The 48,637-nt window shown below is 72.5% G+C and carries 50 protein-coding genes and 1 rRNA gene (2 of these 51 only partly in view); 28 read left to right on the top strand and 23 right to left on the bottom strand.

Features of this window, described 5'->3' with window-relative positions; translation table 11 throughout:
- Positions 1–6 precede the first annotated feature (6 nt).
- The 3 genes from rrf to ABD297_RS14065 all read left to right on the top strand — a co-directional run bounded on the left by rrf (position 7) and on the right by ABD297_RS14065 (position 1,832).
- Positions 7–123, top strand: a 5S ribosomal RNA gene (gene rrf, locus ABD297_RS14075).
- A gap of 117 nt (positions 124–240) precedes the next feature.
- A complete protein-coding gene (locus ABD297_RS14070; RefSeq protein WP_344255580.1) occupies positions 241–642 on the top strand; it encodes a cupin domain-containing protein in 402 nt (133 codons plus the stop codon).
- Entirely contained in the window at positions 639–1,832 is a 1,194-nt protein-coding gene (locus ABD297_RS14065; RefSeq protein WP_344255579.1) for an adenosine deaminase, read from the top strand. Before ABD297_RS14070 ends, ABD297_RS14065 begins: the two co-directional genes overlap by 4 nt.
- 56 nt (positions 1,833–1,888) lie before the next feature.
- On the opposite strand, the gene ABD297_RS14060 is transcribed toward ABD297_RS14065, so the two are convergent.
- From ABD297_RS14060 to deoC, 5 genes are read right to left on the bottom strand one after another with little or no spacing between them, the layout of a single operon-like run.
- On the bottom strand, positions 1,889–2,584 hold the full coding sequence (locus tag ABD297_RS14060) for an aspartate/glutamate racemase family protein (protein WP_344255578.1): 696 nt from the start codon (positions 2,582–2,584) through the stop codon (positions 1,889–1,891).
- Positions 2,581–3,237, bottom strand: coding sequence for a uridine kinase family protein (locus ABD297_RS14055; RefSeq protein WP_344255577.1), 657 nt, complete (start codon positions 3,235–3,237; stop codon positions 2,581–2,583). Before ABD297_RS14055 ends, ABD297_RS14060 begins: the two co-directional genes overlap by 4 nt.
- A 4-nt stretch (positions 3,238–3,241) precedes the next feature.
- The gene (locus ABD297_RS14050) at positions 3,242–4,129 is read right to left on the bottom strand and encodes an aldehyde dehydrogenase family protein (protein ID WP_344255576.1); all 888 of its coding nucleotides are present in this window, start codon (positions 4,127–4,129) and stop codon (positions 3,242–3,244) included.
- Entirely contained in the window at positions 4,126–5,598 is a 1,473-nt protein-coding gene (locus tag ABD297_RS14045; protein ID WP_344255575.1) for an aldehyde dehydrogenase family protein, read from the bottom strand. Before ABD297_RS14045 ends, ABD297_RS14050 begins: the two co-directional genes overlap by 4 nt.
- Before the next feature lie 53 nt (positions 5,599–5,651).
- Entirely contained in the window at positions 5,652–6,638 is a 987-nt protein-coding gene (gene deoC, locus ABD297_RS14040) for a deoxyribose-phosphate aldolase (protein ID WP_425581172.1), read from the bottom strand.
- A gap of 55 nt (positions 6,639–6,693) precedes the next feature.
- Here deoC and ABD297_RS14035 point away from each other — a divergent pair, with 55 nt between their 5' ends.
- A complete protein-coding gene (locus tag ABD297_RS14035; protein ID WP_344255574.1) occupies positions 6,694–7,347 on the top strand; it encodes a PH domain-containing protein in 654 nt (217 codons plus the stop codon).
- Between the two features lie 45 nt (positions 7,348–7,392).
- On the opposite strand, the gene ABD297_RS14030 is transcribed toward ABD297_RS14035, so the two are convergent.
- Both ABD297_RS14030 and ABD297_RS14025 read right to left on the bottom strand, forming a co-directional pair.
- Complete coding sequence (locus ABD297_RS14030; protein WP_344255573.1) at positions 7,393–9,078, bottom strand: phospho-sugar mutase; 1,686 nt, start codon at positions 9,076–9,078, stop codon at positions 7,393–7,395.
- Entirely contained in the window at positions 9,078–9,911 is an 834-nt protein-coding gene (locus tag ABD297_RS14025) for a purine-nucleoside phosphorylase (protein WP_344255572.1), read from the bottom strand. The genes ABD297_RS14030 and ABD297_RS14025 overlap by 1 nt, the downstream gene beginning before the upstream one ends.
- A 100-nt stretch (positions 9,912–10,011) precedes the next feature.
- On the opposite strand from ABD297_RS14025, the gene ABD297_RS14020 reads away from it, so the two are divergent.
- Positions 10,012–11,424, top strand: coding sequence for an NAD(P)H-quinone dehydrogenase (locus ABD297_RS14020; protein WP_344255571.1), 1,413 nt, complete (start codon positions 10,012–10,014; stop codon positions 11,422–11,424).
- Between the two features lie 129 nt (positions 11,425–11,553).
- On the opposite strand, the gene ABD297_RS14015 is transcribed toward ABD297_RS14020, so the two are convergent.
- Complete coding sequence (locus ABD297_RS14015) at positions 11,554–11,772, bottom strand: hypothetical protein (protein WP_344255570.1); 219 nt, start codon at positions 11,770–11,772, stop codon at positions 11,554–11,556.
- Between the two features lie 116 nt (positions 11,773–11,888).
- Here ABD297_RS14015 and ABD297_RS14010 point away from each other — a divergent pair, with 116 nt between their 5' ends.
- Entirely contained in the window at positions 11,889–12,467 is a 579-nt protein-coding gene (locus ABD297_RS14010) for an antitoxin (RefSeq protein WP_344255569.1), read from the top strand.
- Positions 12,468–12,546: 79 nt separating this feature from the next.
- Here ABD297_RS14010 and ABD297_RS14005 read toward each other — a convergent pair whose 3' ends face one another.
- Entirely contained in the window at positions 12,547–14,331 is a 1,785-nt protein-coding gene (locus ABD297_RS14005) for an acetyl/propionyl/methylcrotonyl-CoA carboxylase subunit alpha (RefSeq protein ID WP_344255568.1), read from the bottom strand.
- A gap of 118 nt (positions 14,332–14,449) precedes the next feature.
- Between ABD297_RS14005 and ABD297_RS14000 the strand changes: the two genes are divergently transcribed.
- From ABD297_RS14000 to ABD297_RS13985, 4 genes are all read left to right on the top strand, one after another.
- Positions 14,450–15,292 (top strand): aldo/keto reductase, encoded by an 843-nt coding sequence (locus tag ABD297_RS14000; protein ID WP_344255567.1) that lies wholly within the window; start codon positions 14,450–14,452, stop codon positions 15,290–15,292.
- An 83-nt stretch (positions 15,293–15,375) separates the two neighbouring features.
- Positions 15,376–15,897: a DUF3806 domain-containing protein gene (locus ABD297_RS13995; RefSeq protein ID WP_344255566.1), complete on the top strand. Its 522-nt coding sequence runs from the start codon at positions 15,376–15,378 to the stop codon at positions 15,895–15,897.
- Positions 15,898–15,919: 22 nt separating this feature from the next.
- Positions 15,920–16,795, top strand: coding sequence for a tryptophan 2,3-dioxygenase (locus ABD297_RS13990; protein WP_344255565.1), 876 nt, complete (start codon positions 15,920–15,922; stop codon positions 16,793–16,795).
- A gap of 79 nt (positions 16,796–16,874) precedes the next feature.
- Entirely contained in the window at positions 16,875–17,510 is a 636-nt protein-coding gene (locus tag ABD297_RS13985; RefSeq protein ID WP_344255564.1) for a cysteine hydrolase family protein, read from the top strand.
- A gap of 6 nt (positions 17,511–17,516) precedes the next feature.
- On the opposite strand, the gene ABD297_RS13980 is transcribed toward ABD297_RS13985, so the two are convergent.
- From ABD297_RS13980 to ABD297_RS13970, 3 genes are read right to left on the bottom strand one after another with little or no spacing between them, the layout of a single operon-like run.
- Positions 17,517–17,972, bottom strand: coding sequence for a SufE family protein (locus tag ABD297_RS13980; RefSeq protein ID WP_344255563.1), 456 nt, complete (start codon positions 17,970–17,972; stop codon positions 17,517–17,519).
- Positions 17,973–17,977: 5 nt separating this feature from the next.
- Entirely contained in the window at positions 17,978–18,856 is an 879-nt protein-coding gene (locus tag ABD297_RS13975; protein WP_344255562.1) for a sulfurtransferase, read from the bottom strand.
- Positions 18,857–18,868: 12 nt separating this feature from the next.
- Positions 18,869–19,252 (bottom strand): MerR family transcriptional regulator, encoded by a 384-nt coding sequence (locus ABD297_RS13970; RefSeq protein WP_344255561.1) that lies wholly within the window; start codon positions 19,250–19,252, stop codon positions 18,869–18,871.
- An 86-nt stretch (positions 19,253–19,338) separates the two neighbouring features.
- Between ABD297_RS13970 and ABD297_RS13965 the strand changes: the two genes are divergently transcribed.
- Genes ABD297_RS13965 through ABD297_RS13955 form a run of 3 tightly spaced genes read left to right on the top strand, consistent with a single transcriptional unit; the run spans position 19,339 to position 23,343 of the window.
- Positions 19,339–20,517: an acyl-CoA dehydrogenase family protein gene (locus ABD297_RS13965; protein WP_344255560.1), complete on the top strand. Its 1,179-nt coding sequence runs from the start codon at positions 19,339–19,341 to the stop codon at positions 20,515–20,517.
- Entirely contained in the window at positions 20,514–22,082 is a 1,569-nt protein-coding gene (locus ABD297_RS13960; protein WP_344255559.1) for an acyl-CoA carboxylase subunit beta, read from the top strand. The genes ABD297_RS13965 and ABD297_RS13960 overlap by 4 nt, the downstream gene beginning before the upstream one ends.
- Complete coding sequence (locus tag ABD297_RS13955; RefSeq protein WP_344255558.1) at positions 22,036–23,343, top strand: hypothetical protein; 1,308 nt, start codon at positions 22,036–22,038, stop codon at positions 23,341–23,343. The genes ABD297_RS13960 and ABD297_RS13955 overlap by 47 nt, the downstream gene beginning before the upstream one ends.
- A 46-nt stretch (positions 23,344–23,389) precedes the next feature.
- On the opposite strand, the gene ABD297_RS13950 is transcribed toward ABD297_RS13955, so the two are convergent.
- The 6 genes from ABD297_RS13950 to ABD297_RS13925 all read right to left on the bottom strand — a co-directional run bounded on the left by ABD297_RS13950 (position 23,390) and on the right by ABD297_RS13925 (position 30,306).
- Positions 23,390–24,067: a Maf family protein gene (locus tag ABD297_RS13950; protein ID WP_344255557.1), complete on the bottom strand. Its 678-nt coding sequence runs from the start codon at positions 24,065–24,067 to the stop codon at positions 23,390–23,392.
- A gap of 88 nt (positions 24,068–24,155) precedes the next feature.
- Positions 24,156–25,850: a DUF885 domain-containing protein gene (locus ABD297_RS13945; protein WP_344255556.1), complete on the bottom strand. Its 1,695-nt coding sequence runs from the start codon at positions 25,848–25,850 to the stop codon at positions 24,156–24,158.
- 89 nt (positions 25,851–25,939) lie between these two features.
- Positions 25,940–27,670, bottom strand: coding sequence for a Stk1 family PASTA domain-containing Ser/Thr kinase (pknB, locus tag ABD297_RS13940; RefSeq protein WP_344255555.1), 1,731 nt, complete (start codon positions 27,668–27,670; stop codon positions 25,940–25,942).
- A gap of 99 nt (positions 27,671–27,769) precedes the next feature.
- Positions 27,770–28,294 (bottom strand): hypothetical protein, encoded by a 525-nt coding sequence (locus ABD297_RS13935; RefSeq protein ID WP_344255554.1) that lies wholly within the window; start codon positions 28,292–28,294, stop codon positions 27,770–27,772.
- Positions 28,295–28,396: 102 nt separating this feature from the next.
- Positions 28,397–28,609, bottom strand: coding sequence for an acyl-CoA carboxylase subunit epsilon (locus ABD297_RS13930; protein WP_344255552.1), 213 nt, complete (start codon positions 28,607–28,609; stop codon positions 28,397–28,399).
- Complete coding sequence (locus ABD297_RS13925; RefSeq protein ID WP_344255551.1) at positions 28,606–30,306, bottom strand: acyl-CoA carboxylase subunit beta; 1,701 nt, start codon at positions 30,304–30,306, stop codon at positions 28,606–28,608. Before ABD297_RS13925 ends, ABD297_RS13930 begins: the two co-directional genes overlap by 4 nt.
- 24 nt (positions 30,307–30,330) lie before the next feature.
- Between ABD297_RS13925 and ABD297_RS13920 the strand changes: the two genes are divergently transcribed.
- From ABD297_RS13920 to purE, 8 genes are all read left to right on the top strand, one after another.
- A complete protein-coding gene (locus ABD297_RS13920; RefSeq protein ID WP_344255550.1) occupies positions 30,331–31,248 on the top strand; it encodes a biotin--[acetyl-CoA-carboxylase] ligase in 918 nt (305 codons plus the stop codon).
- A gap of 7 nt (positions 31,249–31,255) precedes the next feature.
- A complete protein-coding gene (locus tag ABD297_RS13915) occupies positions 31,256–32,407 on the top strand; it encodes an adenylate/guanylate cyclase domain-containing protein (protein ID WP_344255549.1) in 1,152 nt (383 codons plus the stop codon).
- A 20-nt stretch (positions 32,408–32,427) separates the two neighbouring features.
- Complete coding sequence (locus ABD297_RS13910; protein WP_344255548.1) at positions 32,428–33,276, top strand: enoyl-CoA hydratase-related protein; 849 nt, start codon at positions 32,428–32,430, stop codon at positions 33,274–33,276.
- A 143-nt stretch (positions 33,277–33,419) separates the two neighbouring features.
- Positions 33,420–34,097 carry a response regulator transcription factor gene (locus tag ABD297_RS13905; RefSeq protein ID WP_147067402.1) on the top strand — a complete coding sequence of 226 codons (678 nt, stop codon included), beginning with the start codon at positions 33,420–33,422 and terminating at the stop codon, positions 34,095–34,097.
- 11 nt (positions 34,098–34,108) lie between these two features.
- Entirely contained in the window at positions 34,109–35,128 is a 1,020-nt protein-coding gene (locus ABD297_RS13900; protein WP_425581171.1) for a sensor histidine kinase, read from the top strand.
- 99 nt (positions 35,129–35,227) lie between these two features.
- Positions 35,228–35,878, top strand: coding sequence for a GtrA family protein (locus ABD297_RS13895; RefSeq protein ID WP_344255547.1), 651 nt, complete (start codon positions 35,228–35,230; stop codon positions 35,876–35,878).
- 21 nt (positions 35,879–35,899) lie between these two features.
- Entirely contained in the window at positions 35,900–37,096 is a 1,197-nt protein-coding gene (locus ABD297_RS13890) for a 5-(carboxyamino)imidazole ribonucleotide synthase (protein WP_344255546.1), read from the top strand.
- Positions 37,093–37,662, top strand: coding sequence for a 5-(carboxyamino)imidazole ribonucleotide mutase (gene purE / locus ABD297_RS13885; RefSeq protein ID WP_344255545.1), 570 nt, complete (start codon positions 37,093–37,095; stop codon positions 37,660–37,662). Before ABD297_RS13890 ends, purE begins: the two co-directional genes overlap by 4 nt.
- A 54-nt stretch (positions 37,663–37,716) precedes the next feature.
- Here the strand turns inward: purE and ABD297_RS13880 are convergent, their stop codons facing one another.
- Positions 37,717–38,391, bottom strand: coding sequence for an alpha/beta fold hydrolase (locus ABD297_RS13880; protein WP_344255544.1), 675 nt, complete (start codon positions 38,389–38,391; stop codon positions 37,717–37,719).
- 10 nt (positions 38,392–38,401) lie between these two features.
- Entirely contained in the window at positions 38,402–38,866 is a 465-nt protein-coding gene (locus tag ABD297_RS13875; RefSeq protein WP_344255543.1) for a CoA-binding protein, read from the bottom strand.
- Between the two features lie 75 nt (positions 38,867–38,941).
- On the opposite strand from ABD297_RS13875, the gene ABD297_RS13870 reads away from it, so the two are divergent.
- Positions 38,942–39,961 carry an LLM class F420-dependent oxidoreductase gene (locus ABD297_RS13870; protein WP_344255542.1) on the top strand — a complete coding sequence of 340 codons (1,020 nt, stop codon included), beginning with the start codon at positions 38,942–38,944 and terminating at the stop codon, positions 39,959–39,961.
- A 106-nt stretch (positions 39,962–40,067) separates the two neighbouring features.
- On the opposite strand, the gene ABD297_RS13865 is transcribed toward ABD297_RS13870, so the two are convergent.
- Genes ABD297_RS13865 through ABD297_RS13855 form a run of 3 tightly spaced genes read right to left on the bottom strand, consistent with a single transcriptional unit; the run spans position 40,068 to position 42,690 of the window.
- Positions 40,068–40,868 (bottom strand): SDR family oxidoreductase, encoded by an 801-nt coding sequence (locus ABD297_RS13865; protein WP_344255541.1) that lies wholly within the window; start codon positions 40,866–40,868, stop codon positions 40,068–40,070.
- Positions 40,865–41,650 carry an acylneuraminate cytidylyltransferase family protein gene (locus ABD297_RS13860; RefSeq protein WP_344255539.1) on the bottom strand — a complete coding sequence of 262 codons (786 nt, stop codon included), beginning with the start codon at positions 41,648–41,650 and terminating at the stop codon, positions 40,865–40,867. The genes ABD297_RS13865 and ABD297_RS13860 overlap by 4 nt, the downstream gene beginning before the upstream one ends.
- On the bottom strand, positions 41,647–42,690 hold the full coding sequence (locus tag ABD297_RS13855; protein ID WP_344255538.1) for a Gfo/Idh/MocA family protein: 1,044 nt from the start codon (positions 42,688–42,690) through the stop codon (positions 41,647–41,649). Before ABD297_RS13855 ends, ABD297_RS13860 begins: the two co-directional genes overlap by 4 nt.
- A gap of 78 nt (positions 42,691–42,768) precedes the next feature.
- Between ABD297_RS13855 and ABD297_RS13850 the strand changes: the two genes are divergently transcribed.
- Positions 42,769–44,205, top strand: coding sequence for a lipopolysaccharide biosynthesis protein (locus tag ABD297_RS13850; RefSeq protein WP_344255537.1), 1,437 nt, complete (start codon positions 42,769–42,771; stop codon positions 44,203–44,205).
- Positions 44,206–44,271: 66 nt separating this feature from the next.
- Positions 44,272–45,690 (top strand): hypothetical protein, encoded by a 1,419-nt coding sequence (locus ABD297_RS13845; RefSeq protein WP_344255536.1) that lies wholly within the window; start codon positions 44,272–44,274, stop codon positions 45,688–45,690.
- Complete coding sequence (locus tag ABD297_RS13840) at positions 45,687–46,352, top strand: acetyltransferase (RefSeq protein WP_344255535.1); 666 nt, start codon at positions 45,687–45,689, stop codon at positions 46,350–46,352. Before ABD297_RS13845 ends, ABD297_RS13840 begins: the two co-directional genes overlap by 4 nt.
- Positions 46,349–47,407: an N-acetylneuraminate synthase family protein gene (locus tag ABD297_RS13835; protein WP_344255534.1), complete on the top strand. Its 1,059-nt coding sequence runs from the start codon at positions 46,349–46,351 to the stop codon at positions 47,405–47,407. Before ABD297_RS13840 ends, ABD297_RS13835 begins: the two co-directional genes overlap by 4 nt.
- A gap of 8 nt (positions 47,408–47,415) precedes the next feature.
- Positions 47,416–48,637: the 5' portion of a UDP-N-acetylglucosamine 2-epimerase gene (gene neuC / locus ABD297_RS13830; protein WP_344255533.1), read on the top strand. The gene runs 2 nt beyond the window's last position; only the first 1,222 of its 1,224 coding nucleotides appear in the window; it begins with the start codon at positions 47,416–47,418; the stop codon is cut by the window's right edge — 1 of its three bases falls inside, at position 48,637.
- Positions 48,636–48,637, top strand: a 2-nt sliver of a protein-coding gene (locus ABD297_RS13825; RefSeq protein WP_344255532.1) for a nucleotidyltransferase family protein. It continues 1,054 nt past the right edge of the window; just 2 of its 1,056 coding nucleotides fall inside the window; its start codon straddles the right edge of the window (only 2 of its three bases are visible, at positions 48,636–48,637); its stop codon lies beyond the right edge, outside the window. Before neuC ends, ABD297_RS13825 begins: the two co-directional genes overlap by 4 nt.

Below are 48,637 nucleotides of genomic sequence, written 5' to 3'. Positions count from 1 at the left end.
TAGAGTTTCGGCTGTCATAGCGAAGGGGAAACGCCCGGCTCCATTCCGAACCCGGAAGCTAAGCCCTTCAGCGCCGATGGTACTGCACTGGTGACGGTGTGGGAGAGTAGGACGCAGCCGGACACACATTCACGACAACCCCGCCGGACAACCGGCGGGGTTGTCGCATTTCCACACCGCTTTTACCGGGTCATTCTTGGCGTCTGTGACGGCCTGTTGGGCGTCCACTAGTGTGGGCTCGTGCCTGAACTCATCTCCTCCCCGACCCGTATCCCGGTCCCCGGCGGCAAGGTCATCGACGAGCACGTCGGTGCCGTCAACACCCCCCGGGCGGACCTGCAGTCGTCCGTCTCGGTGGCCCGCATGGTGGCCCCCGCAGGATGGTCCGAGCCGTTCCAGACGCCGGAGTTCGACGAGATCACGCTCGTCCTGGCCGGGACGGTCATCGTCGACCACGACGGCGGCGCCCTGGAGGTGGCCGCCGGTCAGTCAGTCATCACCCGCGGGGGAGAGCGCATCCGCTACTCCTGTGGTCCCGACGGTGCGGAGTACGTCGCGGTCTGCCTGCCGGCCTTCAGCCCGGACACCGTGAACCGCGAGGACGACGCCCCCGCCGCCAACACCCACGGCGGCTCCGCATGAGCGAGAGCCCACAGGGTGCCGGAGCATCCGGCACGAGCGATGCCGAGCTGCGCCGGGCGCCGAAGGTTCTGCTTCACGACCACCTCGACGGCGGCCTGCGTCCGCAGACCATCATCGAGCTTGCCGACGACTCGGGCTACTACGCTCTGCCTGCGACCGATGCGTCGGCCCTTGGCACCTGGTTCCGCGACAGTGCCGACTCGGGATCACTGCCGCGCTACCTCGAGACCTTCGACCACACCCTGGCGGTCATGCAGACCCGGGAGGGGCTCTTCCGCGTGGCGAGCGAGTGCGCCCAGGACCTCGCGGCCGACGGCGTCGTCTATGCCGAGAGTCGTTACGCGCCCGAGCAGCACCTGGGCCACGGCCTGACGCTCGAGGGCGTCGTCGAGGCGGTCAACGCCGGTCTGCGCGACGGTGAGGCCAAGGCCAAGGCTGTCGGCCACCGCATCCAGGTGACCTCGCTCCTGACGGCCATGCGCCACGCCGCCAAGTCCACCGAGATCGCGGAGCTCGCGATCCGCTACCGCGACGAGGGCGTCTCGGGCTTCGACATCGCCGGCGCGGAGGCGGGCTACCCGCCCACCCGTCACCTCGACGCCTTCGAGTACCTCCGGCGCGAGAACTTCCACTTCACCATCCACGCAGGGGAGGCCTTCGGGCTGCCCTCGATCTGGGAGGCGATCCAGTGGTGCGGCGCCGACCGGTTGGGCCACGGCGTGCGCATCGTCGATGACATCACGATCGACGGTTCGCCGTTCGCCGAGTGGGTCGAGGGCCATCGCGACGACGCGGGCGCCCTGACCTCCCTGGAGCTGGACCGCGTGCGTCTCGGACGTCTGGCCGCCTACGTGCGCGACAAGCGGATCCCGCTCGAGATGTGCCCGAGCAGCAACCTGCAGACGTCAGCGGCCCTGTCCATCGCCCTGCACCCGATCACCCTGCTGCGCCGGCTGCGGTTCCGGGTCACGCTCAACACCGACAACCGACTGATGAGCGACACGTCCATGACGAAGGAGGCGGCGCTGCTACGTGACCACGCGGGCTGGAGCCTCGAGGACCTGCGTTGGGTGACGATCAACGCGATGAAGTCGGCCTTCATCCCCTTCGACGAGCGCCTCGCGGTCATCGACGGTGTCATCAAGCCGGGCTACGCCGACCTCGGCTACGCCGCGCCGCCCATCGCCTGAGCGGTCCCGAGCCCCCCTCTCGGGCCCGTGCCACAGGCTGCCGCGGGCCGGCGGCGTCACGCCCCTTCGAGGGCGGCGGCGACCGCGGCCTCGACGTGCAGGCGGGTGGTGGGAAGGACCGGCACTGCCGAGTCGGTCTGGTCCACGAGCAGCTCGATCTCGGTGCAGCCGAGGACCACGCCCTCGGCGCCGGCGGCGACGAGACGGGCGATGATCTCGCGGAAGGCCTGCCGGGACTGCTCGGTGACGACACCGCGACACAGCTCGTCGTAGATGACCCGGTGCACCACCGCGCGGTCTGCCGGGTCGGGCACGAGGACGGTCAGCCCGTGACCGGCCAGCCGGTCGCGGAGGAAGTCCTGCTCCATCGTGTATGCCGTGGCGAGCAGTCCCACGCGCGCCAGACCGGCCGCACGCGCTGCCTCGGCCGTCACGTCGCCGATGTGCAGCAACGGGATCGTCACGGCGGCCTCGATCGCTGGCGCCACCTTGTGCATCGTGTTGGTGCAGAGGACGAGCAGCTCGGCGCCGCCGGCCTCCAGCCCGGCCGCGGCAGTGGCGAGGAGCTCGCCGGCCTCGTTCCACCGACCACCGGCCTGGAGCCGCTCGACCTCGGCGAAGTCGACCGAGTGCAGCAGCAGGCGTGCCGAGGCGAGACCGCCGACCTGCTCGCGCACCAGCTCGTTGGCGAGGCGGTAGTACTCGGCGCTCGACTCCCAGCTCATGCCGCCCAGCAGGCCGATGAGCTTCACCGGCCCCGGGCTCCCGCGTGGAGCAGGGCGCCGAGCTCGGCCTCGGCCTGGCGGGGGTGCAGGCACCGCGCCCCGTGCGCCTCGGCCTGGGCGACCACGTGGGGCTCGTCGCGCCACAGGGCGAACCCACGGCGCACGAGGATGTGGGGCGGCTTGCGGCGCTCGGACAGGTCGCGGACGAACCGGCGCACGGCGGTCAGGGACCGGTTCTGGCGCACGCACAGCGCCTCGGCGAGCAGCTCCTCGCTGTGGAGCGCGGCCACGAGCCGACCTGCGAAGAGCCCCTCGGCGATGACGTAGTCGGTGGCGCGCGCCCGGACCACGTGCCGTCCCGTCACCGCGGACGCGCCGATGTCGTAGACGGGGACCTCGACGGTGCCCTCGTCGACGAGCCGGCGCAGGGCCTCGACGGCCGACTCGGCGTCCCACGAGTCGGCGTGGTCCCAGTCGGGGATGCCGAGGGGGGAGCGGGGCAGCCGCGGGTCGCTGGCCTCGCGGTAGAAGTCGTCGAGCCGCACGACGGGCCACCCGTGGGCGGACTCCAGCCGCGCCGAGAGCCGGCTCTTTCCCGATCCGCTCGGGCCGGTCAGCAGGATGACGCGGCGGCGGCCGGAACCGCTCTCGCCGACGGCCGACGCGTCGCCTCCGACCACGGGGTCAGAGGCCCTTGGGGTGCCAGACGGTCTTCGTCTCGACGAAGGCGCGGATGCGGGTCAGGCCCGGGTCGGCGGTCCAGTCGGGCTCGACGGGCACGCCGCCCGCCAGGGCCGGGCGGAGGACGCGCTTGAGGTTGCCGGCCGCCTCTGCCTCGAGGGCGGCCCAGTCGACACCGTCGGCGCCGGCCACACCGGTGAGGTCGACGGCGTTGACGTCGCGGTGCGCGGCGAGCCAGGTCGCGACCTCGGCGGTCTGGGCCGTGATGATGTTGACGACCCCGCCGGGCACGTCCGAGGTGGCGAGCACCTCACTGAAGGTCACGGCAGGCAGCGGCCGCGAGGCCGACGTCACGACGACAGCCGTGTTGCCCGAGGCGATGACCGGGGCCACGACCGAGACGAGCCCGAGCAGTGAGGACCCTTGCGGCGCAAGGACACCCACGACACCGGTCGGCTCGGGCGCCGAGACGTTGAAGAACGGGCCGGCCACCGGGTTGAGGTTGCCGAGCACCTGGGCGATCTTGTCGGTCCACCCGGCGTACCAGACGACGCGGTCGATGGCGGCGTCGACGGTGGCGCCGGCAGCCCGCGGCGAGAGACCCTCGCCGGCAGCCACCTCCTCGATGAACTGCGCGCGGCGGCCCTCGAGCACCTCGGCGACGCGGTAGAGCACCTGGCCGCGGTTGTAGGCGGTCGCACCCGACCACTTCGCGAGCGCGCCACGAGCGGCGACGACGGCGTCACGGACGTCCTTGCGCGAGCCCATCGCCGCGTTGGCGAGGAACTCGCCCTTGGCCGAGACGACCTCGTAGGTGCGGCCGGACTCGCTGCGCGGGAAGGCGCCGCCGATGTAGAGCTTGTAGGTCTTGCGCACGTCGAGGCGGGTCATCGGACGGCTCCCGTCAGGGTTGCAGGGGCGGTGGTGACGTAGGCCTCGAGACCGTGGCGGCCGCCCTCGCGGCCGTAGCCCGACTCCTTGTAGCCGCCGAACGGCGACGTGGGGTCGAAGCGGTTGAAGGTGTTGGCCCAGACGACGCCGGCACGCAGCTGGTCGGCCATCCAGAGGATCCGGGAGCCCTTCTCGGTCCACACTCCCGCCGAGAGGCCGTATGCCGTGTTGTTGGCCTTGGCGACCGCCTCCTGCGGCGTGCGGAACGTCAGGACCGACAGCACCGGCCCGAAGATCTCCTCGGTCGCGACGCGGTGCGTCTGCGAGACACCGGTGAGCACGGTGGGCGGAAACCAGTAGCCCTTGGACGGCAGCGTGCACTCCGGGCTCCAGCGCTCGGCGCCCTCGGCGACACCGGCCTCGACGAGCGAGGTGATGCGGTCGAGCTGCGCCTTGCTGTTGATCGCGCCGAGGTCGCTGTTCTTGTCCATCGGGTCACCGACGCGCAGGGTCTCCAGGCGACGCTTCAGCCTGGCGACGACCTGGTCGTGCACGTTCTCCTGGACGAGCAGGCGCGAGCCGGCGCAGCACACCTGGCCCTGGTTGAAGAAGATGCCGCCGATGATCCCCTCGACGGCCTGGTCGATGGGGGCGTCGTCGAAGACGATGTTGGCGGCCTTGCCGCCGAGCTCGAGCGTCGCCTTCTTGGACGTGCCGGCGATGGAGCGGGCGATCGACCTGCCCACCTCGGTCGAGCCGGTGAAGGCGATCTTGTCGACGTCCGGGTGCTCGACGAGGGCCTGACCGGTGCGGCCGTCGCCGGTGACGATGTTGACGACGCCGGCGGGCAGATTGGCCTGCTGGCACACCTCGGCGAAGAGCAGGGCCGTGAGCGGGGTCGTCTCGGCGGGCTTGAGGACCACGGTGTTGCCCGTGGCGAGGGCGGGCGCGATCTTCCACGCCAGCATGAGCAGCGGGAAGTTCCAGGGGATGACCTGCCCGACCACGCCGTGCGGGCGCGGCACGTCGGCGCCCGAGGCGGACAGGCCGGCATACTCCAGCTTGTCGGCCCAGCCCGCGTGGTAGAAGAAGTGCGCCGCGGCGATCGGCACGTCGACGTCGCGGGTCTCCTTGATCGGCTTGCCGTTGTCGAGCGTCTCGAGGACAGCGAACTCGCGCGCCCGCTCCTGCAGGATGCGGGCGATGCGGAAGAGGTACTTGCCGCGCTCGGCGCCGCTCATCCGGCCCCAGACGCCCTCGTAGGCGCGGCGGGCCGCGGCGACGGCCTTGTCGACGTCCTTGGGGCCGGCCTGGCTCACCTCGGCGAGGACCGTCTCGTCGGCGGGGTTGATCGTCGGGAAGGTCGCCTTGGGGCGCGTGAAGGCGCCGTCGATGAAGAGCCCGTAGGACTTCTCGATCGTGACGATGGCGCGCGACTCGGGCGCGGGGGCGTACTCGAACTTCGGCATGGGATGTCTTTCGTGGGCGCTGTCGTGTCAGGCGCGGTGCGGGGCGCGGTCGGTCAGTCGATGGTCACGTAGTCGGCGCCGGAGTAGGCACCCGTCGTGAGCTTCTGGCGCTGGAGGATGAGGTCGTTGAGCAGGCTGGACGCGCCGAAGCGGAACCACTCGGGGGAGAGCCAGTCGTCGCCGGCGACCTCGCTGACCATGACGAGGTACTTGATGGCGTCCTTGGTGGTCTTGATGCCACCGGCGGGCTTGACCCCGACCTGGACGCCCGTGAGCTCGCGCCAGTCGCGCACGGCCTCGAGCATGATGAGGGTGACGGGGAGCGTGGCGGCCGGCTGGACCTTGCCGGTCGAGGTCTTGATGAAGTCGCCGCCGGCGAGCATCGAGAGGTAGGAGGCGCGGCGCACGTTGTCGTAGGTGACGAGCTCACCCGTCTCCATGATGACCTTGAGGTGCGCGTCGCCGCAGGCCTGCTTGACCTCGGCGATCTGGTCGAAGACCGTGAGGTAGTCGCCCGAGAGGAACGCGCCGCGGTCGATGACCATGTCGATCTCGTCGGCGCCGGCCTCGACGGCGTCACGGGTGTCGGCGAGCTTGACCGCCATGCTCGCGCGTCCCGACGGGAAGGCCGTTGCCACGGCGGCGACGTGGATGCCGCTGTCGCCGAGCGCGGCCTTGGCCGTCGCCACCATGTCGCCGTAGACGCAGATCGCGGCGGGCCTCGGCGTCGTCGGGTCGAGGGCGTCGGGCACGAGCGCCTTGGCGCACAGCGACCGGACCTTGCCGACGGTGTCGGAGCCCTCGAGGGTCGTCAGGTCGATCATGCCGATGGCGGTGTCGATGGCCCAGGCCTTGCTCGTCGTCTTGACCGAGCGGGTGCCGAGCGCGGCGGCCCGTGCCTCGCAGCCGACCTGGTCGACCCCGGGGAGGCCATGGAGCCAGGAGGTCAGGGCGCGGTTCGTCAGGCGCGACACCCCGAGGACGTCCCGCGCCTGCGCGGTGAGGTCCTGCGCGGTGCGCGTCGTGGTGCTAACAGTCACTACGGGAGTCTATCCACCTGCTGAGATGGTCCGTGACGCGTGAGAGAGTCTGTCCGTGAGTCCCGATGTGCCGCAGCCGTCCGTGCCGGAACCCCAAGGCGATACCGGGGGAGAGCCGGGTCTGCGCGACGCCCGGACGTTGCGCCCGGGCTCTGCGATCGGCGTCGGGGTCGTCGGCGCCCTGTCGGGGCTGGCGCTGCTCGTCCCCGGGCTGCTGACCTCCCCGCGCAGCTGGGCGCTCATCTCGACGGTCGTGCTCGGGCTCGTGCTGCTGTGGCTCTTCGTCGTGCGGCCCTGCGTCGTCATCCACGCGGAGGGGATCCGCCTGGTCAACCCGCTCCGGGTCGTCGACGTCTCGTGGCCGGTCATCTCCGAGGTGCGCTCGCGCTGGGCGCTCGAGCTGTTCGTCGAGGGCCGGCGCTACACCGCGTGGGGCGTCCCGGCGGACCCGGGCCGGCCGAGGTACGGCCGCGGCCTGATGAGCGTCGGGGCCAACAAGGTCCGCGGCAAGGGCACCATCGAGATGCCGTCGAAGCCCAAGGTCGAGGCCCAGGTCGTCGCCGCCGAGGTCGAGGAGCGCCGGACCGCGGACCGTCGCCGCAAGGACGGTCGCACCCCACGTATCGCGCACCAGACCTGGGACCCGGTGTCGGTCGGGCTCCTGCTCGCCGCGACGGCCTTCTTCGTCATCGGCACCTTCGTCGCCTGAGCGTCGCGGGTGCAGGCACCGGCCGGTGCCTGCACCCGCGACACCTCACAGCGCGGTCAGGGCCTCGAACGCCGCGCGGACCCGCGCGAGCCGCGTCTCGGCCACCGCCCGAGACTCCCCGAGGGAGGACCTGCCGGCCACCGGCTCGATGACCTCGAGGTAGACCTTGACCTTGGGCTCGGTGCCGCTCGGGCGCACGATGACCCGCGACCGGTCCTTGAGGTGGTAGCGCAGCCCCTCGGTCGGCGGCAGGCCCCCGTCACCCCTGCTGAGGTCGTCGGTGCGGGAGACGTCGACACCCGCCACCGTCGTCGGCGGCTCGGCACGCAGGCGCGCCATGAGGGTGTCGATCTGGGCGAGGTCGGAGACGCGCACCGAGAACGAGTCGGTCGCGTGGACGCCGTGCTCGACGGCGAGGTCGTCGAGCAGGTCGGGGAGCGTGCGCCCCTCGGCCTTGAGGGTCGCCGCCAGCTCGGCGAGCAGCAGCGCGGCGCTGACGCCGTCCTTGTCGCGCACGATCCGGGGAGCCACGCAGTAGCCGAGTGCCTCCTCGTAGCCGTAGCGCAGGCGGCCCACCCGGGAGATCCACTTGAAGCCGGTCAAGGTCTCCTCGTGGCGCACGCCCGCCGCCTTGGCGATCGAGGCCAGCAGGCGGGAGGACACGATCGAGTTGGCGAAGACGTCTCGACGCGAGACGCCTCGCCGCACGATGTGCGCACCGAGGAGCGCGCCGACCTCGTCGCCGCGCAGCATCCGCCAGTCGCCGAGAGCCGGGTCGAGCACGGCCGCCGCGCACCGGTCGGCGTCGGGGTCGTTGGCGATGACGAGGTCGCACCCGACGGACCGGGCCCGGGCGAGCGCCAGGTCGATGGCGCCCTTCTCCTCCGGGTTGGGGAAGGCGACCGTCGGGAAGTCGGGGTCGGGCACGGCCTGCTCGTCGACGACGACCGGAGCCGGGAAGCCCGCCTGGACGAACGCGGTGTGCACCGTCGCGTGCCCGACGCCGTGCAGGCTCGTGTGGACGGTGCGCAGGTCACGGGGCGAGGTCGGGTCGACGACGGTGACGACGGCGTCGACGTAGTGCTCGAGGAGTTTGTCGCCGAGCGTCTCCCACCCCTCGGTCGCACGGGGCACGTCGGCGACCCGCTGCACCCGGGCGATGTGTGCCGCGATCTGGGCGTCCGACGGGGGCACGATCTGGCTGCCGTCCCCGAGGTAGACCTTGTAGCCGTTGTCCTGGGGCGGGTTGTGGCTCGCGGTGACCATGACGCCGGCGTCGGCCCCGAGGTGACGGATCGCGAAGGCCAGGACGGGCGTCGGCAGGGGCTGGGGCAGCAGCAGGGCGCGTCCACCGGCGGCGACGACCACCGCCGCGGTGTCGCGCGCGAAGACGTCGGAGTTGTAGCGCGCGTCGTAGCCGATGACGACCGTCGGCGCCTCGCCGGCTCGTCCCTCGTCCTTGAGGTATGCCGTGAGGCCGGCCGCCGCTCGGATGACGACGCTGCGGTTCATCCGGTTGGGACCGGCGCCGAGGGCGCCGCGCAGTCCCGCCGTGCCGAACTCGAGCAGCCCCGCCATGCGGTCGGCGAGGTCGGCCGCCGCGGCCTCGTCGCCCCCGGAGGCGCGCTGGATCACGGCGTCGAGCTCCGCGCGGGTCGTCGGGTCGGGGTCGTCGTCACGCCAGGCGCGCGCTGCGGCATACAACGTCTCGGTGGTGCCGACCGCGGTCATCAGAGGCGACCCACGACGTCGGCGAGGAGGCGGCCGCAGCGCTCGGCGGCGGCCTGACCCGCCTCGAGGACCTCCGCGTGGCTCAAAGGCTGGTCGGAGATGCCGGCCGCGAGGTTGGTCACGAGGGAGATGCCGAGGACGTCGAGTCCCGCCTGGCGCGCCGCGATGGCCTCGAGGCTCGTCGACATCCCGACGAGGTCGCCGCCGATCACCTTGGCCATCTGCACCTCCGCCGGCGTCTCGTAGTGGGGCCCACGGAACTGGACGTAGACGCCCTCGTCGAGGCCGGGGTCGACCTCACGTGCCAGGTCGCGCAGGCGAGGCGTGTAGAGGTCGGTCAGGTCGACGAAGTTCGCGCCCTCGATGGGGGAGTGCGCCGTCAGGTTGATGTGGTCGCGGATGAGGACCGGGGTGCCCGGCGCCCAGGCAGGGTTGAGACCGCCGCAGCCGTTGGTCAGCACGACCACCCGGCACCCTGCCGCCTTGGCCGTGCGCACGCCGTGGACGACGGCACGCACGCCGCGGCCCTCGTAGAAGTGGGTGCGCGTGCCGAAGACGAGGGCCCGCCGGCCCGTGTCACCGATGGCGACCGAGCGCATGCTGCCCGAGTGTCCCGCGACCGCCGCGGCGTGGAAGCCCGGCACGTCGGCGTTGTCGATGGTGGCGAGCGTCTCGCCGATGAGGTCGGCCGTCTGGCCCCAGCCCGAGCCGAGGACGAGCGCGACGTCGTGGTGCTCGACGCCGGCGCGCTCGGCGATCACGGCGGCGGCGTCGGCGGCGACGTCGAAGGGGTCGGTGGAGGGGTCGTTGAGATCACGGTGGGAACGGGTCACGGTCAGGACTCTAGCGAGGTCGTCGCGACGCGGGCACCGATCCCCGGCGCCCCGCGGCAGGCCTCGGGGCCCGCCGGGGCGACCCTGCGGGGATGGTTGGATGGACCTCGTGATCACGCGCGAGACAACCGTTGTCATCATCGGCGGCGGCCCCGGAGGCTACGAGGCGGCCCTCGTCGCCGCCCAGCTCGGCGCCCGGGTCACCATCGTGGAGAAGGACGGCCTCGGCGGCGCCGCCGTGCTCACCGACTGCGTGCCGAGCAAGGCCCTCATCGCCACCGCCGACTACATGTCCGACTTCCAGACGGCCTCGCACCTCGGCGTGCGCCTCCAGGACGACGACGGCGACGAGGTGTCCGACGCCGTCGCCCAGGCGCACACCGTCAACGGCCGGATCCTCGAGCTGGCCGCGGCCCAGAGCGCCGACATCCAGGGCAGCCTCGAGCAGGTCGGCGTCACGGTGCTGCGCGGCACGGCCCGCATCGCCGGTCGCGAGCGGGTCGTCGCCGAGCTCGCCGACGGCACGACCCGGGAGCTGTCGGCCGACGTCGTCCTCGTCGCGACCGGCGCCGCGCCCCGGGTCATGGACACCATGCGACCCGACGGCGAGCGCATCCTCACCTGGCAGCAGATCTACTCCCTCGACGAGCTGCCAGAGCGCATCATCGTCATCGGGTCCGGTGTCACCGGCGCCGAGCTCGCGCAGGCCTACCTCGGCCTCGGCTCCCAGGTCGTGCTCGTCTCGTCACGCGACCGGGTGCTGCCGGGAGAGGACGCCGACGCCGCCACCGTCATCGAGGACGTCTTCCGCAAGCGCGGCATGGAGGTCATGGGCAGGTCGCGGGCCGCCTCCGTCGAGCGCACCGCCGACGGCGTCGTCGTGACCCTCGTCGACGGGCGCACCGTCGGGGGGTCGCACGCCCTGCTCGCCGTCGGGTCCGTGCCCAACACCGCCGGCCTGGGTCTGGAGGAGGCCGGCGTCGAGCTCAGCCCCTCCGGGCACGTGCAGGTCGACCGCGTCTCCCGCACCAGCGTCGGCGGCGTCTACGCCGCCGGGGACTGCACCGGCGTTCTGCCACTGGCCTCCGTGGCCGCCATGCAGGGCCGCATCGCCATGTGGCACGCCCTCGGTGACGCCGTGTCGCCGCTCAACGTGCGTGGCGTCGCCGCCAACATCTTCACCGAGCCCGAGATCGCCACCGTCGGCATCAGCCAAAGCGCCGCGGACGAGTCACCCGACGTGGAGTCGGTCATGCTGCCGCTGGCACGCAACCCTCGCGCCAAGATGCAGGGCATCACCGACGGCTTCGTCAAGCTCTTCTGCCGCAAGGGCTACGGCACGGTCCTCGGCGGGGTCGTCGTCGCACCCAAGGCCTCCGAGCTGATCTTCCCCGTCGCTCTCGCCGTGCAGAACCGGCTCGGCGTCGACCAGGTGTCGAGCACCATCACGGTCTACCCCTCGCTGTCCGGCTCCATCGCCGAGGCGGCGCGCCAGCTGCACCAGTCCGACTGACCGGTCCACCTGACAGCCCCAGAGACGGGTCCGAGCGGCGGGTCCGCCGCGCCCGACTGGGCCAGCCAGACGGACGAGCCCGACCGGTCCGGTGGACCCGGCCGGACGGCATACGCGCTCGGTCGGCCGTCAGGGCCGCGGGTCGCCCGACGGACGGTCACGCTCATCCGGGTCGTGACCGGTGAGCCCCTCCTCCTCGGCCCAACGCTCGCGTCGGCGACGGGACACGGTCTCCCGCAGCTTCTTCTGGAGCGGGTAGAAGATCGCGGCCACGACGATGAGGATGACGAGGTTGGTCACCGAGAAGAAGGTCTGGTCGGTCGTCGCAGTCGGCAGGGTCGCAAGCACATGAGCAGTGTGCCAGAGGCGTAGCGTCGGGCCCGTGGCGGCGTCGTCGTCACCTCGGGGTCCCGAAGGGAGCCGGACGGCGTCCCCGAGCAGGTCGGACCGTGGAGGCACTCACCGTGAGCGACTGGATCCAGAAGGCCAAGGACTTCGTCAAGGGCCATCCCGAGCAGGCCCAGCAGGGGCTCGACAAGGCCGAGGAGCTGATCAACGAGCGCACCGGCGGGAAGTACGCCGACCAGGTCGACCAGGGCAGCGACAAGCTGAGGGAGACGCTCGGCCTGCCGCCCGACCCCGACGCCACCCTGCCTCCGGGAGCCCCGGAGCCGCCGGCAACGCCCACGCCGCCGGGCACCCCGCAGCCTCCGGCCACCCCCGAGCCCGCGCCGAGCCCGACGCCGGAGCCAGCGCCGGGCCCCACCCCCGCACCGAGCCCCGAGCCGGTGCCCACGCCGTCGCCGGTCCCGAGCCCCGAGCCCGGGCCGGGCCCGGTCGAGCCGATGCCGCCGGTCGACCCCACCGACCCGTCGCCCGTCGACCCCCACCTGCCGGGGGGACCCGGGCCGTCGGAGATCCCGCCGTCGGGCGAGCCCGCCGGCGAGCAGGACCTGCCCGGTGTCCCGAACCCGAACGCCCCCGGCTCCAGCAACGGAGAGGGTGACATCACGCTCGGTGACCCGCCCCCGCGGCAGGGCTGAGCCGGACCGGGAGACCGACGCCGGAGACGACGAAGGGCCGACCCGCCACGCGGCGGGTCGGCCCTTCGTCGTCTCCGGGTCAGGCCTCGGCGGCGTCCTTGATCTCGGCGAGCACCGCACCCGAGGTGACGGTCTCGCCGACCGTGGCCGTGAGGCCGGAGACGACTCCCGCCTTGTGCGCCGTGATGGGCTGCTCCATCTTCATCGCCTCGAGGACGATGACGAGGTCGCCGGCGGCGACGGTCGCGCCCTCCTCGACGGCGATCTTGACGATCGTGCCCTGCATCGGGGCCGTCAGCGAGTCGCCAGAGGCAGCACCCCCGGACTTGCCGCCGCTGGACCGCTTCGGGGCCTTCTTCTTCGCCGCTGCGGCGCCGCCACCGCCACCGAGCGACAGACCGCCGGGGAGTGAGACCTCGAGGCGCTTGCCGCCGACCTCGACGACGACCGTCTGGCGCTCCTCGGCCTCGGCCGCGTCGGCCGACCCACCGGCATACGCCTCGACGGTGTTGTCCCACTCGGTCTCGATCCAGCGGGTGTGGATCGTGAAGGGGGAGCCGTCGGTGGGGGCGAACGCCGGGTCGGAGACGACCGCGCGGTGGAAGGGCACGACGGTCGGCATGCCCTCGATGGTCAGCTCGGCCAGCGCGCGGCGGGCGCGGTCGATGGCCTGCTCGCGGGTGCGGCCGGTGATGACGAGCTTGGCGATCATCGAGTCGAACGCACCGGCGACGGTGTCGCCCTCGACGATGCCGGCGTCCCAGCGCACGCCCGGTCCCTGGGGGACGACCATGCGGCTCACCGTGCCGGGGGCGGGGAGGAAGCCGCGGCCGGCGTCCTCGCCGTTGATGCGGAACTCGATCGAGTGGGCGTGCGGCTCCGGGTCGCCGTAGTCGAGGGACTCGCCGTTGGCGATGCGGAACTGCTCGCGCACGAGGTCGATGCCGGTGACCTCCTCGGTCACGGGGTGCTCGACCTGCAGGCGCGTGTTGACCTCGAGGAAGCTGATGTCGCCGGCGGGGCCGACGAGGAACTCGCACGTGCCGGCCCCGACGTAGCCGGCCTCCTTGAGGATGGCCTTGCTCGCCCGGAGCAGCTCGGTGTGCTGCTCCTCGGTGAGGAACGGCGCGGGCGCCTCTTCGACGAGCTTCTGGTTGCGGCGCTGGAGCGAGCAGTCACGGGTGGAGATGACGACGACGTTGCCGTGCTGGTCGGCGAGGCACTGGGTCTCGACGTGGCGCGGGTGGTCGAGGAACCGCTCGACGAAGCACTCGCCGCGGCCGAAGGCGGTCACGGCCTCGCGGACGGCCGAGTCATAGAGGTCGGGGATCTCCTCCATCGCGCGGGCCACCTTGAGGCCACGGCCGCCGCCGCCGTAGGCCGCCTTGATGGCCACGGGGAGACCGTGCTCCTTGGCGAACTCGACGACCTCGTCGGCGCCGGAGACGGGGTCCTTCGTGCCGGGCACGAGCGGGGCGCCGGCCTTGGTGGCGATGTGACGCGCCTTGACCTTGTCACCGAGGGAGTCGATCGCCCCGGGGCCCGGCCCGATCCAGACGAGCCCGGCGTCGATGACGGCCTGGGCGAAGGAGGCGTTCTCGGCGAGGAAGCCGTAGCCGGGGTGGACGGCGTCGGCGCCGGCCTGGCGCGCGATGTCGAGCAGCTTCTCCTGGACGAGGTAGCTCTCGCCCGGGGTGGACCCGCCGAGGGCGTAGGCCTCGTCGGCGACCTTGACGTGCAGGGCATCCCGGTCCGGCTCGGCGTAGACCGCGACCGAGGCGATCCCGCTGTCCGTGCACGCCCGCGCGATGCGGACGGCGATCTCACCACGATTTGCAATCAGGACCTTGCTGATGGATGCCATGGCTCGGACTCTATCGGGCGTACCCCGGGTGGATTCGGCCTCCTCGCCCGTATTCCCGGTCGTCTCAGAGTGAGGTCCGGCACATCGCCCTCGGCGGCGCCGACCTAGCGTGAAGGGCATGACGACACACCAGTCAGCACCCACTCTCGCCCTCGGCCACGCCTCCACCCCCGGCCTGGCCATCCCGCAGATCGGCTTCGGAGTCTGGGAGGTCCCCGACGCCAGTGTCGACGAGGCCTTCGGCCGCGCGCTCGAGGTCGGCTACCGCCACATCGACACCGCGCGCATCTACGGCAACGAGGAGGGCGTCGGCCGCGTCCTCGCCCGCGAGGACGTCGACCGCGACGACGTCTTCGTCACCACGAAGGTCTGGAACGACGACCACGCCGACGTCCCGGCGGCCTTCGACGCCTCGATGCGGCGCCTCGGCATCGACGTGCTCGACCTCTACCTCATCCACTGGCCGGCCCCGGCACAGGACGGCTACGTCGAGGCCTGGACGTCGATGCTCGACCTCCAGCGCGAGGGCCGCGTCCGCTCCGTCGGTGTCTGCAACTTCCAAGTGCCCCACCTGCAGCGGCTCCTCGACGAGACGGGCGTCCTCCCGTCGGTCAACCAGGTCGAGCTGAGCCCCTACCTCCAGCAGACCGAGCTGCGCGCCTTCCACGCCGAGCACGGCATCGTCACCGAGGCCTGGAGCCCGCTGGCCGTCCGCGCGGGTCTGCTCGAGGACCCCGTCGTGACGAGGCTCGCCGCCCAGCACGACGTGACTCCCGCCCAGCTCGTCCTGCGCTGGCACGTCGAGCTCGGCAACGTCGTGCTCACGCGGTCGGTGACGCCGGCGCGGATCGCCGAGAACGTCGAGATCTTCGGCTTCACCCTCGGTGAGGACGACCTCGAGGCCCTGGCCGGCCTCGACCGCGGCACCCGTACCGGGCCCGACCCGGACACGTTCGGCTGACCGATCCGGCCCGGCCCGGCCTGACCCGTGGGCCTCACCCGCGGGCCTGACCGGGCCGCGTCCGAGCCACTAGATTGGCCGGCATGGGACTGTTCTCGCGCAAGGGCAAGGACGACGAGGCCACGCCGACGGACGCAGCCGCGGTCGCCGAGCTCGACCCGGCCGAGACCGACGACGGGTCGGGCCCGGACTTCACGGGCCGGCCCGTCGCCAAGCCGCTCGGTGACGAGGAGCGGTCGCGCATCGCCTCCGCCCTCGAGCACGCCGCCGGCGAGGGCGTCGACGTCGACGACCTCGCGTCCATCGGTGCCCACTACGACGCGGCCTTCCGTCGCTGGTCCGAGGAGGGCGGGACGGGCGAGGGCCCCGACGTCATCGTCGAGACGTATGCCGTCGCCATCGGCGAGTACCTCGCCCGCCACAGCGCCCGCGAGTGGGCCGTCGTCACCGACGTGTTCGGCACCGACCTGGGCCTCGTGGCGGCGCGTGCCGACACCGTCGTCGTGCCCCACAACCTCGTCGGCGCACGCTGGATGCGCGGGGAGACCGGATGGGTGCCGGGCGTCGTCTCGCACCTCGTGAGCATCCGCCCGCGCCCCAGCTGACGCGGCCCCTAGGATCGCCGCCATGGACAACGAGGCCCAGGGCGAGCTCGACCGGCGCAGCAAGCGCGAGCTGGAAGAGGGCATCCAGCGCGACTTCAAACGCAAGATGTCCTACGGCGACTACCTGCGCCTCGACACGCTGCTCAGCGCGCAGCAGCCGCTGAGCGACCCGCCGCAGCACGACGAGCTGCTGTTCATCATCCAGCACCAGACGTCGGAGCTGTGGCTCAAGCTGCTGATCCACGAGCTGCGTTCTGCCAGAAGCCTGCTCCGCGACGACGAGCTGGCTCCGGCCCTCAAGCGCCTGGCACGGGTCAAGCACATCCAGCACACGCTCACCGACCAGTGGTCGGTGCTGGCGACGCTGACGCCGAGCGAGTACGCCGAGATCCGTCCCTTCCTCGCCGCGAGCTCGGGCTTCCAGTCGGCGCAGTACCGCGAGGTCGAGTTCCTGCTCGGCAACAAGAACGCGGACATGGTGGCGGTCTTCGCGCACGACGAGGGCGCCCGCACGGCCCTCGACGCGCTCCTGCACGAGCCGAGCCTCTACGACGAGTTCCTCGCCTACCTGTCGCGACGTGGGTATGCCGTCCCGCCGGCCCTGCTCGACCGCGACTGGACGCAGCCCTACCGCCTCGACGACGGGCTGGTCGACGTCTTCGCCGGTGTCTACGCGCGGCCCTCCGAGCACTGGGGCGTCTACGAGACGTGCGAGGAGCTCGTCGACCTCGAGGACAACTTCCAGCAGTGGCGGTTCCGGCACCTGCAGGTCGTGCAGCGCACGATCGGGCAGAAGACGGGCACCGGGGGCTCGACGGGCGTCGACTTCCTGCGGCGGGCGCTCGACCTGACGTTCTTCCCCGAGCTCTACGAGGTCCGCACCCGCATCGGTGGCTGACATCCACAGGGTCTGGTGGAGCGGGGCCGTCGCCGCGAGGATGGTCGATGTCGCCACCCCACGAACCGGAGGTCAGCAGATGGACCCGCGCAACACCGCTGTCGTGCTCATCGAGTACCAGAACGACTTCGCGAGCGAGGGCGGGGCACTGCATGCCGCCGTCGAGGGCTCGATGGCCGAGACCGACATGCTCGAGAACACGAAGAAGGTCGTCGACGCCGCTCGTGAGGCCGGCGCCACGATCATCCACGCCCCGATCTCGTTCGTCGGCGGCTACAAGGAGATCAGCGGCAGCCCGTACGGCATCCTCAAGGGGGTCGTCGACTCCAACGCCTTCGTCAAGGGCGAGTGGGGGTCGCAGATCATCGACGAGCTGGCGCCGAGCGGCGACGACATCGTCGTCGAGGGCAAGCGCGGCCTCGACACCTTCGCGAGCACCAACCTCGACTTCATCCTGCGCAGCAAGGGCATCACGACGATCGCCCTCGGTGGCTTCCTCACCAACTGCTGCGTGGAGTCCACGATGCGCTCGGCCTACGAGCGGGGCTACGAGGTCGTCACGCTGAGCGACTGTGTCGCGGCGACGAGCTCGGAGGAGCACGCGAACGCGATCAGGTACGACTACCCGATGTTCTCCAAGCCGATGTCGGGCGAGGAGTTCGCCGGGCAGCTCGCCGGCGCCGCACAGGCGTCCGACGCGTCGCGGGGGTACTGACCCCGGTCAGGTGGCGGTCCTGGCGCGGACCTGACGCTTGATCCGGGCCAGCATCGCGACCATCCCGCGCATGCGCAGGGGCGAGACCGCCTCCGCGAGGCCGAAGCGCATCGGGGCGTCGTCGGGGACGTCGAGCACCTCGGCGGCCGACAGGCCGTCGAGGCCCTCGTGGAGGATGCCGGCGAAGCCGCGGGTCGTCGGGGCCTCGGCGGGCGCGTCGAAGAAGAGGTTGACGACGCGCTCGTCGAGCGAGTCCCCGTCACCCACCTCCACGGTGAGGAAGAGCGGGGACTGGCACTCGTCGACGCGCTCGAGCTGGTCCAGCTTGCCGGCATACCGCTCGGGCAGGCCGGGCAGCTCGTCACTGAACTCGAGGAGCAGCTGCAGCTTGAGGTCGTTGCTCGCGGAGCGGAAGTCCTCGGCGATCTCGGCCAGCGACGCCGGCAGGGCGGTCTCGGTCATCGCGCTCACCGCTCGATCGGGACGCGGACGGCGTTGCCCCACTCGGTCCACGAGCCGTCGTAGTTGCGCACGGCCCCGAAACCGAGGAGGTGGGTCAGCACGAACCACGTGTGCGACGAGCGCTCGCCGATGCGGCAGTAGGCGACGACGTCGTCGGACGGCGCGAGCCCCTGCTCCTGGAGGTAGATGGCCTCGAGGTCCTCGCGCGACTTGAACGACCCGTCGTCGTTGGCGGCCCGCGCCCACGGCACCGACTTCGCGCCGGGGATGTGGCCGCCGCGCATCGCCCCCTCCTGGGGGTAGTCGGGCATGTGGAGCAGCTCGCCGGAGTACTCGCCGGGGGAGCGGACGTCGACGAGCGGCTTGCCCAGGTGGGCGAGCACGTCGTCCTTGAAGGCGCGGATCGGGGCGTCGTCGCGCTCGGCCACGGGGTAGTCCACCGGGTCGGGGGTCGGCACGTCGCGGGTCAGCTCGCGCCCCTCGGCGATCCACTTCGCGCGGCCGCCGTCGAGCAGGCGCACGTCCTCGTGCCCGAAGAGGCTGAAGACCCACAGGGCGTAGGCCGCCCACCAGTTGCTCTTGTCGCCGTAGATGACGACGGTGGTGTCGCGGCCGATGCCGCGCGAGCCCATCACCTCGGCGAAGCGGGCGCCGTCGACGTAGTCGCGGGCCACGGGGTCGTTGAGGTCGACGTGCCAGTCGATCTTCTGGGCTCCGGGGATGTGGCCCGTCGCGTAGAGCAGCACGTCCTCGTCGGACTCGAGCAGGACGATGCCACCGGGACCGCCGATGCTGCCGGCCGCCACCTGTTCCGCGAGCCACTCGGTGGTGACGAGGCGCTCGGGGTGGGCGTAGGCGGAGATCTTCGTGTCGTCAGCGCTCATGGGCCCATCGTGTCACGCGAGCTTGTCGAGGTCCTCACGGCACCGTCGCTCGAACTCGCCCAGCTCGGCGATCGCGTCCTGCACGTCCCGCAGCCGCTGGTCGAGGTCCGCGCGCCGCTCGTCGATCTGGCCGAGGACGTACTCGAGCTGCGTGCGCCGGCCGCGGGGCGCGTCGAACAGGTCGATGATCGTGCGGATCTCCTCGAGGGGGAAGCCGAGGCGCTTGCCACGCAGGATGAGCCCGAGCCGCGTGCGGTCACGGCGGTGGTAGACCCGCTGCGTGCCGCGGCGCTCGGGGGAGATCAGACCGAGGTCCTCGTAGTGGCGCACCGTGCGGTGCGTGACGTCGAACTCCTGCGCCACCTCGGCGATCGTCCACGTCGGCGCACTTGTCATGGTCCCGATAGTGCTTTACGTTTACGTCAACGTCAAGCACGCGTCACGAGCGCGTGATGGCCGCGACAGCCTTCAGGAGAACAGCGATGTTCGAGCTCAGCCAGGACCACGAGGACTTCCGGATGGTCGTCCGCGACTTCGCCGAGAAGGAGGTCGCGCCCAACATCGCCAAGTGGGACGCCGCGGCCCACTTCCCGACCGACCTCGTGCCCAAGATGGGTGACCTCGGGCTGTTCGGCCTCGTCGTGCCGGAGGAGTACGGCGGTGCGGGGGAGGCCGGCGACTTCACGAGCCTCTGCGTCGCCATCGAGGAGCTCGGCCGCGTCGACCAGTCCATCGGCATCACGCTCTCCGCCGGCGTCGGCCTCGGCATCAACCCGATCCTCACCTACGGCACCGAGGAGCAGAAGCAGCGCTTCCTGCCCGACCTCGTCTCCGGGCGTGCCCTCGCCGGGTTCGGCCTCACCGAGCCCGAGGCGGGCTCTGACGCCGGCGCGACCCGCACCAAGGCGGTCCGGGACGGCGACGAGTGGGTCGTGAGCGGCGCCAAGGCCTTCATCACCAACTCCGGCACGGACATCACCTCGGTCGTCACGGTCACCGCCCGCACCGGCACCAACGAGGACGGCTCGGCGCAGCTCTCGGCGATCATGGTCCCGGCCGGCACCCCCGGCTTCGTCGTCGAGCCCGCGTACCACAAGCTCGGCTGGCACGTCTCCGACACCCACGGCCTGACGTTCGAGGGCTGCCGCGTCCCGGCCGACCACCTGCTCGGAGCCGAGGGGGAGGGCTTCAAGCAGTTCCTCAAGACCCTCGACGACGGGCGCATCGCCATCTCGGCGCTCGCCGTCGGCTGCGCGCAGGCCTGCCTCGAGCTGGCCACCGACTACGCCAAGACGCGCACCGCGTTCGGCCGGCCCATCGGCGTCAACCAGGGCGTCTCCTTCCAGCTCGCCGACCTCGCCGTCATGGTCGAGGGCGCTCGCCTGCTGACCTACAAGGCGGCCTGGCTCAAGGACGAGCTCCACGCCGGCAAGCGCTCGGTCAAGGAGGTCAAGCAGGCCGCCGCCATCGCCAAGCTCTACTCGACCGAGGCCGCCGTCACGGCCACCCGCATCGCGACCCAGGTGTTCGGCGGCAACGGCTTCATGGAGGAGTACCCCGTCGCGCGCTTCTACCGCGACGCCAAGATCCTGGAGATCGGTGAGGGCACCTCCGAGGTCCAGCGCATGCTCATCGCCCGCGGCCTGGGGCTGCCGGCATGAGTGCCGCCGCCGAAGCCACCGTGCCCGGGGACCCGCGCGTCGCCGACGTGAGGGCGCGCCTCGCGGCCGCCCACACGGCGTCCGCGAGCGCCCCGGAGAAGGCCCAGGCCAAGCTCGACGCCCAGGGCAAGATCTACGTCCGCGACCGCATCGCGCTCCTCTTCGACGAGGGCAGCTTCGTCGAGGACGGCCGCTACGCCAACGCCCTCCAGCCCGGCCTGCCCGCCGACGGCGTCGTCACCGGCCGCGGCACGGTCAACGGACGCGCGGCGATCGTCATCGCCAACGACCCGACCGTCAAGGCCGGGTCCTGGGGCGCCCGGACCGTCGAGAAGATCGTGCGCGCCACCGAGATGGCGCTGCGCGAGGAGCTGCCGGTCTTCTGGTTCGTCGACTCCGCCGGCGCCCGCATCACCGACCAGGTCGAGATGTTCCCCGGCCGCCGCGGCGCCGGACGCATCTTCCACAACCAGGTGGCGCTCTCGGGCAAGGTCCCGCAGATCTGCTGCCTCTTCGGCCCGAGCGCCGCGGGCGGCGCCTACATCCCCAGCTTCTGCGACCTCATCATCATGGTCGAGGGCAACGCCTCGATGTACCTCGGCAGCCCCCGAATGGCCGAGATGGTCGTCGGCGAGAAGGTCTCACTCGAGGAGATGGGCGGGGCCCGCATGCACTGCACCGTCTCCGGCGTGGGCGACCTGCTCGCCCACGACGACGCCGAGGCCATCGAGCTGGCCAAGCTCTACTTCTCCTACGTCCCCGGCAGCTGGCGCGACCACCCGCCCACGTATGCCGCGGAGGGGCCCGCCACGCCGCTGACCCGCCACACGGTGCCGGAGCGCGAGTCGGTGCCCTTCGACATCCACGACGTCATCGACGGGCTCGTCGACGACGACTCCTTCTTCGAGCTCAAGCCGCTCTGGGCGGGAGAGCTCGTCATCGGCTTCGGCCGGCTCGAGGGCCAGACCGTCGGCATCGTGGCCAACAACTCGATGGTCAAGGGCGGGGTGCTCTTCACCGACAGCGCCGACAAGGCCGCCCGCTTCATCTGGCTCTGCGACGCCTTCAACGTGCCGCTGATCTACCTCGCCGACGTCCCGGGCTTCATGATCGGCTCAGAGGTCGAGCGCGGAGGCATCATCCGCCACGGCGCCAAGATGGTCAGCGCCGTCTCCTCGGCGACGGTGCCGCAGTTCTGCGTCGTCGTGCGCAAGGCGTACGGGGCAGGGCTCTACGCCATGGGCGGACCGGGCTTCGGACCCGATGCCACCATCGCGCTGCCGACGGCCCGGATCGCGGTCATGGGGCCCGAGGCGGCCGTCAACGCGGTGTACGCCAACAAGATCGCCGAGATCGCCGACCCGGACGAACAGGCACGTTTCGTGGCGGACCGTCGCCGCGAGTACGAGGAGGACGTCGACATCGAACGCCTCGCCGCCGACCTCGTGCTCGACTCGATCATCGAGGCGGATGAACTGCGCTCGGACCTCGTGCGCCGACTGGCCTATGCTTCCCGGCGTGACCGTCACTTCAGCGAGCGCCGACGCGCCGTCCCGCCGGTCTGAGCCGCGCCTCGGTGGCCGCCTCGAGCACCCCGACCGCGTGACCGAGGCGAAGCTGCCGTTCTGGCGACGGTTCCCCGTCTGGTTCCCGTTCGCCGTCTTCGCGGTCTCGCGCCTCTTCGTCTGGGTGGCCGCCACCTACCTCTCGCGCTACCAGATCCCGCTGCCCATCGGGACGGCGAACATCCGGATCTTCTACCCCACGCCCGCGGACCCCGGCTACAACGCCGTCATGACCGGCTGGGACGGCCAGTGGTACCGCGTCATCGCCGAGCAGGGCTACCCCGCCGTGCTGCCCCGCGTCGGCTGGGGCGGCATCGACATGAACCCGTGGGCCTTCTTCCCGGTGTTCCCGATGACGGCCGGGCTGGTCATGAAGGTCACCGGCCTGCCCTTCACGGTCGTCGCGCCCGTGCTGTCGACGCTCATCGGCTTCGCCGCGATGCACATGCTCTTCAAGCTCGTCGACCAGGCCGTCGGGCGCTGGGAGGCGATCGTCGCGGTCGTCGCCACCTGCTTCTTCATCGCCTCACCGGCGTTCTCGGCCTCCTACACCGAGTCGACCGCGCTGCTCGGCGTCGTCACGGTGCTGTGGCTGCTGCGCAAGCGTCAGTACTGGTGGGTGGTCCTCGCCCTGCTCGTGCTCTCGCTGAGCCGCAACGTCGTCATTGCCATGGTGCCGGTCATCGTCGCCCACTGGGTCGTGCGGTGGCGCAGTGGTGACGAGGGGGAGCACCCGGTGCGGCTGCGGGTCGGGCTGGGGGCGATGGCGGCCTACGCCGGCGCACTCACCTGGCTCTGGCCCACGATCGTCACCATCGCCACCGACACCCCCAACGCCTACAACGACACGATGCTCGCCTGGAACATCGAGACGAAGATCAAGCTCTACCTGTGGTGGAACCTGCTCTACGACTACTGGGGCGTGCTCGGCCAGGTCGCCGGTGTGCTCGGCGTCGCCGCCTTCACCTGGTTCATGCTCTCGAGGCACTCCTGGCGCTGGGGCCCGGAGATCTGGGGCTGGGCCGGCGCCTACCCGGCCTACATCATCCTGGTCACGAGCACGACGCCGAGCCGGGTGCGCTACGCCCTGCTGGCCTTCCCGATGACCTTGCTCATCGCGTGGTTCCTCAAGCTGCGCTGGTGGCGTCGCTACCGCTACTGGCTGCTCGGGCTCATCGTCGTCGTGGGGGCGGCCCAGATGTGGTGGTGGACCGAGCACTACCTCGTCATCGAGAACCTCACGGACGACCTCTACCCCTGAGCCGGCACCCGTCTCGCCGTCGTCGGGCGGCGTCCCGGATCAGTCGTCAGGCGCAGTCCGGCCGGCCGCGCAGGCTGCCGACGACGTCGAACCACTCGATGCCGACCTCGCCGAGCAGCTCGCGCAGCAACGGCAGGGACAGCCCGACGACGTTGTGGTGGTCCCCCTCGACCGCGGTGACGAAGGCGCCGCCGATCCCGTCGATCGTGAACGCGCCGGCCACCGTCAACGGCTCACCCGTGGCGACGTAGGCCTCGATCTCGCCGTCGGAGATCTCGGCGAAGTGCACGGTCGTCGAGGCCGTGGCGCCGAGGGTGGCGCCACCGCCGTCCCGCTCGTCGACGAGCCAGTGGCCGGTGTGCAGGACGCCCGAGCGACCTCGCATGCGACGCCAGCGCAGGACCGCCTCGGCGGCGTCGGCGGGCTTGCCGTGCACCTCACCGTCGAGCTCCAGCACCGAGTCGCAGCCCAGCACGACGACCTCGTCGTCGACCCGGCCCGCCACGTCCTCGGCCTTGGCGCGCGCCAGCAGCAGGGCGATGTCGGCCGGCTCCAGCAGGCCGTAGCGCTCCGTCGCCTCGGCGACCGTGAGGTCCTCGTCGACCTCGCTGACGAGGACGACGGGCTCCACCCCCGCCGAACGCAGGGTCGAGCGTCGGGCCGGCGACGCCGACGCGAGGACGAGCTGGACGGCGGGCACGTCAGGGAGGGGACTCGAGGGCATGACGAAATGGTAGGCGCCACGACGCGTGCCCGGACGCCGACGGCGCCGGCCCCAGGGGGAGCGACGCCGTCGGCGGCTGCGCACGGACTCAGATCTCCTGCAGGACCGCCGCGCGCAGGGTGTCGAGGCCGACGCCGCCGATGTCGAGGGCGCGCCGGTGGAAGGCCTTGAGGTCGAAGGCGTCGCCCTCGCGCTGCTTGACCTCGTCGCGCAGCTGCAGCCAGAGCCGCTCACCGATCTTGTAGCTCGGCGCCTGCCCCGGCCAGCCGAGGTAGCGGTTGAGCTCGAAGCGCAGGATCTTCTCGTCCATGAAGCCGTAGCGGGTGAGGTAGGTCCAGGCCTTGTCGTAGTCCCAGGCGCCGCCACCCACCTCCTCCGGCGCGTCGAAGCCGCAGTGCACACCGATGTCGATGACGACTCGGGCGGCCCGGAGCGACTGTCCGGCAAGCCAACCCATGCGGTTGCCGGGATCGTCCATGTAGCCGAGCTCGGCCATGAGGCGCTCGGCGTAGAGGGCCCACCCCTCGCCGTGGCCCGAGGTCCACGCCTCGAGCCGGCGCCACTTGTTGAGCAGCTCGGAGCGGTAGACGGTCTGCGCGACCTGGAGGTGGTGGCCCGGGACGCCCTCGTGGTAGACGGTCGTCAGCTCGTTCCACGTGCGGAACTCGGTGTTGCCCTTCGGCACCGACCACCACATGCGTCCGGGACGGCTGAAGTCGTCGGACGGTCCGGTGTAGTAGATGCCGCCGGTCTGCGTCGGCGCGATCATGCACTCGATGCGCTGCACCGGCTCGGGGATGTCGAAGTGGACGTCCTTGAGGTCGGCGATGACCTCGTCGGCGCGCTGCTGCATCCACGCCTTGAGGGCGTCGGTGCCCTGCAGCGCGTACTTCTCGTCGGCGTCGAGGATCTCGACTCCGCGCGCGACGTCGGCTCCGGCCTCGAGGCCGTCGGCGATCTCGCTCATCTGGGCGTGGAGGCTCGCGACCTCCTGCTGCCCCCAGCGGTAGGTCTCCTCGAGGTCGACCGTGGCGCCGAGGAAGTAGCGCGACTCCAGGGCGTAGCGCTCCCGGCCGCAGGCGTCGGCCTCGGGCGCGTGGGGCAGCAGCTCGTCCTCGAGCCAGGTGGCCATGGAGCCGTATGCCGCCGCGGCAGCCCCAGCGGCCGCGGCGAGGGCCTCCTGGACCTCACCCACGAGCGGAGCGTCGCCGACGGTGGCGTCGGCGACGACCTTGGCGAAGTAGCCGTCGTCGGCGGTGAGGTCGCGCGACTGCTCGGCGCAGGCCGTGACCTGGCGTCGCGGGGACACCTGTCCGCGTTCCCGCGCGAGCAGCAGGGCCTCGCGGTAGCCCTCGAGGGCCGCGGGGATCTTGCCCATCCGGCTGGCGAAGACACGCCAGTCGTCCTCGGTGTGCTGAGGCATGAGGTCGAAGACGTCGCGCACGCTCTGGAGGGGCGAGGCGAGGACGTTGAGGGACATCTCGTCGAGCCCGGCGGCATACCGGTCCTCGGCCAGCTGGAGGCGCTCGGTCATGGCGTCGACGGTCACCCGGTCGACGTCGTCGGCGGGGACGGCGGACGCGAGTGCGCCGAGCGTCGTCCGGCGCAGCTCGGAGGCCGCGGCGTTGCCGGCGGGCGAGAGGTCGTCGAGGTCCTCCTCGCCGCCGGGGACTCCGAGGAAGGTCGCGTTGATGGGGCTGAGGGCGACGGCGGCGTCGAAGTAGGTCTCTGCGATGCGGTCGACGTCGGTGCGCGGTCGCGCGGTCTGGGTGTTGGCTGTCACCCGGCGAACGTAATCCAGCCCGGGACCGGGTGCCACTGCATTGCGGCGCCGCCGGAGCAGGGGTCAGCCCGGGGCGCGCGTGGACGCGCTCAGTCGTTGCCGCCGGAGGAGCCGCCCTGGCCGCCGCCGCCCACGACGAGCACGACGACGCCGTCGGGCGTCGGGTTGCCGGCCGTGGGGAACGTCGAGAGGACCTGGCCCTCCTTGCCGGCAGCCGGGACCGTCACCTTCGTGACGCGGACGTCCCCGCCGCCGAGGCGGTCGGTCGCGTCCTTGACGCTGGTGCCGACGAGACCGTCGGGAACCACGAACGAGGAGTTGACCTTCTCGGGGGCGTGCCCGCGGCTCACGACCATGGCCACGGTCTGACCCTTCGTCATCGGCTGGCCCTGGGCCGGGAAGGTGCCCATGACCGTGCCCTCGGGCTGGGCCGACCGCACCAGCACCCACCGCACGTCGACCCCGAGGCCGATGAGCTGCTTGACCGCCGCGTCGCGCTGCTGGCCGACGAGGCCCGCCGGGACGGTGCTGCCGTCGGCGGGGGGCGGCGTCGTCGGCGGCATGGAGGACGCCGGCTTCGAGCTCGCGGCCGGGCGCGGGGCCGCCGCCGGCGGGGTCGCCGGGTCGGAGCCGGAGAGCAGGACGAACGCGAGGATCGCGACGAGCACGACGACGACCGTGCCGAGCACCCACACGACGGGGGCGGGGCCGGACCGCGGACGGCGGGCGTCGGGGGACGTGCGGCGTGCCTCGGCGGCGGGACGCCCCGTCCCTGCGGGGGAGGCCGCGGGCATCATCGCGGTGCTCGTCGCCGGGTCGTTCGCGTGAGCAGGCGCAGGGCCGGCGACCGAGCTGGTCGTGGCGGGGTCGGTCGCCGGGAACCGTGCCGTACTCGTGGCGGCCGCCGCAGAGGCTGCCGCGGCGCCCGCTGCGAGGTCGAGCACGGCCGTCGCCTCGCCCGTCGGCAGGGCGCGGGTGGCCGCGTCGGCGAGGGCCTCGTGACCCCGGAGGGCCGCCGCCATGGCGTCCGCGTCGGGGTAGCGGTCGGCGGGCGACTTGGCGGTGGCGCGCACGACGACGTCGTCGAGGTTCGCCGGCAGGTCGGCCACACGCGAGCTGGGGAGCGGCACCGGCTCGTCGAGGTGGCGCAGCGCGACCGCGACAGGGGTGTCGCCCTCGAAGGGGACGGCGCCCGTCAGCATCTGGAAGAGCAGGATGCCCAGCGAGTAGAGGTCGGACGAGGGCGTCGTGGCCTCGCCGCGCGCCTGCTCCGGGGCGACGTAGGCGGCGGTGCCCATCACCGTGCCGGTGTCGGTGATCGACGCCTGTCCCAGGGCTCGGGCGATGCCGAAGTCCGTGACCTTGACCATGCCGTCGGACCGGACGATGACGTTGCCCGGCTTGACGTCCCGGTGCACGACGCCGGCGCGGTGGGCCACCGCGAGGGCGGCGCAGACCTGCTCGGCGACCCGAACGGCGTCGCTGGGGGTGAGCCGGCCGTGCTCCCGGATCAGGTGCGCGAGGTCCGAGCCCTCCGCATACTCCATGACGATGAAGTGGGACGCGCCGTCGACGCCGTAGTCGTAGACCTGCGCGATGTTCGGGTGGGAGAGCCGGGCGGCGGTCAGGGCCTCGCGGCGGAACCGCTCGATGAAGTCGGGGGAGTCCGCGAACGCCGGGGAGAGGACCTTGACGGCGACCTGTCGGCCGAGCCGGTCGTCGGTCGCGAGATAGACCTCACCCATGCCACCGACGGCGATGCGCTCGCCCAGCGAGTAGCGCTGCGCGATGCGGGCGGTGGGGGTCGAGTCGACGGACATGGGCAACGAGCCTAGGGGAACCGGCTGTGGATGGGCCAACCGAGCAGCCCGTGGGACGGCCCGCGGCCGCCCCTCAGGAGGGCGACCGCGGGCCACTCGTCACGAGACGAGGGCGTACATGAAGTAGCGGTCGGCGCCGGACTTGATGGGCGCCGTGACCGTGGAGCTGTAGACGACGACGCTGCTGCAGGTCGCGGTGTAGCGCTTCTTGGTGACGACGAACTTCTTGGACGCCTTGTACTGCTGGAGGCGCTTGGTCTGGCCGCTGGGGACGTTGAGCCTGTAGGTGAAGGACTGGGTGCCGCTGTAGCCCGCTCCGACCGTGATGCCGAGCGACGTGCTCGCCTTGGCGAAGACGACCCCCGCTTCCGCGGAGACGGTGGCCGTCATGGAGGCCTGGACGTTCCACGTGCGGCCCTTGGTCAGCGACACCGAGCCGGGGCCCTTGACGTAGGAGCTGCTGAGGCTCGTGCGCTTCCACACGGTGGAGACGGAGCTGAAGGTGTAGTAGGTCTGGCCGGCCTCGGCGCACATGGCGCTGGCGGGTGCGGCGGTCACGACGGCGGTGGCGCCACTGAGGGCCAGGCCGAGGGCGGTGGCGGACGAGAGGAGGCGACGCTTCATCGGGTTTCTCCCTGGTTTCGACGGTGAGGTGCTCGAAACCTAGGGACGTCGCGGACGAACGGGATGAGTCGGACTACTCAACCCGGGCGCAGAGCCACCTCGTCAGCGCGGCAGGCCCGTGCTCCTCCAGCCGCCGTGGCGCGCCGACGGGCCCACGAGTCGCCAGGAGGGGTCGGACCACGCCGACCTCTCGTGCTCGGCGGGTGCCTCTGCGCCGCCGAGGGCGGAGAGCACCACGACGAGCGCGGCGAGCTCCTCCGCGGTGGGACTGCCCGCCACGTGGATGGCCGCCGACGGGGTCGCGTCCGCGCTCACAGCGGGATGTTCCCGTGCTTCTTGGGCGGCAGCGTCTCGCGCTTGTTCTGCAGCGCCCGCAGGGCCCGGGTCACGTTCATCCGGGTGTTGGACGGGCTGATGACGGTGTCGATGTAGCCGCGCTCCGCCGCGATGTAGGGGTTGGCCAGCGTCTCCTCGTAGTGGGAGATGAGCTCCTGTCGCTGCGCGTCGACGTCGCCGCCCTCGGCGGCCGTGGCGGCCAGCTCCTTGCGGTAGAGGATGTTGACCGCGCCCTGGGCGCCCATGACGGCGATCTGGCCGGTCGGCCAGGCCAGGTTGATGTCGGCGCCGAGGTGCTTGGACCCCATGACGTCGTAGGCGCCGCCGTAGGCCTTGCGGGTGATCACGGTGATCTTCGGGACGGTGGCCTCGGCATACGCGTAGATGAGCTTGGCACCGCGACGGATGATGCCGTCCCACTCCTGGCTCGTGCCGGGCAGGAAGCCGGGCACGTCGACGAAGGTCAGGACCGGCACGTTGAAGCAGTCGCAGGTGCGCACGAACCGGGCGGCCTTCTCGGACGCGTCGATGTCGAGGCACCCCGCGAACTGCATCGGCTGGTTGGCCACGACGCCGACCGACATGCCGTCGATGCGCGCGAAGCCGGTGATGATGTTGGGCGCGAAGAGCGGCTGCACCTCGAGGAACTCGCCGTCGTCGACGACGTGCTCGATGACGTGCTTCATGTCGTAGGGCACGTTGGGCGAGTCCGGGATGCACGTGTCGAGCCAGCGGTCGTCATCGGTGACGGTGAGGTCGCCGTCCCCGTCGCCGTAGGCCGGCGGGGTGTCCATGTTGTTGCTCGGCAGGTAGGACAGCAGCGCCTTGACGTAGTCGATGGCGTCCTGCTCGTCGGTGCCCATGTAGTGCGCGACGCCCGACTTGCTGTTGTGGGTCTGGGCGCCGCCGAGCTCCTCGAAGCCGACGTCCTCACCGGTGACGGTCTTGATGACGTCGGGTCCGGTGATGAACATGTGGGAGGTCTGGTCGACCATGACGGTGAAGTCGGTGATGGCGGGGGAGTAGACCGCGCCGCCGGCGCACGGGCCCATGACGAGGGAGATCTGCGGGATGACGCCCGAGGCACGGACGTTGCGGAAGAAGATCTCGCCGTAGAGCCCGAGGGAGACCACGCCCTCCTGGATGCGGGCGCCGCCGGAGTCGTTGAGGCCGACGACCGGGCAGCCGATCTTCATGGCGAAGTCCATGACCTTGACGATCTTCTCGCCGAAGACCTCGCCGAGGGAGCCGCCGAAGACGGTGAAGTCCTGGGCGAAGACGGCGACCTGGCGACCGTCGACCATGCCGTAGCCGGTGACGACGCCGTCGCCGTAGGGCCGGTTCTTCTCCTGGCCGAAGTTGTTGCTGCGGTGCCGGGCGTACTTGTCGAGCTCGATGAAGGTGCCCTCGTCGAGGAGCATCTCGATGCGCTCGCGGGCCGTCTTCTTGCCGCGCGCGTGCTGCTTCTCGACAGCCCGCTCGGAGCCGGCGTTGGCGACCTCCGCGACCCGACGCCTGAGGTCGGCGAGCTTGCCCGCGGTCGTGGTGAGGTCGGCGCCGGGGGAGGGCGACGCCTCGGGGGATGCCGGCGACCCGTCGGACGCCGTGGCCGCTGGGCCCGTGCTGTGGTCCGAGGTGTCGGTCGGCTGCTCTGCGACGGCGTGATCGGTTGCCATGCTCGGCACTCTAGCCTTGTGGACGTGCGCGATTCGCTCGACATCGAGACTGTGAGTGCGGCCTTGGTCACGTCCGGACGGCCGTGGCGCGGGGTCGAGTTCCACCCCGCCCTCGGGTCGACGAACACCCGCCTGCGAGAGCTGCTGACCGGGTCACCCCGGCAAGGGCCGGCGTATGCCGTGTCGCCGGGTGAGCCCGCCCCCGGGCCGTGGTGGGTCGTCGTCACCGACCACCAGACGGGCGGGCGCGGGCGGCTCGGAAGGGCGTGGACGGTCCCGGACCGGGCCTCGCTCGCAGTGAGCGTCGCGGTGCCCGTGACGGACCCGGCGCAGGCCGGCTGGATGCCCCTGCTCGCGGGTCTCGCGCTCGCCCGAGCCGTGGCGGACGTGACGGAGGCCGCGGGGCACCGGCTGAGCCCGCGGCTCAAGTGGCCCAACGACGTGCTGCTCGCCGACGACGGGGACCGCAAGCTGAGCGGCATCCTCTGCGAGCTGGTGACGACGGGGGACGGGCAGGCCGTCGTCGTCGGGACCGGCGTCAACGTGGACCAGACCCGCGACGAGCTGCCCGTCGCGACGGCCACCTCGCTGGCGCTCGCCGGCAGCAGCGTGCGGCGCGAGGACCTTCTCGTCGGCTACCTCGACCACCTGACCGGCGTCCTCGTGGGCGCCGGTGTGGACGCCGGTCTGGACTCCGGTCTGGACGCGGCCGGACCCGGGGGGTCGGCCGACCGCGAGGCGACGCGGACGGCATACCGCTCGGCGTGCGTCACGCTGGGACTGCAGGTGCGCGTGCACCTGCCCACGGGCGGCGCCGCCGAGGGCACCGCCGTCGCGGTCGCCGACGACGGAGGGCTCGTCGTGCGCACGCCCGACGGTCTGCGGACGTTCGCGGCGGGAGACGTCGTCCACGTCCGGGCTGCGGACGGCGGACTGGCATGATCGGCCCATGACCGAGCCGGGCACCCCAGCGGGAGACGAGCCGGTGGCCGCGCCGGGGCCCCCGCCCGCGGCGCGGACGAACGAGGACTACACCGAGCAGCTGCTCGGCCGTCCGCTCGACCTGCGCCGTCGCGACGTGAGCCGCGGCGCCGAGGTGTCGCTGCTGTCGGCACGAAAGTTCTGGCACGCGCTGGGCTTCCCGGTGGTCGACACCGACGACGAGCTCTTCACGGAGGCCGACCAGAGGGCCCTGGCCGCCGTCGCCGGGATCGTGCGGGACGGGCTGCTCGACGAGCAGACGGCGCTCGCGATGACCCGCGCCTTCGCCCGCTCGGCGGACCGCCTCGCGGGCTGGCAGTCCCAGCTCATCGCGGAGGCCGTCGAGACCCACATGACGGCGGCCCAGGACGCCGGCGACGACGAGCACGAGTCGCGATCGGTGCCGGGCATCGAGACCGCCACCGAGACGGCGAAGCGGCTCGCCGTGCTCACCGACCGCCTCGAGCCGCTCCTCGTCTACGCCTGGCGCCGGCACCTGTCGGCGACCGTGGCCCGCATGCTCGCCGACGCCGACCCCGAGTCCTACGGCATGACGAAGATGCGGTCGGTCGGCTTCGCGGACCTCGTCAACTTCACCGCGCTCGTGCGCCGGCTCTCCGAGCGCGACCTGGCGCGGCTCGTCTCGCGCTTCGAGGCGCTCTCGGCCGACGTCATCACCGCTCACGGGGGACGGCTCATCAAGACGGTCGGCGACGAGGTGCTCTTCACGACGGTGGGGGCCGCCCCCGCTGCCGCCATCGCGCTCGACCTCGTCGAGACCATGACGAACGACGACGTGCTGCCCGACGTGCGGTGCGGCATGGCCCGTGGCCCGATCATCAGCCGCCTCGGCGACGTCTTCGGCACGACCGTCAACCGGGCCTCCCGCCTGACGGCCGTCGCCCAGGCGGGCAGCGTGCTCGTCGACGCCACGATGGCTCGCGAGCTCGCGAGCCTCTCGGGGTTCGAGCTGACCGGGCAGCGCCGGCGCATCCTGCGCGGTGTCGGGCCCGTCACCCCCTCCCTGCTGCGCCGCGCGACGTCCGCGGCCCGCCGCTCCGTCTCCGGGGCCGACGCCCCCGAGCCCGCCGACCGACCCGGCCCGCGCACCGACGCGTGAGCCTCGAAGGAGACCGACGTATGCCGTCAACGCCGTCAGTGCCCACCGGAGCCGACGCCACCGCTGATCCCGGCCACCGGGTCCTCGTCCGCGTCGAGCGCTTCGAGGACCCGGCCCTGGTCCACGTCGCCGAGATCGTCCTCGACCGTCCCGAGGCCATGAACGCCGTGTCGACGGCCATGGCGCGCGCCATCGCCGCGGCGACGGCGCAGGTGGCGGCCGACCCCTCCGTGCGCTGCGTCGTGCTGACCTCGAGCCACGAGAAGGCGTTCTGCGTCGGGGCGGACCTCAAGGAGCGCAACGGGTTCAGCGACGCCGACCTCATGGAGCAGCGCCCCGTCGCCCGGGCGGCCTACGGCGGGGTGCTCGACCTGCCGGTGCCGGCGATCGCGGCCGTCGACGGCTTCGCCCTCGGCGGCGGCTTCGAGCTGGCCCTGTCGTGCGACGTCGTCGTCGCCGGAGAGGGGGCGGTCGTGGGGCTGCCCGAGGTCAGCGTGGGCGTCATCCCGGGTGGTGGCGGCACGCAGCTGCTCGTGCGTCGCGTCGGGTGGTCCCGCGCGGCCCGGGCGATCTTCAGCGCGGCCCGCCTCTCGGCCGCCGAGGCCCGCGAGCTCGGTGCCGTCGACGAAGTGGTGCCCGCGGGCTCCGCCCGGGACGCGGCGCTCGAGCTGGCCCGCACCATCGCCGCCCACTCGCCGGTGGGGCTGCGCAACGCCAAGCGCGCCATGCGGCTCGGGGCCGACGTCGGCCTCGACGCGGGCCTGGAGATCGAGGACGCCTGCTGGCGTGCCACCGCCTTCTCCGGCGACCGGCGCGAGGGCGTCGCCGCCTTCGCCGAGAAGCGCCGCCCGGCCTGGCCCGGTCACTGAGCCCCCGTCGCGGCGCCACCGGCTCGAGTGCGCGGACAACTGCGTCGCCGGGCCGCGGGGCGTCAGGGTGCAATTCGGGCCGATGTCGATAGGCTCACCACGGTCGGTGCGCCCCCGGGCCGGCAGATCTTGAGGACGGTGACATGACCCGAGTGCTCCTGGCGGAGGACGACCCAGCCATCTCCGAACCGCTGGCCCGTGCGCTGCGGCGAGAGGGCTACGACGTCGACGTGCGCGAGGACGGGCTGGCCGCCCTCGACGGCGCCAAGGAGAACCCCGACCTCGTCCTGCTCGACCTGGGCCTGCCCAAGATCGACGGGCTCGAGGTGTGCCGCCGGATCCGGGCCGAGGGCCGCGCCATCCCGGTGCTCATCCTCACCGCCCGGGCCGACGAGGTCGACACTGTCGTGGGCCTCGACGCCGGGGCCGACGACTACGTCACCAAGCCGTTCCGCCTGGCCGAGCTGCTCGCGCGGGTGCGGGCCCTGCTGCGACGCACGCCGAACGAGGTCGTCGCGTCGGGCGAGCTCGTCCGGATCGACTCCGACGGCCGGCGCGCCTGGTTCAAGGGCGAGGAGCTGCAGCTGACCGCCAAGGAGTTCGACCTGCTGCGAGTCCTCGTGCGCGAGCAGGGCAAGGTCGTCTCGCGCGAGCAGCTGATGCGCGAGATCTGGGACACCGCCTGGTTCGGCTCGACCAAGACCCTCGACATGCACATCTCGGTGCTGCGCCGGAAGCTCGGTGACGACGCGACCTCGCCGCAGTACATCGCCACCGTCCGGGGCGTCGGCTTCCGGTTCGAGCGACCTCAGGCCGAGTGACCGTGCGCCGGGTGCTCGATCGGATGGCCCTCGTCGCGGCAGTCGTCTGCGCCGGGCTGTTCATCCTGCTCTCGACGGCCCTCGTCGCCTGGGTCGTGACGCAGCGACCGGGCGCGGTCAGCGCCTGGATCGCCTCCGAACCCGCCGTCGGCATCGGCCGCTTCGGCGCCGTCATGCTCGTGATCGGGGTGCTGAGCGGCGGGACCGCCTACCTCGTCACGCAGCGGGAGCGCGCCCACGTCGAGCAGTCCTCGCGCGAGCTCGTCCACCTCGCCAACCGCTTCGCGGCGGGTGAGGCCCGGCTCGTGCCCGTGCACTCCGACATCGACGAGATCGACCACGTGTCGGGTGTCATGAACCGCCGGGCCCACGACATGACGAAGTCGCTGGCTGCCGAGCGCGACTTCGCCGCCGACGCCTCGCACCAGCTGCGCACGCCCCTGACCGCCCTGCTCATGCGGCTCGAGGAGATCTCCGAGACCGACGACGCCGAGGTGGTCAAGGAGGAGGCGACGATCGCCATCGCCCAGGTCGAGCGCCTGACCCGGGTCGTCGACGACCTCCTCGGGCGCACCCGTGGTTCCGGCGGGCCGAGCCCGGCGGTGTCGCTCGACTCCGTCATCGCCGCCCTGCAGCGCGAGTGGCAGCCCGCCTTCGAGCAGGCCCGCCGCTCCGTCCGGGTGCGCGGCGAGCGCGGCCTCTTCGTCAGGTCGACCCCGGTCGCCCTCTCACAGGTGCTCTCGACCCTGCTCGAGAACTCCCTCGTGCACGGCCGTGGGACCGTCGACGTGCACGCCCGCCGCTCGGGTCCCTCCGTCATCGTCGAGGTCAGCGACCAGGGCGACGGAGTGCCCGCGGCCATGGCGCCGCACATCTTCGAGCGCTCGGTCAGCAGCGGCGCCGGCGGCAGCACCGGGCTCGGACTCGCGCTGGCCCGCGACCTCGCCGAGTCCAACGGCGGACGCCTCGACCTCGTCCAGGCCCAACCGGCCCGTTTCGCCCTCTTCCTGTCCGAGGCCGAGACCGACTGATCCCCCAGGTCCCCGCCGTCTGCGGACTGCCGTCGACCTCCCGGACGCCGCCCCGCCGAAGCGGACGAGAGGCCCAGTCCCGCGGGGTAGGGTGCCCGCGTGAGGCGCCTGCATGAGTTCCTGTTCGTGCGCCACCGGCACAACTGGCTGCTGCTGCTCCGGTTCGCGGTGGTGGGCGCCTCGGGCGTGCTCGTCAACCTGCTGACCCTCGTCGTCGTCAAGAAGCTCGGACCCGGTTTCAACGAGGCCATCCTCCCGGTGCCCGGCACCGACTTCAACGTCCGCTGGTACCACGTCTACTCGACGGTGGCGTTCCTCGTGGCCAACCTCTGGAACTTCCAGCTCAACCGCACGTGGACGTTCCGCACGAGCAAGCACGCGCGCTGGTGGCACGAGTACTGGCCGTTCCTGGCCGTGGGCCTGCTCGGCCAGGTCGTCGGGCTCGTGCTGCTGACCCTGCTCATGCACCTCGACTCGCCGATCCACCTCTCGCCCACGGTCTTCGACGACTCGACGGGGTTCCGCACCCGGCTCTACTGGGCCCAGCTCATCGTCATTGCGGTCGTCACCCCCGTGTCGTTCGTGCTCAACAAGCTGTGGACCTTCGCGGCCGTGCGCACGCACCACCCCGACCTCGCCGACCCCAGCCACGTCGAGGCGGTGCTGACCGACGAGGACGAGCAGGCTGCCGCGACGTCGGCGGCGGCGAGCGGTGCCACGGGTCCGGGCCGCCACGACCCCCACGCCTGAGTCCGACTACGCTTGGGCGACGTGACCCAGCCGAAGCGCGCCCCCGGAGGATTTCCCGTCGTCGGTGTCGTGGGAGGCGGACAGCTCGCGCGCATGATGCAGGGCCCCGCCGTCGAGCTGGGGGTCCAGCTGTCGGTGCTCGCCGAGAGTGACACGGCCGCTGCCGCGCTCGTCGTCCCGAGCTCCCCGGTGGGGGAGCACACCGACCTCGACGCCATCCGCGCCTTCGCCGAGCACTGCGACGTCGTCACCTTCGACCACGAGCACGTGCCGCCGGAGATCCTCGAGGCGCTCGAGGCCGACGGGGTCGCCATCCACCCGACGCGGTCGGCGCTGAACTTCGCCCAGGACAAGCTCGCCATGCGCGAGCGGCTCTCCGGTCTCGGCATCGCCTGCCCCCGCTGGGCGCGAGTGACGACGGCCGACGAGGTGACGGCCTTCGGCGACGACGTCGGGTGGCCGATCATCGCCAAGACCCCCCGGGGCGGCTACGACGGCAAGGGTGTCGCGGTCGCGTCCAGCGCCGCCGACCTCGACGAGTGGATCTCGCGCATCGGCGAGCCCGGGCCGCTCGAGGGTGGCCTGCTCCTCGAGGAGAAGGTCGACTTCGTGCGCGAGCTCGCCGTGCTCATCGCCCGCAGCCCGTCGGGGCAGGCCGCAGCGTGGCCGGTCGTCGAGACCGTGCAGACCGACGGCATCTGCACCGAGGTGCTCGCCCCGGCGCCGGAGCTCGACCCCGACCTCGGCTCCGTGGTGACGGAGGCCGCCCTGCGCATCGCCGGCGAGCTCGGCGTCACCGGGGTGCTCGCCGTCGAGATGTTCGAGGTGCGCCCTGGACGCGCCGGCGCTCCTTCCTACGTCGTGAACGAGCTGGCCATGCGCCCGCACAACAGCGGCCACTGGTCGATGGACGGCGCCGTCACCGGCCAGTTCGAGCAGCACCTGCGCGCCGTGCTCGACCTCCCGCTCGGCGACCCGCGGCCCCGGGCGCCGTGGACTGTCATGGCCAACGTGCTCGGCGGCGACTACGAGCACCTCTACCCGGCCTACCGCCACATCATGGCCCGTGACCCGGGCGCCAAGGTGCACGTCTACGGCAAGGGCGTGCGACCGGGGCGCAAGATCGGTCACGTCAACGTCAGCGGGACGGACCTCGCCGACGCGCGCGAGCGCGCGGGACACGCCGCCGACTACCTCCGAGGAGTGATCACCGAATGAGCGAGAGCCCCCGTAGGACCAGCCCGGCAGACCCCGCGGCACCCGCGGCTCCGGTCGTCGGCATCGTCATGGGCAGCGACAGCGACTGGCCCGTCATGCGCGAGGCCGCCCGTGCGCTCGAGGAGTTCGGCATCCCCTACGAGGCCGATGTCGTCTCGGCGCACCGGATGCCCGACGAGATGATCGCCTACGGCCAGGGCGCCGCCGCGCGCGGCCTGCGGGTCGTCATCGCCGGCGCCGGCGGGGCCGCGCACCTGCCCGGCATGCTCGCCTCCGTCACCCCGCTGCCCGTCGTCGGCGTGCCGGTGCCGCTGAAGTACCTCGACGGCATGGACTCGCTGCTCTCCATCGTCCAGATGCCTGCCGGGGTGCCCGTCGCGACGGTCTCCATCGGCGGCGCCCGCAACGCGGGCCTGCTGGCCGCCCGCATCGTCGGCACCGGCAGCGACGAGCTCGCTGCCGACGTGCGCGAGCAGATGGTCACCTTCCAGGCGGACCTGCGCGACCAGGCGCACGCCAAGGGCGCGGCCCTGCGCGACCAGGTCGCGCGCGGGCTCTCCGACTGAGCCGCACGTCCCCGGCCGCCGAGGCGCGGGACGGGAGCGACGGCATACGCCCCCTCAGTCGGGCGAGGCGAGGAAGCCGCGCACGGCCGCGGTGAAGGCGGCCGGCCGGCGCTCGTGGACGAGGTGGCCGGCGTCGATGCGCACGAGCCTGCCGTCGGCGACCGTCCGGGCCATCTCGGCGACGTGCTCCGGCGGCATCGGGCTGTCCGGACCGCCCCAGACCACGAGCGTCGCGGCGCCGACGGAGGCGACGACGTCGGGCCAGCCGGGGTCGGGATCGTCGATCTGCGCCCGCACCTGCAGCACGGCGTCCCAGTCGAACTCGAGGTCGCCGTCGGGCCTGGTCGGTGGCCGCGGCTCCCGGGGATGGGGCACCGGCACGTCCTCGACCACGAGACGGCGCACGAGGTCCGGCCGGCGGCTCGCGAGCAGGCACGCCACGAGACCGCCGAGGGAGTGCGCCACGACGTCCGCAGGTCTGCCGTGCTCCGCCGCCAGGGTCGCGGCCACGGCCTCGAGGTCGTCGGCCAGCTCGGTCAGGGCGTAGCTGCCCGTCCACGGGCTGGCCCCGTGCCCACGCAGGTCGACGGCGACGACGAGCCGGTCTCTGGCCAGGTCGCCGGCCACCCGCGTCCAGTCCGCAGACGTCTCGCCGGTCGCGTGGACGAGCAGGACGGGCGGGAGCGCACCGGGCGCGCCCCAGCGCCGCGTCGCCAGCGCGACCGCCACCACGTCGGCGTCAGTCGGTCACGGCGCGCGCGCCGTCGCCGGGCTGGATGCGGGGGTACTCGATCTTGGGACACGTGTCCATGACGACCGCCAGCCCGGCCGCCTCGGCCCGTGCGGCGGCGTCCTCGTCGATGACCCCGAGCTGCAGCCAGAGGGCCTCGATGCCGAGACGGTCGCGCTCGGCGATCGCCTCGTCGACGACGGCCCCGACGCGCTGGCTGTTGACGAAGCAGTCGACCACCTTGACGACGGTGCCGTCCGGGATGTCGGACAGCGACGCGTAGCCCTGGGCTCCGTGCACGGTGGCCGCACTCGGGTGCACGGGGACGAGCCGTATGCCGAGCTCGCGCTGGAGCCACAGGGCCACCCGGTAGGCCGTGCGGTCGGGGTTGTCTCCGAGACCCACCACGGCCCAGGCCGCCGGCGTGTGCAGCAGGTCGCGGATCACGTCGGGGTCGTTGTGCTGCGGGCTCATCCGGCCATCTTCACACGGACGGTGCGCCCGGTCGCGCCCCTGCCGCCGTCCAGTGGGCCGTGGTTGGATGGCGACATGCGATTCGGAATGTTCGTTCCCCAGGGCTGGCGGATGGATCTCGTCGGCATCGAGCCGGCCCAGCAGTGGGAAGCCATGGTCAACCTCGCCAAGCACGCCGACGACGGAGACGTCTTCGACTCGATCTGGGTCTACGACCACTTCCACACGGTGCCGCAGCCCTCGGGCGAGGCGACGCACGAGGCGTGGTCGCTCATGGCCGGCTTCGGCGCCGCCACGAGCCGGGTGCGTCTCGGCCAGATGTGCACCTGCATGGCCTACCGCAACCCCGCCTACCTCGCGAAGGTGGCCGCCACGGTCGACGTCATCTCCGGCGGCCGCACCGAGATGGGCATCGGGGCCGGCTGGTACGAGCACGAGTGGCGTGCCTACGGCTACGGCTTCCCCAAGGCGGGCGACCGTCTCGGGGAACTCCGCGAGGGCGTGCAGGTCTTCCGCGACATGTGGACCAAGGGTGAGGCCACGCTGGACGGGAAGTACTACCAGGTCGACGGCGCCATCTGCGCCCCGCGCCCGCTCCAGGGCACGAGCCACCCGGGCAGCGCCCTCAACGGCATCCCGATGTGGATCGCCGGCGGCGGTGAGAAGGTGACGCTGAAGATCGCGGCGCAGTACGCCGACTACACCAACTTCGACGGCACCGCCGAGGGCTTCGACCACAAGAGCGAGATCCTCAAGGGCCACTGCGACGACCTCGGCCGCGACTTCGGCGAGATCGTCCGCTCGGCCAACTACAACGTCGTCATCGGCGAGACCGACGCCGACGTCGAGGACCGCCTGCAGTTCTACGGCGAGCTGCTGCGCAAGGGTGGCGTCGCCGACGACAAGGCGGCCGGCGCCGTCGAGGACCTGCGCAAGCAGCCCGCGGTCGGCACCCCCGACAAGATCGTCGCGACGCTCAAGGACATGGAGGCGCGTGGCATGACGTATGCCATCACCTACTTCGCCGAGGCCGCCTACGACCGCTCGGGGATCGAGCTCTTCGAGCAGACCGTGGCCCCGGAGCTCAAGGCCTGATCACAGCCCGACCCGGCCGAGAGCCCGGACCGTTCGAGGTGATGCCGGTGCCCACGTGGGTGCCGGCATCACCTCGACCCGGGGGTGTGGTCGGGGGTGTGGTTGGCTACCAGGCGGTCCAGCCGCCGTCGACGGCGACGACCTGGCCGGTGACGTAGGCGGAGGCGTCGGACGCTAGCCACGTGACGACGCCTCGGAAGTCGTCCTCCGTGCCCATCCGGGCCAGCGGGGTGAGCCGCTCGTAGCGCTCGACGAACGCCTCGTCCTGCCCGCGGGCGATGCCGCCGGGGGCGAAGGCGTTGACCCGCACCTCGGGAGCCAGCACGGTCGAGAGGTAGCGGGTCAGCTGCGCGATGCCGCCCTTGCTCGCCGCGTAGGCCGCCGGGTTGCCCATCCGGGTGCCCTCGTAGAGGCCCATGTTGGGCCCGACGAGGCCGTAGATGCTCGAGACGTTGACGACGCTGCCGTGGCCGCCGGTCCGCAGCAGCGGGGCGAGGCGGCGCGTCAAGGAGAAGGGCGCGGTGAGGTTGAGGGCCAGCGCCATCGCGAAGGCGTCGTCGGTCTGCTCCTCGAAGGGCACGGCATACCCCGGCACCCCCGACGTGCCGGTGAAGGCGGCGTTGTTGACGAGGACGTCGCACGCGCCGAGGGCGGTGACCTCGTCGACCACATGCGAGATCCCTTGCGGTTCAAGCAGGTTGGCGCCAAGAGCGACGTGTCCCGACCCAGGCAGCGCATCGGCTGCAGCGGCGCAGGCGGCCTCGTCGAGGTCGACGACGACGACCCTCGCACCGGCCGTGGCCAGGGCGTCGCCGAGCACCCGGCCGAGCGGGCCGGCCCCGCCGGTGACGACCGCGGTGCGTCCGGCGAGGTCGGTCGAGTGGCCCGCGGGCGAGGGGGCGGTCATGGGCGGTCCTCCGTGGGGGCGACGGGCTGGGTGGCGTCGAGCCAGGGGAGGGCGATGAGCCCGGCGCCGATGAGCGCCTCGATGAGCCGGAACTCGTACTCGTCGTCGATCGAGAAGGCCTGCGCCTCGGGGATCTCGAGGCCCTCGTGGGTGCCCTCGTCGAACCACGAGCTCTCGAGACGGCGGACGAAGTCGGCGCGCCACAGGTAGAAGTTGCCGTTGATACGGAGGAAGCGGCCGACGTCCTGGCGCCGGGTCACGCCCGTGCCCGCCTCGAAGAAGCGCGACAGGGCCCCGTCACGGGACTCGTCGGGGCGCACCCCCACCCACACCGGGTTGAAGGTGGGCTCGCTGACGCTGATGACGCCGTCGAGCGCCGGCGTCGCGGCGAGGCGACGCACGGCCTCGGCGAGCTGGGAGGGCACCCGGGCGGGACTCGTCGGGTCGAGCAGGAGCACCGCGTCGTAGGGGCGGCCCTCGTCCCGCTCGACCCACTCGAGCGCGTGGCGCACGACCGGGGCCATGGGGGTGTCGTCGGACGCGAGCTCGGGCGGTCGCAGGAACGGCGCCTCGCCTCCGTGGGCGCGCACCACGGCGGCGATCTCGGCCGAGTCCGTCGTCACGACGCAACGGGTGACCTCGGCGGTGAGCCCCGCGGCGCGGATGCTGTGGGCGATCAGGGGCAGGCCCCACATCGCACGGATGTTCTTGCCGGGCAGGCCCTTCGAGCCGCCCCTGGCCGGGATGACCGCCAGGACGCGTGGCGATGTCTGGTCGGTCACGGGCGGTCCTCGGGGTGGGGGTGGGCGGTCCTGCGCGCGCCCATGGCGCGGGCCTCGTCGCAGAGGCGGACGGCGTCGATGCCGTCCGCGAGGGTGGCAGGCGCGCCGCGGGCGATGCGCTCGTCCACGGGGTCGGTGGGCCGCAAGGTCAGGGCGGCCCGGGCCTGCGCGCCCATGACGATGTCGCGGTCGAGGTCGTGGTCGAAGACCTGCTCGGTGACCTCGCCCTCGGGCGTCGTGTGCCGGACCCTGGCCCCGGCGACGTCCCACTCGAGCACGCCGTCGGGGGAGTGGACGACGACGCCGCGGGTCGCCGGCCGGGTGATGTAGTCGAGCCGCGCGGTGACGTCGAACCCGTCGGCCGACGCCCAGACGAGCGTGGCTGCCTGCTCTGCCTCGATGTCGAGGGGACCGCCGGTCGCGATGGCCGCCCCGAGCAGAACGGCTCGGCCGAACAGGACCGTGGCGTAGTCGATCTCGTGGACGAGGTCTCGCAGGACTCCGCCCTCGGCAGGACGCACGGAGTAGGACTCGCGGTAGTCCCGGTCGGGGCGCCAGTCGGGCAGCCACGACTGCGACCAGACGTGCGCCGACCCGCCGCGGTCCAGGCGGCCGACGAGCCGGCGCAGGTGACGGAAGGCCTCGTGGGCGCGCAGCGGGGCGGCGACCCAGACGTCCAGGTGCCGGGGGTGCTCGTGGAGTGCGTGCGCCTCCTGTGCGCTCGAGGCCACCGGCTTCTCGACGAGCACCTTCTCGGCCCCCGCGTCGAGGGCCTCGATGGCATCCGCGACGTGCCGCGCCGTGTCGGTGGCGACGACGACGAACGCGTCGCGCAGGGCGGCCGGTCCGGTCGAGTCGTCGAGCAGGTGCGCGCCGGTCGCCTCGTCGAGGTCAGGCGCGTCGCCACCGAGCCCACGGTCGCGGACGGGCCACAACCAGACGTCGGCGCCCTCCTGCCGGAAGACGCGCGCGTGCCGCTGCCCGATCGAGCCGGAGCCGCGGACGACCACGCGCAGGGCGGGGGAGGGCAGGCTGGACACCCCTGCAGGCTAGAGGACACGAGGACCGGCCGCGCACGCCGACGGGCCTGCTCCGCGCGCACCGGTACCTTCGAGCCTGTGACGAGCACGCCCGAAGGCACCGCGCCCCCCGCCGACCGCACCGGCGGCTCGCTCGGCGCCCACTCGGTCATCTACCTCGTCGGCACGGCGCTGCAGGGCCTCGGCGTGCTGCTCGTGCTGCCCTTCGCGACCCGCGTGCTCGGCGCCGTCGAGTTCGGGCGCGTGGCAACGGGCCTCGTCGTCGTGCAGATGGTCGGCACCATCGCGGCCGCGGGCCTGCCGCAGGTCGTGCTGCGCGAGCACCACCGCGGCGAGGAGGGCCCCCGGGTCGCGCGCGCCCTCGCCGGCACCATGGTGCTGCTCGCCCTCGCGCTCGGCGTCGTCGGCCTCGCCCTGGCGCTCGTCCTGTCCGCCACCGGTCACGCCGACCTCGGCCAGTGGGTGCTGCTCGTCGTCGCGGCCGTGGCGCTGACGACGGTCGTCGCGGGCCAGACCCTGATGCGGGCCCGCCTGCAGCCGTGGGGGTTCCTCGCCCTCGCGGTCCTCGCGACCGTCGGCGCCCAGCTCGCAGGACTGCTCGCGGCGCGAAGCGAGCCCACCTCGGGGAGGTACCTCACGGCATACGCAGCCGTCGTCGTCGTGGCGGCCGTCGTGGCGCTCGTGCTCGGGCGCCCGCTGCCGCCCACCGTGGAGCGCGAGCGCGTCCGGGCCGGGATCCGGCTGGCCGCCCCGCTGCTGCCGCAGGCCGCCGCGATGCTCGGGCTGCTCTCGGGAGACGTCCTGCTCGCGCGGGTCCTCGTGGGGGAGTCGGGAGCCGGTCGCTACCAGGTTGCTCTCCAGCTCGGGAACATGCCGTTCGTCCTCGCGGTGGCGCTCTTCAACGCCTGGGGGCCGCTCGTGCTGTCGCACCCGATCGGGTCCCGTTGGGCGTGGACGGCGCGCACCGGCACCGCCCTGACCACCGTCGTCGCCGCGGGCGCGGCAGGCGTGGCGCTGCTCGGACCGTGGCTCGTCGCCGTGATGGCCGACCACCGGTTCGACCACGTCTCGATGGTCGGCGCGCTGGGGGTCATCTGCACCGTGTCGGTGTCGTACATGCTCTACCAGGGCTCCTCGCTCGCCGTCCTCGACGCCGAGCGCACCGGTCGCCTCGCGTGGGCGGCGCTCGCGGCGCTCGCGGTCCTCGTCGTCCTCGCGCTGTGGCTCGCCCCGGGAACGGGTGCCACCGGCGGCATCGTCGGCATCGCGATCGCCAAGGCCGTCGGCTACGTCGTGCTCATGGCGCTGACGACGTGGTTCGCGCGCACCCACTCCGCGCTGCGCTGGCCACCCCGGGTCGTCCTCGTGTCGGCGGCCGGCGTCGCGCTCGCCCTGGCCGGTGCCGTGCTCCCGCTCACCGGGGCCGCCGCGTGGGCGCGGCTCCTGCTCGCCCTCCTCGTCGCGGGTGGTGCCGCGGCGGTCGCGCCGCGGATCGTGCGCACGCTGCGCGGATAGGATGGGGCGCTCACCCGGCCCGCCTCGCGCCGGCACGCACCGACACGCAGGAGAGACGCTTTCGTGGTGACACCGCTCGTCCACATGGGGTTGGGCTACGACGACCTCCTCGTCCCCGCCCTCGTGCACGCCGGCTTCGAGACCAAGGACCTCGTCCTCGTCGTGCGCACCGACGCCAACCTCGCGTGGGTGCGCAAGCACGCGCCGCGGGCCACGACCGTCCGGCTGCCGTATGCCGCAGCGCGCAAGGCCAACGTCGTCAGCGGCCTCGCGCCGCACGCGGCTCTCAAGCGGGCCTGCGCGGGCGTGGGTCTCGACCCCCTCGACCTGCTCGTGTCGGAGCGGGCGCTGCGCCGCAACCGCGTCGACACGGCGATGAACTTCCTCAACCTCGCCGCCGAGGAGCTCGAGGCGGCCATCGAGGGCCGCGGGCCCGTGCTTGCCCTCGTCGAGTTCACCGTCACCTCCGAGCTGCTGACGGCCGGTCTCGTCACCCACCACGGTGGCCTGGCGACCTGGCCACGCGGCATACGCCTCCCTTCCGACCGCTTCGGCCTCATCGGGGCGCCCAAGGGAATCACCTTGTGGGAGAGGCAGGTCGAGGACGAGTCTGCCGTTGCCGCCGGTCAGGCGTTCATCGACACCTGGCGGGCCGAGCACGGCCGTCCGATGGGCTTCGCCCGCAACCTCAAGGTCGAGACGGGCCAGGAGATCTGGCGGCTCGCGAGCGACCGCATCAAGGAGTTCGCGGTCGACCGCGGCGCCAACCTGCAGCTGCCGCGCCCGTCCGACTACGCCCGGCTGCCGTGGCTCAACCCCGTCAAGGCACGGCTCAACCTGCGCGAGTACAGCGACCGCCGCTGGGACCCGGTGCCCGAGAAGTTCGTCTTCCTGCCGCTGCAGGTCCAGCCCGAGTCGAGCGCCGACGTCATGGGCCAGGAGTGGCGCGACCAGGCCTACACCGCGCGCGTCCTCGCCGATGCCCTCGCGCCGCTCGACATCGGCGTGGCCGTCAAGGAGCACGCGCACTTCATGTGGCGCCGCGACCCCGACTACTGGCCGCAGTTCGACGCCCACCCCAACATCGCCTCGATCGACCCCTTCGCCGACTCTCGCGAGCTGATGAAGCAGGCCGTCTTCACCGTGACGGCGACAGGCACCGTCGGCCTCGAGGCCGGGCTGCTCGGGCTGCCCGTCGTCACGGGCGCCGACATGCCGTGGAGCGGCCTCGGCAACGTCGCGCGGCTCGCCTCGCCCGACGACCTCACGCAGTTCGTCGCCGACCGGGGCTGGGAGTCGCTGAAGGCCGACCGGGCCTCGATCGACGAGTGGTTCGTCCACGACTACGTGCGCAACTCCTGGGAGGGCCTCGTGCTCGACCCGCCCCGGGTGCCGGCCGTGCTCGAGCCCGACAACATCCGCAAGGTCGGCGGGGCGCTCGCCGAGGCGGCGGCCTCCCTCGGCCACCGGGGCGGCTCGGCGTGACCGCCGCCGGCTGGGTGGTCCTCGGCGCGGGCGGCCACGCCCGCTCGGTCGTCGACGTCCTCGAGCGGGCCGGACACGCCGTCGTCGCGGTGTCGGGTGACGCACCCGAAGGCGAGCCCTGGCACCTCGACGTCCTCGCCGACGACCGGGCGGCCTTCGAGCTCATCTCGGCGCAGGGGCTGCGCGCCGCCGTCGCGATCGGGTCCAACGCCGCGCGCACACGCCTCGTCCGCGAGCTCGTGGCGCGCGGGCTGTCCGCGCCGCCCGTCGTCGCCGCGACCGCCACGGTCGCTCCCCGCAGCATCCTCGGCGACGGGGTCGTCGTCCTCGAGCACGCCCACGTCGGTCCGGCGAGCCGCCTCGGGGACGCCGTGGTCGTCAACACCTCGGCCGTCGTCGAGCACGACTGCAGCGTCGGCGTCGGAGTCCACGTCGCTCCCGGCGCGGTCCTGCTCGGCGGCGCCTCGGTCGGGGACGGGACGCTCGTCGGCAGCGGCGCCCGCGTATTGCCCATGGTGAGCGTCGGTGCCGGTGTCACGGTCGGGGCCGGAGCCGTCGTCACCCGGCACGTCGCCGACGGCGAGACCGTCGTCGGAGCCCCTGCGCACACCCCCGCCGCCCGTGACACCCGAGACACCCGCCCACCTGGAGGCAGACCATGAGCGACCACCTGAACGCCGTCTCGGCGGTCGCCATCGGCGACCGGCAGGTGCCCACGCCCGGTGACGTCTACGTCATCGCCGAGGCAGGCGTCAACCACAACGGCGACCTCGCGCTCGCCCACCGGCTCGTCGACATCGCAGCCGCATCGGGCGCCGATGCCGTGAAGTTCCAAACCTTCTCGCCCGAGAAGCTCGTGTCGTCCGCGGCCGCGACCACCCCCTACCAGCGCGACCGCGGCGGCAGCTCGGACCAGCGCAGCCTGCTCGAGGCGCTCACCCTGCCGAAGGAGGCGTGGGTCGAGCTGCGTGACCACGCCACCGAGGCGGGCACGACGTTCCTCTCGACGCCCTTCGACCTCGACAGCGCCGAGATGCTCGTCGACCTCGGCCTGCCGGCGCTCAAGGTGAGCTCCGGCGAGCTGACCAACCTGCCCTACCTGCGCGAGATGTCCCGGCTCGGCGTCGTCCTGCTCGTCTCGACCGGCATGGGCACCGAGGACGAGGTCGAGGCCGCGGTCGAGGCCTGCGCCGACGCTCCCGGGCTCGTGCTCTTCCACTGCGTCTCGGCCTACCCGGCGCCCGTCGAGGAGTGCAACCTCCGCGTCATCCCGCGACTGACCGAGCTGCACGGCATCCCGGTGGGGTGGTCGGACCACACCCCGGGCCTGACGACGGCCCTGGGAGCCGTGGCCCTCGGCGCCCCGATCCTCGAGAAGCACTTCACGAGCGACCGCACGCTGCCCGGGCCAGACCACCTGGCGAGCCTCGAGCCCGACGCGCTGGCCGACTACGTCACGGCGACGAAGCAGCTCGCGGTCGCGCTCGGTGACGGCGTCAAGGTCCGCATGCCGTCGGAGGAGGAGAACGCCGTCCTCGTCCGCCGCTCCTGGCACGCCGCGCGAGCCCTGCCGGCGGGCACCGAGCTGGCCGGCACCGACCTGCAGCTGCTCCGGCCCGAGGGCGGCATCAGCCCGGCCGTCGACATCCGTGGACGCGTGCTCGCCCGAGACGTCGAGGCCGGTGCGCCGGTCACCGACGCCGACCTGGCGGGCTGACCCGCCGGATGCCGACCCACCTCACCGCCGCCGTCTTCGTCGGCACCCGTGCCGACCTCGGCCCGCTCTCGCCCGTCCTCGAGGCGCTCCAGGCGGCCGACGACGTGAGCCTCCGCGTCCTGACGGGGGTCATGTATGCCGCCCCCGACCTCGTCGCGGCGCTGCCCACGAGCGTCCCCGAGGAGGTCTGGCGGGAGGTCGTCGTCCCCCTCGCCGAGCCGATGGGCGAGATGACGGTCGGGGCCCAGCTCGAGCAGGGTGGCCTGCTGGCGCGCGCGGTCGGGGAGGCCCTGACCGCGCACGACGTCGACGTCCTCGTGGTGCTCGGTGACCGGTGGGAGCTGCTCTACGTCGTGCCGCCCGCCGTCCTGCTCGGCGTCCCGGTCGTGCACCTGCACGGTGGGGAGGTCACCGAGGGCGCGCTCGACGAGCGGGTCCGTCACGCCGTCACCAAGCTTGCCGACCAGCACTGCGTGGCCTCCGAGGACGCCGCCGCACGGGTGCGGCAGCTGGGGGAGCCGGCCGACCGCGTCCACGTGACGGGGGCCCCCGGCCTCGATCGGCTCGCCGGAGCGGTCCCGATGACGGACCTCGAGCTCGCCGACCTGCTCGGCGTCGAGAGGATCGAGCGACCCCTCGCCCTGTTCACCTACCACCCGCCGACCGCACAGCCGGGCGTCCCCGTCGGCGACTGGGCTCGCGAGGCGGCGCAGGCTGCCCTGGCGACCTGCGGCACGGTCGTGGCCACCCATCCGGGGATGGACGAGGGCCGCGACGAGATCCTCGCGGCACTGACCGCCCTCGCCGCCGACGACCCATGCCTCGTGCTCGTCGCGGCGCTCGGCCGCGACTACCCGCGCGTGCTCGCCAGCGCCGACGTCGTCGTCGGCAACTCCAGCTCCGGCGTCATCGAGGCCGCGACCCTGCACGTGGCCGCCGTCGACATCGGCGAGCGGCAGCGGGGACGTCTCCGCGGCGACAACGTCCTGCACGCCGACGAGGGACGGCACGCCGTCGAGGATGCCCTGCGCACCGCACTGAGGCCGGTGTGGCGCCGGCGCTCGGCGGAGGTCGCCAACCCGTACGGCACGGGTGGGGCCAGCGCTGCCATCCTCGATATCGTTCGGGAGGCGGCGCTCGTGCCACGGGTCAAGCCCTTCGTGGACCAGCGCCCGGCCCCGGCCAGCGCCCCCACCGGGCGCCCCCGGACGAGCGAGGAGGAGGAGGAGT

The organism is Terrabacter carboxydivorans, assembly GCF_039532035.1.
In the GTDB taxonomy this organism is placed as follows: Bacteria; Actinomycetota; Actinomycetes; order Actinomycetales; family Dermatophilaceae; genus Terrabacter; species Terrabacter carboxydivorans.
The sequence above is the reverse complement of the archived record's forward strand: the minus strand, read 5'-3'. Positions and strand labels throughout refer to the sequence as shown.

Excerpts from the sequence above, each read along its gene's own strand:
- ABD297_RS14005 (WP_344255568.1), bottom strand. The coding sequence starts at position 14,331 with ATGGCATCCATCAGCAAGGTCCTGATTGCAAATCGTGGTGAGATCGCC.
- purE (WP_344255545.1), top strand. The coding sequence starts at position 37,093 with ATGAGCGAGAGCCCCCGTAGGACCAGCCCGGCAGACCCCGCGGCACCC.
- ABD297_RS13990 (WP_344255565.1), top strand. The coding sequence starts at position 15,920 with ATGGACAACGAGGCCCAGGGCGAGCTCGACCGGCGCAGCAAGCGCGAG.
- ABD297_RS13925 (WP_344255551.1), bottom strand. The coding sequence starts at position 30,306 with ATGGCAACCGATCACGCCGTCGCAGAGCAGCCGACCGACACCTCGGAC.
- ABD297_RS14045 (WP_344255575.1), bottom strand. The coding sequence starts at position 5,598 with ATGCCGAAGTTCGAGTACGCCCCCGCGCCCGAGTCGCGCGCCATCGTC.
- ABD297_RS13985 (WP_344255564.1), top strand. The coding sequence starts at position 16,875 with ATGGACCCGCGCAACACCGCTGTCGTGCTCATCGAGTACCAGAACGAC.
- ABD297_RS14050 (WP_344255576.1), bottom strand. The coding sequence starts at position 4,129 with ATGACCCGCCTCGACGTGCGCAAGACCTACAAGCTCTACATCGGCGGC.
- ABD297_RS14030 (WP_344255573.1), bottom strand. The coding sequence starts at position 9,078 with ATGACCGCGGTCGGCACCACCGAGACGTTGTATGCCGCAGCGCGCGCC.
- ABD297_RS13905 (WP_147067402.1), top strand. The coding sequence starts at position 33,420 with ATGACCCGAGTGCTCCTGGCGGAGGACGACCCAGCCATCTCCGAACCG.
- ABD297_RS13980 (WP_344255563.1), bottom strand. The coding sequence starts at position 17,972 with ATGACCGAGACCGCCCTGCCGGCGTCGCTGGCCGAGATCGCCGAGGAC.
- ABD297_RS13835 (WP_344255534.1), top strand. The coding sequence starts at position 46,349 with ATGAGCGACCACCTGAACGCCGTCTCGGCGGTCGCCATCGGCGACCGG.
- ABD297_RS13995 (WP_344255566.1), top strand. The coding sequence starts at position 15,376 with ATGGGACTGTTCTCGCGCAAGGGCAAGGACGACGAGGCCACGCCGACG.
- ABD297_RS13970 (WP_344255561.1), bottom strand. The coding sequence starts at position 19,252 with ATGACAAGTGCGCCGACGTGGACGATCGCCGAGGTGGCGCAGGAGTTC.
- ABD297_RS13910 (WP_344255548.1), top strand. The coding sequence starts at position 32,428 with ATGCCGTCAACGCCGTCAGTGCCCACCGGAGCCGACGCCACCGCTGAT.
- ABD297_RS13950 (WP_344255557.1), bottom strand. The coding sequence starts at position 24,067 with ATGCCCTCGAGTCCCCTCCCTGACGTGCCCGCCGTCCAGCTCGTCCTC.
- ABD297_RS13965 (WP_344255560.1), top strand. The coding sequence starts at position 19,339 with ATGTTCGAGCTCAGCCAGGACCACGAGGACTTCCGGATGGTCGTCCGC.
- pknB (WP_344255555.1), bottom strand. The coding sequence starts at position 27,670 with ATGTCCGTCGACTCGACCCCCACCGCCCGCATCGCGCAGCGCTACTCG.
- ABD297_RS13935 (WP_344255554.1), bottom strand. The coding sequence starts at position 28,294 with ATGAAGCGTCGCCTCCTCTCGTCCGCCACCGCCCTCGGCCTGGCCCTC.
- ABD297_RS13875 (WP_344255543.1), bottom strand. The coding sequence starts at position 38,866 with ATGAGCCCGCAGCACAACGACCCCGACGTGATCCGCGACCTGCTGCAC.
- ABD297_RS13960 (WP_344255559.1), top strand. The coding sequence starts at position 20,514 with ATGAGTGCCGCCGCCGAAGCCACCGTGCCCGGGGACCCGCGCGTCGCC.
- ABD297_RS14065 (WP_344255579.1), top strand. The coding sequence starts at position 639 with ATGAGCGAGAGCCCACAGGGTGCCGGAGCATCCGGCACGAGCGATGCC.
- ABD297_RS14000 (WP_344255567.1), top strand. The coding sequence starts at position 14,450 with ATGACGACACACCAGTCAGCACCCACTCTCGCCCTCGGCCACGCCTCC.
- ABD297_RS13975 (WP_344255562.1), bottom strand. The coding sequence starts at position 18,856 with ATGAGCGCTGACGACACGAAGATCTCCGCCTACGCCCACCCCGAGCGC.
- ABD297_RS13915 (WP_344255549.1), top strand. The coding sequence starts at position 31,256 with ATGACCGAGCCGGGCACCCCAGCGGGAGACGAGCCGGTGGCCGCGCCG.
- ABD297_RS13870 (WP_344255542.1), top strand. The coding sequence starts at position 38,942 with ATGCGATTCGGAATGTTCGTTCCCCAGGGCTGGCGGATGGATCTCGTC.
- ABD297_RS14020 (WP_344255571.1), top strand. The coding sequence starts at position 10,012 with ATGGACCTCGTGATCACGCGCGAGACAACCGTTGTCATCATCGGCGGC.
- ABD297_RS13865 (WP_344255541.1), bottom strand. The coding sequence starts at position 40,868 with ATGACCGCCCCCTCGCCCGCGGGCCACTCGACCGACCTCGCCGGACGC.